This is a genomic window from Pseudonocardia acidicola (genome assembly GCF_012911935.1).
GTDB lineage: Bacteria > Actinomycetota > Actinomycetes > Mycobacteriales > Pseudonocardiaceae > Pseudonocardia > Pseudonocardia acidicola.
In genome coordinates this window covers 1-57212 of the sequence record NZ_JAAXLA010000001.1, presented here as the reverse complement: position 1 = coordinate 57212, position 57212 = coordinate 1, and the positions used below count along the sequence as shown (strand labels likewise).

General features: G+C 72.5%; 47 protein-coding genes, 3 pseudogenes and 1 riboswitch. Of the genes and pseudogenes, 20 read left to right on the top strand and 30 right to left on the bottom strand.

From position 1 onward, the window contains the following. Positions 1 to 307: 307 nt before the first annotated feature. Both HF526_RS00250 and HF526_RS00245 read left to right on the top strand, forming a co-directional pair. Positions 308 to 748 (top strand): SHOCT domain-containing protein, encoded by a 441-nt coding sequence (locus HF526_RS00250; protein WP_169379141.1) that lies wholly within the window; start codon positions 308 to 310, stop codon positions 746 to 748. Next, on the top strand, positions 745 to 1257 hold the full coding sequence (locus tag HF526_RS00245; protein WP_169379140.1) for a hypothetical protein: 513 nt from the start codon (positions 745 to 747) through the stop codon (positions 1255 to 1257). Before HF526_RS00250 ends, HF526_RS00245 begins: the two co-directional genes overlap by 4 nt. Here HF526_RS00245 and HF526_RS00240 read toward each other — a convergent pair. The 4 genes from HF526_RS00240 to HF526_RS00225 form a co-directional block, all read right to left on the bottom strand. Next, positions 1235 to 1507: a hypothetical protein gene (locus HF526_RS00240; RefSeq protein WP_169379139.1), complete on the bottom strand. Its 273-nt coding sequence runs from the start codon at positions 1505 to 1507 to the stop codon at positions 1235 to 1237. The two genes, HF526_RS00245 and HF526_RS00240, sit on opposite strands and share 23 nt — an antisense overlap. Positions 1508 to 1601: 94 nt before the next feature. Next, entirely contained in the window at positions 1602 to 2018 is a 417-nt protein-coding gene (locus HF526_RS00235; protein ID WP_169379138.1) for a hypothetical protein, read from the bottom strand. 98 nt (positions 2019 to 2116) lie between these two features. Next, the gene (locus HF526_RS00230; protein ID WP_169379137.1) at positions 2117 to 2428 is read right to left on the bottom strand and encodes a hypothetical protein; all 312 of its coding nucleotides are present in this window, start codon (positions 2426 to 2428) and stop codon (positions 2117 to 2119) included. Between the two features lie 207 nt (positions 2429 to 2635). Next, positions 2636 to 3646, bottom strand: a complete 1011-nt coding sequence (locus tag HF526_RS00225) for a hypothetical protein (RefSeq protein ID WP_338051187.1) — start codon at positions 3644 to 3646, stop codon at positions 2636 to 2638. 149 nt (positions 3647 to 3795) lie between these two features. Between HF526_RS00225 and HF526_RS00220 the strand changes: the two genes are divergently transcribed. Further along, a complete protein-coding gene (locus tag HF526_RS00220; protein ID WP_169379136.1) occupies positions 3796 to 4566 on the top strand; it encodes a VOC family protein in 771 nt (256 codons plus the stop codon). A gap of 43 nt (positions 4567 to 4609) precedes the next feature. Here HF526_RS00220 and HF526_RS00215 read toward each other — a convergent pair whose 3' ends face one another. From HF526_RS00215 to HF526_RS00205, 3 genes are read right to left on the bottom strand one after another with little or no spacing between them, the layout of a single operon-like run. Continuing rightward, complete coding sequence (locus HF526_RS00215) at positions 4610 to 7906, bottom strand: AAA family ATPase (protein WP_169379135.1); 3297 nt, start codon at positions 7904 to 7906, stop codon at positions 4610 to 4612. Next, entirely contained in the window at positions 7906 to 9066 is a 1161-nt protein-coding gene (locus tag HF526_RS00210; protein ID WP_169379134.1) for an exonuclease SbcCD subunit D, read from the bottom strand. Before HF526_RS00210 ends, HF526_RS00215 begins: the two co-directional genes overlap by 1 nt. 16 nt (positions 9067 to 9082) lie before the next feature. Beyond that, positions 9083 to 10807 (bottom strand): ATP-binding protein, encoded by a 1725-nt coding sequence (locus HF526_RS00205; RefSeq protein ID WP_338051186.1) that lies wholly within the window; start codon positions 10805 to 10807, stop codon positions 9083 to 9085. Between the two features lie 262 nt (positions 10808 to 11069). Here HF526_RS00205 and HF526_RS00200 point away from each other — a divergent pair, with 262 nt between their 5' ends. Genes HF526_RS00200 through HF526_RS00190 form a run of 3 tightly spaced genes read left to right on the top strand, consistent with a single transcriptional unit; the run spans position 11070 to position 12625 of the window. Then, positions 11070 to 11606, top strand: a complete 537-nt coding sequence (locus HF526_RS00200) for a DinB family protein (protein ID WP_169379132.1) — start codon at positions 11070 to 11072, stop codon at positions 11604 to 11606. A 24-nt stretch (positions 11607 to 11630) separates the two neighbouring features. Next, positions 11631 to 11786, top strand: a complete 156-nt coding sequence (locus HF526_RS00195) for a hypothetical protein (RefSeq protein WP_169379131.1) — start codon at positions 11631 to 11633, stop codon at positions 11784 to 11786. 32 nt (positions 11787 to 11818) lie between these two features. Next, positions 11819 to 12625 (top strand): crotonase/enoyl-CoA hydratase family protein, encoded by an 807-nt coding sequence (locus HF526_RS00190; RefSeq protein WP_169379130.1) that lies wholly within the window; start codon positions 11819 to 11821, stop codon positions 12623 to 12625. A gap of 231 nt (positions 12626 to 12856) precedes the next feature. On the opposite strand, the gene HF526_RS00185 is transcribed toward HF526_RS00190, so the two are convergent. Next, the gene (locus HF526_RS00185; RefSeq protein WP_169379129.1) at positions 12857 to 15928 is read right to left on the bottom strand and encodes a DUF3427 domain-containing protein; all 3072 of its coding nucleotides are present in this window, start codon (positions 15926 to 15928) and stop codon (positions 12857 to 12859) included. Here HF526_RS00185 and HF526_RS37250 point away from each other — a divergent pair. After that, a pseudogene (locus HF526_RS37250) lies at positions 15836 to 17161 on the top strand (DUF222 domain-containing protein); the annotation flags it as partial. The gene HF526_RS00185 and the pseudogene HF526_RS37250 sit on opposite strands and share 93 nt — an antisense overlap. A 59-nt stretch (positions 17162 to 17220) precedes the next feature. After that, entirely contained in the window at positions 17221 to 17505 is a 285-nt protein-coding gene (locus HF526_RS37245; RefSeq protein ID WP_169379277.1) for an HNH endonuclease signature motif containing protein, read from the top strand. 248 nt (positions 17506 to 17753) lie between these two features. Here HF526_RS37245 and HF526_RS00165 read toward each other — a convergent pair whose 3' ends face one another. Beyond that, positions 17754 to 18440 (bottom strand): GntR family transcriptional regulator, encoded by a 687-nt coding sequence (locus HF526_RS00165; RefSeq protein ID WP_211176564.1) that lies wholly within the window; start codon positions 18438 to 18440, stop codon positions 17754 to 17756. Positions 18441 to 18570: 130 nt separating this feature from the next. Here HF526_RS00165 and HF526_RS00160 point away from each other — a divergent pair, with 130 nt between their 5' ends. From HF526_RS00160 to HF526_RS00145, 4 genes are all read left to right on the top strand, one after another. Further along, on the top strand, positions 18571 to 19383 hold the full coding sequence (locus HF526_RS00160) for an N-acyl homoserine lactonase family protein (protein ID WP_169379127.1): 813 nt from the start codon (positions 18571 to 18573) through the stop codon (positions 19381 to 19383). 7 nt (positions 19384 to 19390) lie between these two features. Next, positions 19391 to 20140: a 2-amino-5-chloromuconate deaminase CnbZ gene (gene cnbZ, locus HF526_RS00155; protein ID WP_169379126.1), complete on the top strand. Its 750-nt coding sequence runs from the start codon at positions 19391 to 19393 to the stop codon at positions 20138 to 20140. Between the two features lie 38 nt (positions 20141 to 20178). After that, positions 20179 to 21651, top strand: coding sequence for an amidase (locus HF526_RS00150; protein WP_169379125.1), 1473 nt, complete (start codon positions 20179 to 20181; stop codon positions 21649 to 21651). A gap of 67 nt (positions 21652 to 21718) precedes the next feature. Further along, positions 21719 to 23698 (top strand): M13 family metallopeptidase, encoded by a 1980-nt coding sequence (locus HF526_RS00145; RefSeq protein ID WP_169379124.1) that lies wholly within the window; start codon positions 21719 to 21721, stop codon positions 23696 to 23698. A gap of 17 nt (positions 23699 to 23715) precedes the next feature. Here HF526_RS00145 and HF526_RS00140 read toward each other — a convergent pair whose 3' ends face one another. From HF526_RS00140 to HF526_RS00125, 4 genes are read right to left on the bottom strand one after another with little or no spacing between them, the layout of a single operon-like run. Beyond that, complete coding sequence (locus tag HF526_RS00140; protein WP_169379123.1) at positions 23716 to 24018, bottom strand: biopolymer transporter Tol; 303 nt, start codon at positions 24016 to 24018, stop codon at positions 23716 to 23718. Between the two features lie 59 nt (positions 24019 to 24077). Beyond that, positions 24078 to 24836, bottom strand: a complete 759-nt coding sequence (locus HF526_RS00135; RefSeq protein WP_169379122.1) for a hypothetical protein — start codon at positions 24834 to 24836, stop codon at positions 24078 to 24080. Between the two features lie 45 nt (positions 24837 to 24881). Then, positions 24882 to 25694: a phytanoyl-CoA dioxygenase family protein gene (locus HF526_RS00130; RefSeq protein WP_169379121.1), complete on the bottom strand. Its 813-nt coding sequence runs from the start codon at positions 25692 to 25694 to the stop codon at positions 24882 to 24884. Between the two features lie 29 nt (positions 25695 to 25723). Next, a complete protein-coding gene (locus HF526_RS00125; RefSeq protein WP_211176563.1) occupies positions 25724 to 26401 on the bottom strand; it encodes a phytanoyl-CoA dioxygenase family protein in 678 nt (225 codons plus the stop codon). A 153-nt stretch (positions 26402 to 26554) separates the two neighbouring features. Between HF526_RS00125 and HF526_RS00120 the strand changes: the two genes are divergently transcribed. The 3 genes from HF526_RS00120 to HF526_RS00110 all read left to right on the top strand — a co-directional run bounded on the left by HF526_RS00120 (position 26555) and on the right by HF526_RS00110 (position 28855). Continuing rightward, positions 26555 to 27226 carry a GntR family transcriptional regulator gene (locus HF526_RS00120; protein WP_169379119.1) on the top strand — a complete coding sequence of 224 codons (672 nt, stop codon included), beginning with the start codon at positions 26555 to 26557 and terminating at the stop codon, positions 27224 to 27226. 151 nt (positions 27227 to 27377) lie between these two features. Further along, the gene (locus HF526_RS00115) at positions 27378 to 27980 is read left to right on the top strand and encodes a hypothetical protein (protein ID WP_169379118.1); all 603 of its coding nucleotides are present in this window, start codon (positions 27378 to 27380) and stop codon (positions 27978 to 27980) included. Between the two features lie 278 nt (positions 27981 to 28258). After that, positions 28259 to 28855, top strand: a complete 597-nt coding sequence (locus HF526_RS00110) for a hypothetical protein (protein ID WP_169379117.1) — start codon at positions 28259 to 28261, stop codon at positions 28853 to 28855. 84 nt (positions 28856 to 28939) lie between these two features. Here HF526_RS00110 and HF526_RS00105 read toward each other — a convergent pair whose 3' ends face one another. The 3 genes from HF526_RS00105 to HF526_RS00095 form a co-directional block, all read right to left on the bottom strand. After that, positions 28940 to 29578: a methyltransferase gene (locus HF526_RS00105; RefSeq protein ID WP_169379116.1), complete on the bottom strand. Its 639-nt coding sequence runs from the start codon at positions 29576 to 29578 to the stop codon at positions 28940 to 28942. A 158-nt stretch (positions 29579 to 29736) separates the two neighbouring features. Continuing rightward, positions 29737 to 29884: riboswitch (M-box (ykoK) riboswitch) on the top strand. A gap of 20 nt (positions 29885 to 29904) precedes the next feature. Further along, positions 29905 to 30114, bottom strand: a complete 210-nt coding sequence (locus tag HF526_RS00100; protein WP_169379096.1) for a hypothetical protein — start codon at positions 30112 to 30114, stop codon at positions 29905 to 29907. Positions 30115 to 30131: 17 nt separating this feature from the next. Further along, positions 30132 to 32012 (bottom strand): transketolase, encoded by a 1881-nt coding sequence (locus tag HF526_RS00095; protein WP_169379115.1) that lies wholly within the window; start codon positions 32010 to 32012, stop codon positions 30132 to 30134. Here HF526_RS00095 and HF526_RS36710 point away from each other — a divergent pair. Continuing rightward, positions 31916 to 32569: pseudogene (locus HF526_RS36710) on the top strand (SseB family protein); the annotation flags it as partial. The gene HF526_RS00095 and the pseudogene HF526_RS36710 overlap by 97 nt on opposite strands. On the opposite strand, the gene HF526_RS00085 reads toward HF526_RS36710, so the two are convergent. Both HF526_RS00085 and HF526_RS00080 read right to left on the bottom strand, forming a co-directional pair. Continuing rightward, a complete protein-coding gene (locus HF526_RS00085) occupies positions 32452 to 34836 on the bottom strand; it encodes a molybdopterin-containing oxidoreductase family protein (protein ID WP_239028126.1) in 2385 nt (794 codons plus the stop codon). The pseudogene HF526_RS36710 and the gene HF526_RS00085 sit on opposite strands and share 118 nt — an antisense overlap. Positions 34837 to 35458: 622 nt before the next feature. Then, positions 35459 to 35953 carry an ABC transporter substrate-binding protein gene (locus tag HF526_RS00080; RefSeq protein WP_169379113.1) on the bottom strand — a complete coding sequence of 165 codons (495 nt, stop codon included), beginning with the start codon at positions 35951 to 35953 and terminating at the stop codon, positions 35459 to 35461. 243 nt (positions 35954 to 36196) lie between these two features. Here HF526_RS00080 and HF526_RS36060 point away from each other — a divergent pair, with 243 nt between their 5' ends. Then, the gene (locus HF526_RS36060) at positions 36197 to 36520 is read left to right on the top strand and encodes an antibiotic biosynthesis monooxygenase (protein WP_169379112.1); all 324 of its coding nucleotides are present in this window, start codon (positions 36197 to 36199) and stop codon (positions 36518 to 36520) included. A 191-nt stretch (positions 36521 to 36711) separates the two neighbouring features. Next, the gene (locus HF526_RS00070) at positions 36712 to 38481 is read left to right on the top strand and encodes an MFS transporter (RefSeq protein WP_169379111.1); all 1770 of its coding nucleotides are present in this window, start codon (positions 36712 to 36714) and stop codon (positions 38479 to 38481) included. A gap of 177 nt (positions 38482 to 38658) precedes the next feature. On the opposite strand, the gene HF526_RS00065 is transcribed toward HF526_RS00070, so the two are convergent. Further along, complete coding sequence (locus HF526_RS00065) at positions 38659 to 40377, bottom strand: alpha-keto acid decarboxylase family protein (protein ID WP_169379110.1); 1719 nt, start codon at positions 40375 to 40377, stop codon at positions 38659 to 38661. A 445-nt stretch (positions 40378 to 40822) separates the two neighbouring features. Next, positions 40823 to 41140, bottom strand: a pseudogene (locus HF526_RS34890) (transposase family protein); the annotation flags it as partial. 337 nt (positions 41141 to 41477) lie between these two features. On the opposite strand from HF526_RS34890, the gene HF526_RS00060 reads away from it, so the two are divergent. After that, the gene (locus tag HF526_RS00060) at positions 41478 to 41675 is read left to right on the top strand and encodes a hypothetical protein (RefSeq protein WP_169379095.1); all 198 of its coding nucleotides are present in this window, start codon (positions 41478 to 41480) and stop codon (positions 41673 to 41675) included. 159 nt (positions 41676 to 41834) lie between these two features. Here the strand turns inward: HF526_RS00060 and HF526_RS00055 are convergent, their stop codons facing one another. From HF526_RS00055 to HF526_RS00045, 3 genes are all read right to left on the bottom strand, one after another. Beyond that, positions 41835 to 42266 (bottom strand): ester cyclase, encoded by a 432-nt coding sequence (locus tag HF526_RS00055; protein WP_169379109.1) that lies wholly within the window; start codon positions 42264 to 42266, stop codon positions 41835 to 41837. 122 nt (positions 42267 to 42388) lie between these two features. Then, positions 42389 to 42553, bottom strand: a complete 165-nt coding sequence (locus tag HF526_RS00050; RefSeq protein WP_169379108.1) for a hypothetical protein — start codon at positions 42551 to 42553, stop codon at positions 42389 to 42391. Positions 42554 to 42963: 410 nt separating this feature from the next. Further along, entirely contained in the window at positions 42964 to 43521 is a 558-nt protein-coding gene (locus HF526_RS00045) for a hypothetical protein (RefSeq protein ID WP_169379107.1), read from the bottom strand. A gap of 138 nt (positions 43522 to 43659) precedes the next feature. Between HF526_RS00045 and HF526_RS00040 the strand changes: the two genes are divergently transcribed. Continuing rightward, positions 43660 to 46287 carry a LuxR C-terminal-related transcriptional regulator gene (locus tag HF526_RS00040; protein ID WP_169379106.1) on the top strand — a complete coding sequence of 876 codons (2628 nt, stop codon included), beginning with the start codon at positions 43660 to 43662 and terminating at the stop codon, positions 46285 to 46287. Here the strand turns inward: HF526_RS00040 and HF526_RS00035 are convergent. The 7 genes from HF526_RS00035 to HF526_RS00005 all read right to left on the bottom strand — a co-directional run bounded on the left by HF526_RS00035 (position 46275) and on the right by HF526_RS00005 (position 57097). Beyond that, entirely contained in the window at positions 46275 to 46892 is a 618-nt protein-coding gene (locus HF526_RS00035) for a hypothetical protein (RefSeq protein WP_169379105.1), read from the bottom strand. The two genes, HF526_RS00040 and HF526_RS00035, sit on opposite strands and share 13 nt — an antisense overlap. An 8-nt stretch (positions 46893 to 46900) precedes the next feature. Next, on the bottom strand, positions 46901 to 48355 hold the full coding sequence (locus tag HF526_RS00030; protein WP_169379104.1) for a hypothetical protein: 1455 nt from the start codon (positions 48353 to 48355) through the stop codon (positions 46901 to 46903). A 145-nt stretch (positions 48356 to 48500) separates the two neighbouring features. Beyond that, complete coding sequence (locus HF526_RS00025) at positions 48501 to 49997, bottom strand: dynamin family protein (RefSeq protein WP_169379103.1); 1497 nt, start codon at positions 49995 to 49997, stop codon at positions 48501 to 48503. After that, positions 49994 to 51850, bottom strand: coding sequence for a dynamin family protein (locus HF526_RS00020; protein ID WP_169379102.1), 1857 nt, complete (start codon positions 51848 to 51850; stop codon positions 49994 to 49996). Before HF526_RS00020 ends, HF526_RS00025 begins: the two co-directional genes overlap by 4 nt. Continuing rightward, the gene (locus HF526_RS00015) at positions 51847 to 53847 is read right to left on the bottom strand and encodes an Hsp70 family protein (protein ID WP_169379101.1); all 2001 of its coding nucleotides are present in this window, start codon (positions 53845 to 53847) and stop codon (positions 51847 to 51849) included. The genes HF526_RS00020 and HF526_RS00015 overlap by 4 nt, the downstream gene beginning before the upstream one ends. A 6-nt stretch (positions 53848 to 53853) precedes the next feature. Then, a complete protein-coding gene (locus tag HF526_RS00010) occupies positions 53854 to 54354 on the bottom strand; it encodes a hypothetical protein (protein WP_169379100.1) in 501 nt (166 codons plus the stop codon). A 136-nt stretch (positions 54355 to 54490) separates the two neighbouring features. After that, positions 54491 to 57097 (bottom strand): hypothetical protein, encoded by a 2607-nt coding sequence (locus tag HF526_RS00005; RefSeq protein WP_169379099.1) that lies wholly within the window; start codon positions 57095 to 57097, stop codon positions 54491 to 54493. Between the last annotated feature and the right edge of the window lie 115 nt (positions 57098 to 57212).

Here is a 57212-nt window from a genome sequence, read left to right as displayed (position 1 = left end):
GCCGTCTCGCGGAGGCGCTGCCGGTGGACGGCGTCCGCCGTCCCGATCCGGCGTCGCCGGACGCCGCGGTCGCGGCGGCATTCGCGGTCGGCGGCGCTCGCCCGCGACGGTGAGATCGGGCCCGGCGGCACCCGTGTCGACCACGGCAGGGCGCGCCGGGCACCGACCGTGTACCGGCCGGGGGGCCGAGCCGGGGCGTAGCGCCGTCGCTCACCCGCCCCGGGTGAGGCACGAACTGCCCCAACCGGCGCATGCTGCCCGCCGGGCGGCCGATTACCTGGCTCCCCCGGCGAGCGAGGAGTACACGATGACGCTCTGGAACATCCTGGTGTCGATCTTCTGGTTCATGCTGCTGTTCGCCTGGATCTGGCTGCTGATCGTGATCCTGAGCGACATCTTCCGCGATCACCAGCTGTCCGGCTGGGCCAAGGCGCTGTGGACCCTGTTCATCATCATCATCCCGTGGCTCGGCGCCCTGGTGTACCTGATCGCCCGGGGGCCGTCGATGAACGAGCGGGCGCTGGCCCAGGCGAAGGCCAACGACCAGGCCTTCCGCCAGTACGTCCAGCAGGCCGCCGGCGCCGGGACGAGCACCGCCGACGAGCTCGGCAAGCTGGCCGACCTGCGTGACCGCGGGTCGATCTCGCAGCAGGACTACGAGCAGGCCAAGGCCAAGGTGCTCGGCCACCAGCAACCGGCCGCCGGCGCGCCACCGACCGACCAGCAAGCGGCGCAGACGAGGACGTGACGCGGGCAGGTGGGCCGCTGACCACGGGGACCTGGCGCGAACGACTGCTGCCGGCGAACCCGGCCGACCTGTACGGCCTGATCGTGGCGTCCGCCGTGATGGCGGTCGCGTCCGAGACGGGGTCGTTCGTGGAGATCGTGGCGTCGGTGCTGTTCACCGGCGTCGTGTTCTGGCTCGCCGAGGTCTATTCCCGGGTGCTGTTCGCGCACGTGCAGGCGCCGGTTGCGAAGACCTGGGCGCGAATCCGGGCGGCGTTCGCGGGCAGTTCCGGCCTCGTCGTGGCGGCGGTGGTGCCACTGCTCGGCCTGCTCGTCGCCGGGCTGCTCGGGGCCGAGCCCAGTGTGGCCGCCAACGCCGGCCTGCTGGTCGCAACGGCCCTGCTGTTCTGGCTGGGCTGGGTGGCCGCGGGCCACGCGGAGCGCCACGGGATGCGCCGGTTCGGCTCGGCGGCGGTCACCGCGGCCCTCGGCCTGGTGATGATCGCCCTCAAGTCCTTGCTGCACCATTAGCCGCGTCGGGCAGGGTGAACCACACCGCGGCGACGCCGTCGACGCCGTCGGTGATGCCGATGCCGACCGCTGTGGTCAGCAGCCGGGTGCGGCGCCGCGGTTCCAGCACGTCGACGACCTGGTGGGCGAGCAGGTCCAGGCTGCGGGCCTGCCCCTCGGTGAGCTCGCGGACGACGTGGCCGAACACGCACAGTGTGCCCGGCACGTGACCGGACCGGGCGCGCAGCCGGCTGGAGGCGTAGAACCGCACGCGCGCGATCTCGCCGTCCTGGGCCCGGCGGTGAGCAGGATGACCGGGACTGCGACGACGTCGTGCACTCCGGGGTCGTCGTCCGCGGCCGTGCTCAGGCCGAGCGGGCGTCGCGCTGCCGGGGAATGCGCATGGCGAGCGACGCCCGGGAGCGCTCGGCGACCGCGTCGGTCGTGAGGTGGAAGTGCCCGTGCCGGGACCGCCTGCACAGGTAGGCACGCAGCGCTCGCGCGCCCAGCAGCTCGAGCTCCCGGGCGGCCGCCTCCGCCGACTCCCGATCCGGGTAGATGACCTTGCCGTCGGAGCCCCGCCCCGGGCTCGGCATCCGCCCCTCGATCTCAGCGCGGCTGGGTTTGCAGACGGTCGGGCGCCCCGAGGACATCAACCGCGCGTGCCGCACCAGCACCTGCGCACGGGCGTCGTCGCGAATACCTCGCGTGGCCCGGCTGACCTCGCCGGACGGGCGAACGATTCCGGTGGGGCCGCCGCAGCCTGCCGATTCCGCGTCCATGTCGCCCTCCCGCGAGTCCGTGATGACTAAGGATCGCGATAGCCTGCGCGACCTGTTACCCGGAGGTAGCAATGACCGCCCTATCGTGTCAGCGCCGATCACCCAACGGGGCGGCACCACGCGTCGGCGCCCCCGATCGGGTCCGGCCAACCACCGATCATCTCCTCCACCGCAGCCTTCTCCTCGGGTGTGAGGTAGGACGGGTTGCTGCCGTGCGCGACGCGCAGCACCTCGAGCCGGTCGGTACGGCGATCAGCCTGAAGCCGTTCACGCGGAACCGGCGCCTGCAGCCCGGCCATCCGCAGGCCCACGTACGGGCGACGGCCGTCCCGCCCGGGATCGATCTCTCCCGTGGTGAAACCGGCCATCCAGATCCCCGGTTCCGGCTCGGCGCCCCGGCTGCCGGTCACCCAGAGAACCGCAGGCTGAGCGGGTTCGATCAGTTCGAGGCGGTAGGTCGGCAGCGCACACCAACCGTCGACGGATCGGCCGTCGGCCCAGGACCGGGGGTTGCATCTGAAGAGCCAGGCGCCGATGTCGATCGACGTCAGTCTCCGGCTTCGGTGTCCGCGCAACCGCTCATCCCCTCCGTGGCCCGGTGCCGGCGCCAGGCCTGATCAGCGATGGGCTGCCCGGCGCAGTGCCCGGTACAGCACGACCGCATCCCCCAACCGCCGGCGCAGCTGCCGCTCCAACCCGGCGATCGGATAGAGGTTCTGCGGCGCCCGCGCGTCCTTGTACCCCTCGGACGCATACCGGCACAGCGTCACCTGACTCAACCGCGCCATGTCGGCGGCCGCCGCACCGGTCAGCGTGGCGCTGCACTCCAGCCGCACCACGCCTGCCCACGGCGCGCCGGGGTCGCACGGCAGCCGCAGGTACCAGGTGTAGCGGTCCCACGAGCTGCCGAGCAGGAACACCGGGGTGCGCTGGCCGGCGCCGAGCGCGGCGACCAGCCCGTTCAGTGGCGCCGGCAGGTACTCGCTGCGGTGGCTCTTGATGTAGCCGAGCGCGCGGGGCAGGTGCTGGCGGCCGCGCAGCGGGCCGTCGACCACGAGCAGGTCATCCGAAGTGGACAGTCCGGATCGCGCCGCGACCGCGGTGGCGATCTCCACCTCGCGGAGGCGGGCCTGCAGCGCGACGCTCAGCGCCTGCGCCGGCGCGACGTCCCGGCGGGCGTCGGCGAGGCTCGCCTCGTAGGTCCCGGCCGGGGTCACGACGTCGACGGCGTGCGCTGCGGTGGTGAACAGCCCGCGGCGAACGTCGTGGGCCACCAGATCGGCACCCTCGGGGCCGCAGCAGACCACTCCGGCCGCGTAGGACGCGCACAGGGCCGGGGACGCGGCCCCGGTGCCGGGCTCCTCGACCCACACCTGGGCGTCGATGCGTCGCACGCCGTCGACGAACAGGGTCGCCGGCGGGGGCGTCACGCCCGGGCCCGGATCGAGCGGACGCCACCGATCGGCCGGTATCTCGACGTCCGCGACGACCCGGGCGGTCGACTCCCCGAGGTCCTCGGCGTCCAGGCTCGATCCGTAGGACGGGTCCCACGGGTCGACGGAGAACCGCATCCCCGGGCGTGACGGCGCCGCGGTCGCATCGCCGGACGGGGCAGGTTGGGCGGCCACGGTCCTCCTCGGCGCCGGGAACGGGGGCGAGCCGACGACGATAGCCGCGTCCGGTCCCCGGTGCCCGGGGTGGTTGATCGGTTGCTGCGAACTGTCGGTGACCCGTGCTTGGGTGTGCCCTATCCCACTCCCGATGGAGGTGCGTGCGCATGCCCACTCGCGACACCCGGTGGCCCACCGGAACCCCGTGCTGGGTCGATCTCGCGGTACCGGACATCTCGGCCGCGACACAGTTCTACGGGGCCGTCCTCGGCTGGTCGTTCGTCGACGCCGGCGAGGAGTTCGGCCACTTCCACGTCGCCCGGACGAACGGGAAGGCCGCCGCCGGCATCGGCCCGATCATGCAGGAGGACCAGCCCTCGTTCTGGACGGTCTACCTGGCCAGCGACGACGCCGACGCCACCGCGAAGCTGGTGGCCGGCAACGGCGGGACCATCCTCGCCGGTCCGATGGACATCCCGGGCAACGGCCGCATGCTCGTCGCCCTCGACGCCACCGGCGCCGCGTTCGGCGTCTGGCAGGCCGGCGGACAGATCGGCATCGAGATCTACAACGAGCCCGGTTCGCTCGTGTGGGAGGACGCACGGCTCGCCGATCCGGCTGCGGGCAAGAGCTTCTACTCCGCGGTGTTCGGCTACACCTACCAACCCGTCGAGGGCGCTCCCGACGACTACGGCACCTTCAGCGTCAACGGCGAGGTGGCCGGAGGGGTGGGCGGGATGATGGGCGCCCCCGAGGGCACCCCGGGTCACTGGCTGCCCTATTTCGGGGCCGCCGACGTCGACGCCGCGGTGGCCGCCGCCGAGCGCGGCGGCGCCACGGTGCTGATGTCGCCGATGAACACGCCGTTCGGGCGGATGGGCGTTCTCACCGACCTGTTCGGTGCCGTCTTCGCGGTGCACGGGGAGAACACCGAGTGAGCACCTCCCGGGGCCGGCCGCTGCGCCGGCCCCGGGTCCGTGCTCACAGTCCTTCGCGGACCACCGATGCCGTCCGCCGGTCCCGGCTCACGGCGTAGCGGACCGGAACGCGCTCGGCCAGCGCCGGCACGTGCGTGATCACGCCGACCATCCGGTCGCCCTGGTTCGCGAGGTTCTCCAGGGTGCTGGCGACGACCTCGAGGTTGGCCTCGTCGAGGGTGCCGAACCCTTCGTCGAGGAAGATCGAGTCGAGCCGGGCCGCGCCTTCGGCGGCGAGTGTGGACATCTGCGCCGACAGCGCAAGCGCGAGCGCGAGGCTGGCCTGGAAGGTCTCCCCGCCGGAGAGCGTCTTGACCGGCCGGTGCGCGTCGGCGTCGGCGTGGTCGACGACGAGGAACTCGCCGTCGGCATGGGTCAGCTCGAACTGCCCGCCGGACAGCTCGGCCAGGCTCGCCGACGCGTCCGCGACCAGGACGTCCAGCGCGGAGGCGACCAGCCAGCGCGGGAACCCGTCGGAGCGCAGCAGGTTGCCGAGCATCTTCGCGACCTGCTGCGCCGTCTCGGCCTCCGCCCGGTCGGCCCGCAGCGTCGCGGCCTCGTCGCGGCGCTCGGCGATGCGCTCGCGCGCGGCGCGGGCCCGGGCCAACGCCTCGGCGACCGCGGCCGGCGCGGTCTCGCCCAGCGGGGCGCGTGCGGGCACGTCGTGGCCGGCCAGATCGTCGGCCAGGGCACGTCCGAGGCCGTCATGTCCGTCCCGGGCGGCGGCGACCGCGGACTCGGCGGCCGGGAGCCGGCCGGCGCGCTCGGCACCGGCTGCGGTGGCCCAGTCGGCCAGCGTCGTCCAGGCCGCGAGCAGGTCGTCGCCGGTGGCGGCCGGGGCGCCGAGCACGACGAGGGGGTCCCGGGCGGCGCGCAACGTGTCCCAGGCCGCGGTGACGTCACGGTTCACCTCGGCCAGGGCCGTGTCCGCCGCGGACCGCGCGCTGCGCGCAGCGCGGAGCTCGGCGTCGGCGGCGCGGACCGCGGCGTCGAGGGTGTCGAGCCGCGCCAGCTCCCGGGCCGCCTCCGCATCCGAGGGCGCCGTCTCCAGCGCCGCACGCAGCCGGCCGATCCGGTCGTCGAGCGCGTCGAGGTCGCTGCGGGCGGCCTGCTCGGCGCGGGCGGCGGCGGTCTCCTCGCCGCGGCGCGCGGCCGCCGTCTGCTCCGCGCCCTCGAAGGCGCGCACCGCGGCCCCTGCCGCCTGCTCGGCGGCCGTGGCGGCGTCCCGGGCTCCGGGCAGCGCGGCGTCCCGGATCGCGATCTCCTGTTCGGCCCACCCCGCGAGCGCGGTCCAGCCGGCGAGTACGTCGTCGCCGGTGACGGCCGGGGCGCCGAGCGGGACGAGCGGGTCCCGGGCGGTACGCAGCGCCGTGACGGCCGCCGCCAGCTCACCCCGGACGGCGTCGACCGCGCGGGCCGCGTCCTCACGGTCCCGGCGTGCGCGCCGCATGGTCGCGTCGGCCTGCTCCGCGGCCTGCGCGATGCGGTCCAGCGTGGCGAGGGCGTCGGCGGTGGCCGCGGCGGTCGGTGGCGCACCGGAGAGGGCCGCCCGGAGCCGGGCGATCTCCCCGGTCGCCCGTTCGAGGTCGACCGCGGCGCGCTGCTCGGCCGCCGCGGCGGCCGTCTGTTCGGCGCGGGCCGTCTCGAGCGCCTGCTCGGCGGCACCGACGGCATCCTCGGTGGCAGTCAGGTCGGCGGCGCCCGTCATGGGGGGCGGCGTGACGACCACCTGCTCGCAGACCGGGCACGGCTCCCCCGCCACCAGGGAGGGCCGCAGCGCGGCCGCCCGGTCGGCGCGGGCGGCCGCGTCGCGACGCTCCCGGGCGTGGGTCACCCGGTGCCGGGCCTGCGCCACCTGCTCGGCCGCCGCCTCGCGGGCGCGGACGGCGCCGGCGTGCCGCTGTGTCACGCCGGGCTCGGCCGCGAGCGCGGCGGCCAGCGCGGCGTGGTCGGCACGGGCCTGTTCGAGCGGCCCGCGCGCCGGGGCGGCGGCGAGTTCCTCGCGGGCGGCGGTGTCGGCGGCCTCGGCGGCGTCGAGGGCCTTCTGCGCGGCGGCGAGGTCGTCGTCGGCGGCGCGGCGCCGGCTGTCGAGCCGGTCGAGCCCGTCGGGGACGCGCAGCCCGGTGAGCCGGCCCCGTTCGTCGGCGAGCCGCTGCGCGGCCTCGCGTGCCGACTGCAGAGCGGTGGCCGCGGTGTCGCGGTCGGTGCGCGCCGCCTCGACCGCGGCCGCCGCCGACGCCGCGGCTGCGGTCGCCGACTCGTAGGCCGCGAGCGCCGCGGCGTGCGTCTCCCGGGCGCCGGGCTGCGCGGCGAGCGCCGTGGCGAGGTCGGCGTGGTCGCGGCGGGCCTGCTCGAGCGGACCGCGTTCCGGGGCCGCGGCGCGCGCCTCCCTGGCCGCGGTGTCCGCGGTCTCGGCAGCCGCGAAGCGCTGCTGTGCAGCCTCGGCCCGCGCCACCGCGGCCCGGCGGCGGGAGTCCACGTCGGACAGTCCATTCGGGACGGAGAGGGCGGCGAGCCGGGACCGCTCGTCACGCAGCCGGGTGACGACCTCCTCGGCGTCGGACACGGCCGCGGCCGCTGCCGTCAACTCCGGCAGCCGCGCCGCCACCCGTCCCGACAGCGCCTCCAGCGCCGCCACCCGCTCCCCCGCCGCCGAGACCGCCTCGTCGGTGGCGTCGGCGTAGGCGGCGAGCTGGCCGGCCATGACCTCGGCGCGCTCGCCGGCCGCGGCGGCCTCCCGGTTGGCCTCCTTGGCGATCGTCTCGTAGACGTCGAGACCGAGCAGCCGGGTGAGCATCTTCTGCCGGTCCGAGGGCTTGGCGTGCAGGAACTCCGCGAAGTCGCCCTGGGGCAGCACCACGCACTGGCAGAACTGGTCGAACGGCAGTCCGAGCAGCCGCTCGACCTCCCTGGTCACGTCGGAGTCGGCGGCGAGGACCTCGGTGTCGCCGTCGACCTCGGCCGGGTCGGCCAGCCGCTCCAGCCGGGCGTTCCTGACCGTGACCCCGCCCCGCGCCGACCGCCGCAGCTCGCGCGCGACGACGTATCGGGCGCCGCCTGCGTCGAACACGAGCCGCACGGTGCCGCGGTTGACGCTCGGGGCCATCGCGAGCGCCACCGTCCGGCGGTCGTCCCAGCGCGGCACCGAGCCGTACAACGCGAACGTCATCGCGTCGATCACGGTCGACTTGCCCGAACCGGTCGGTCCGACCAGCGCGAAGTACTCCGTGCCGGTGAAGTCGACCGTGGTCGGCTCACGGAAGGCCGCGAACCCGTGCATCTCCAGGCGTACCGGGCGCATCAGGCACCCCCGGTGACGCGGTCGTGCAGGCGGGCGAACAGCGCGTCGAGCCGCGGGTCGGCGACGGTGCGGCGGGCGCAGTACTCGCGGAACAGCTCCGACGGGCTGCGCTCGGCACCGGGACCGGTCGACGGGCGGGATCCGGTGACCGGTGTGGCGAAGTCCGGGTCGATCCGGACCTCCAGCGCGTTGGGCAGCAGGTCGGTCACCTCTTCGCGCAGCCCCGCGCGGGCGGGTTCACGCACCCAGACGCGCAGGAAATCCTCGCCCACCGTGTCGGTCAGCGCGGCCAGCTCGGAGACGGTGCCGCGCAGTGTCCGCAGCCGCCGTCCCGCTGTGATCGGGATGTCGGTGATGCGCGCCGGCGTCGTCGGGGTGGCCTCGACCAGGCAGACCACGTTCGTGTTCTCCTGCTCGCCGAAGTCGACGGCGAGCGGGGCGCCGCAGTAGTGCACCGGGCCGGGCGCGGCCATCTTCTGCCGCCGGTGCAGGTGGCCGAGGGCGACGTAGTGCGCGTCGGCCGGGAAGATCGTCGCGGGCACGGCGTACTCGAAGATCGACTGCGCGGTGCGCTCGCCGCCACCGAAGGTCCCGTTGAGCACGGTCAGGTGCGCCATCACGAGGTTCACCGCGTCGGTGCGGAACCCGCCGGTGAGGCTCACCAGGACATCACGGAGCAGCTGGTCGTAGGCGCCGGTGTTCTCCGCCGGGGTGTTCGCGACGAGCTCGGCGGCGCGCACCGCGTAGCGCTGGGACAGGAACGGCAGCACCGCGACCGTGGCCGGCTCACCGCTGCGGGAGGTGAACTCGACGACGCCGCCCTGCTCGGCCGTCCGGACCGCGCCGACCAGCGTCACGCCGGCCGCGCCCGCGAACGGGCGGTAGGCGTCGAGGGTGGCGGCGTGGTCGTGGTTGCCGGCGATGACGATCACCTGGGCGCCGGTGCCGGCCAGCGCCATCAGGGCCTGGACGACGAGCTGCTGAGCCGGCGCGCTCGGCGCCGCGGTGTCGTAGAGGTCGCCGGCCACGAGCACGGCGTCGACCTCCTGCTCGCGGGCGATGCGCACGATCTCGCGGAGCACCTCGCGTTGCTCGTCGAGGCGGCTGTGGCCCTTCAACGTCTTGCCGACGTGCCAGTCGGCGGTGTGCAGGAACCTCATGACTTCCTCGAACGGCTCAGAACGGCGGTGGGTCGTCGGCGACGGGCAGCCGCGCGAACGCGTCGCGCCGGGCCGCGCCGTTGCTCGTCGAAGGACTACCAGCCGACTCCGACAATCTCGTCGCCCACGCCGGGAAGGGGAACTCGACGGCGAGCGGCACCGGGATCTCGGGCTGGGAGACGAACATGGTGCCCGGCTTGGCCAGCGTCGCCCGGGCCCGCTGCGACGGCGGGAGGAACCCGTACTCCGGGCGCCCGGCCTCGGCGGGATCGAGCCGCCCGACGATCTTGATCGAGGAGTTGGAGACGATCCGCCGCTCCACCTCGCTGGCGGTCTGCTGCGCGCCGACCAGGATGATCCCGAGCGAGCGGCCCCGCTCGGCGATGTCGAGCAACACCTCCTTGATCGGGCTCGAGCCCTCCCGCGGCGCGTACTTGTTCAGCTCGTCGATCATCGTGAACAGCAGCCCGCCCGCGCCCGCCGCCTCCTTGCGCGCGGTCTCCGAGGCCAGCACGACGCCGACCACGAACCGTTGCGCCCGTTCCGGCAGGTTGTGCAGGTCGACGACGGTGACCTGCTGGTTCTCCGTGCTCACCCGCCGGCTGGGTGTGTCGGGCAGGTCGCCGCGGACGATCGTGCGCAGCGGCTTGAGGCTCGACCGCAGCCGGCGCAGGAACGCGTTGATCGTGCCGACGCCGGTGACCGGGCCGGCCCAGTCGCGCCGGGTGTCCTCGTCGGTGAGCTGATCGGAGATGAAGTCGACGAGGTGGTCGTAGGTGCGCAGCACCTGGCCCTCGATCGCGACCGCTCCCCCGTCGCCGGTCTCGACAGCCTCGCGACGCAGCCGGGCGGCGACCTGGTGGATCACCATCGTGTACTGGTTGCGCTCGTCCTCGGCGTCGGCGAACACGTAGGCCAGCAGCTCGTCGTGGCAGAACTCGTAGAGCGTCCACCAGAACGCGGCGACCCCGCTGGTCCGCCCCGAGACATACGGGCGACCCGACAGGTCGTCCGGGGTGGGCGGGGCGAAGAACCCGGCCGAGGCGAACGGCGCCGCGGCCAGGTCGAGCCGCGCGTAGTCGGCGCGCAGCTCGTCGTCGAGCCGGGTGTTGGCGTGGTCGAGGAAGAGCAGATCCTCGCCCTTCACGCTGAACACGAGCGCCTTCGCGTTGAGCGCGCGGCGGCCCAGCGCGCCACCGGTGAAGATCGAGTAGAGCAGGAACAGCGCGAAGCTGGTCTTGGTCGCGACACCGGAGATGCCGCTGATCGAGACGTGCCCGCCGCGGGTGCCGTCGAGGAAGTCGAGGTTGACGTAGATCGGATCGCCGTCGCGCCCGAGCCCCACGGCGACCTTCTTCTCCATCTGGTCGAAGTACAGCGCCTGCGCCCGCTCGTCGCCGGTGGCGCGGCGGGCGAGCTCGCCGGGCCGCGGCGGGACGTAGCACTCCGGCTCGACCCGGGTGGTGGTGACCTCGGCGATCTCTTGCACCTGCGCGGGCAGCACCCCGTCGGCGATGAGGAAGACGTCCGAGCCGAAGCTCGCGCCCTCGTGGCGCGCGCGGACCTGGGTGACCACACCGGAGGTCATCACCGGGCGCAGGCCGGGGACGGCACGGACGGTGACCACGACGTCGTCGAGTTGCAGGTAGGCGTCCTCGGCGACGGCGACGCTGAACTGCAGCGGGGTGGAGTCCTCGGTGCCGACGACGCGGCCGACGGACGTTGCGGGTTGCTCGGGCACTGTCCTCCTCGGCATGAGCGCGGGGCGAGCAGCCGACGATAGCCGTCCGGTGATCGCGACCGGCCCGGTGGAGGGCAACGTCCGATCGGGGGCTTCCGGGCGGACGATCCGAAAGGCGCTCGATCAGCCGTCCGGCGATCGAGCGGTTCAGCTGAACCGCCGTCGACACCGCGCTGCGCCTGGAGCGGGGACAGCGGCCGCAGCGTCCGCGAGCTGTGGTCCCTAGCGTTGCTCTCGACGGCGACGAGGAGAGGCGGACCCCATGACCACCACCGACGGCACCACCGCGCGGACGATCACCAGCGGCGAGCGCGCGGATCTGCTGGACACGCTGGCGAAGCACCGGTTCTTCCTGCGTTTCACCACGCGCGGCCTGGACGACGAGCAGGCTGCCCGGCGCACCACCGTGAGCCGGCTCTGCCTCGGCGGCCTGATCAAGCACGTCGCCGACGTCGAGAAGGGATGGGTCGACTTCGTCCTGCACGGTCCCCAGGCCATGGCCGGACTCGACGAGGAGAGCCTGGCCAAGCACGCCGCGACGTTCGAGATGCTGCCGGGCGAGACCCTCGCCGGCCTACTGGAGCAGTACGACGAGGTGGCACGCCGGACCGATCAGGTCGTGGCCGAACTGCCCGACCTCGACCTCTCCCACCCGCTTCCGGAGGCTCCCTGGTTCGAACCGGGAGCCCGCTGGTCGGCACGACGGGTGCTCCTGCACATCATCGCCGAGACCGCCCAGCACGCCGGCCACGCGGACATCATCCGCGAGTCCCTGGACGGTTCCACGACCATGGGGTAGCGCGCCCACGCGTACCACCCGGCGATGCCGCTCGACCCCGAGCCGGTCCGCCGGCCGGGCGCGATGGTCCGGGCCGCAGTGGAGTGCCGGGTGCGGCGCCGGATCGAGCGCTACACCGAGATCGCGATGCGGATCGTGGACCACCGCGGACAGCGCAGTCCTGAACGACCGTTCAGCTAGCATGCGTGGCCGGTCCGGGCGGAAGGGATGCGATGGCGCACGAGGAGCGGGTCCAGGTCGCGGTGAAGGACGGCGTCGCCGACGTCCGGCTGAGCCGGCCGGAGAAGCGCAACGCCCTCGACCCCGCGATGTTCGCCGCACTGGTCGCCGCGGGCGAGCAGCTGAAGACCGACACGTCGGTGCGTGCCGTCGTGCTGGCCGGCGAGGGTCCGGACTTCTGCGCCGGCCTGGACTTCGGCTCGTTCCGCGCGATGGCGGCCGGGGAACGCCTGTCTGCTTCCGTGCAGCTGCCACCGTCCGCGGGCCCAGCCCGCGCGACCGGCCAGCGCGCCGCGTTCATCTGGGCCGAGCTCCCCGTGCCGGTGATCGCCGCAGTCCAGGGCAACGCCCTCGGCGGCGGCCTGCAGATCGCCCTCGGTGCCGACATCCGCATCGTCGCCCCCGACGCGACCCTGTCGGTGCTGGAGATCAAGTGGGGGCTGATCCCCGACATGACCGGCACGCAGCTGTTGCCCGAGCTCGTCGGCCGTGACGTGGCCAAGGAGCTGACCCTCACCGGGCGGCGGGTCAGCGGCGAGGAGGCCGTCACCCTCGGCCTCGCGACCCGCGTCGACCCCGATCCGCGCGCCGCGGCACTGGCGATGGCCGCCGAGATCGCCGGCCGCAGCCCGCACGCGGTGCGGGCCGCGAAACGACTGCTCGACCTCGCAGGACGCGTCGACCTCGCGACCGGATTCGCGGCGGAGCAGGACGAGATCGGGGCGTTGATCGGGAGCCCGAACCAGGTCGAGGCGGTGACGGCGGCGTTCGAGAAGCGGACGCCGCGGTTCGCGGACTGAACCGCCCGCGGACCGGCCGGTCACCGCCATCGCGCCCGGGTCTACAACAGCTGCTGCGACCGGACCGGCCCGTTCGGGCCGCGCTGGTCCTCGTGGCGCCGCGTACGAGGGCCCGGACGGGCAGCGCGTGCTGTTCCCCCAGGATGTGCCCGGGTTCGCCCCGGTGGCCGGGACCGACGCCCGGGTCGAACGCACCGGCTCCGGACTGGCGCTGATCCGGGCCGCCGGTTGCTACGACGCCACGACACCCGCGACCCGGAACGTGTCGCCGGGCATCGCCCGCCGCACCCGCCAGGTGATGGCGATCGGCCGCTCCCCCTGGTGCTCGACGTAGTCGCACAGCCCCAGGCACAGGAACGGCGCGGCCCCCAACTCGTCGCTGGGCGCCTCTCGCACGAACAGCGCGACGTGCGAGCCGTTCTCCCGATGGTGCAGGTAGCGCTGCCCGACCGTCGACGCGACCGTCGTGTTGTTCTGCGACTCCCAGTGGAACAGCTCCGGGCTGATCGCGTAGTCCCGGTACATCGTGGTCGGCGAGAAGTCGCGCTCGGTCTTGCGCAGGTTCACCAGCAGCGCGTCGGTCCGGGTCTCCGGCGCCCACGCCACCCCCTGCGCGTGCCCGTAGGCCTTCCGCGTCATCGACGCCCAACCCAGCGCGGCCAGGACTTCCTCGCGCCGGTAGTGCGCGTGGCTCAGCAGCGGCACGTGCAGCATTCCCTCCCCCAGCGGCCGCGGCAGGTGCCGGGCCCGGTCGAGGCCGAGCGCCACGAGTTCGCGGATCTCCGCGCACACCGCAGGGTGGCGGCGCAGCTGGTCCAGCCCGTCCTGATAGGACGGGAAGCCGCCGCGGTCCGGCCAGACGAGGAAGAACAGCATCCGCGCCAGGCACTGCTCCCGCTCGGTCAGCGCGGCGTAGTCCGGCCCGTCGGGGTCGGCGAGGCGCGTGTAGACGTCGGCCCGCTCGGGGTCGTCCACGTGCGCGAACACCACCACCCGCTTCAGCAGGCCCGTCTCGTCGGGCCCGGCCGGCGGCGTCGGCAGCCCGGCGTCGCGCCGCAGGCCCGTCCAGGACCCGGAATTCTTGTAGACGTCCGGCAGTTCGCGGCCCGACTCATCGAGATAGCGGGCCAGCGGGAGATCGCCGTGCGAGCGGACGTCGGCGACGAGGTCGCGGCGCGACAGCCGCAACTGCTGGCGCACGTTGTCCAGGACGATCTGTTGTGCGACCCGGTCGAGCACCAGCTGGGAGCCCGAGGGCAGGAACGGGAACCCGTGTTCGATGTCGGCGGCGAGTGCCTTGCGGCTGCCGCCCGTCAGTGCCCGGTACCGGACGTCGAACCGGAACTCACGGCGGTGCTGCCCGATGAAGTCCAGCGCCGTCAGTACCGCCTTGCCCGGCGCCCGGCGCAGCCCGCGCCCGAGCTGTTGCAGGAAGATCGTCGAGCTCTGTGTGGGCCGCAGGAACAGCACCGTGTCGACCTGCGGCAGGTCGAGGCCCTCGTTGAACAGGTCGGCGGCGAACAGGCAGTTCACCTCCAGGTCCCGCAGCCGCCGGAGGGCTTCACTGCGCTCGGCCGCGGGGGTCTCCCCGGACACGGCCAGGCTGGGGATCCCGGCGCGGGTGAACACCTCGGCCATGTACTCGGCGTGCTTGACCGAGACACAGAACCCGAGCGCGCGCATCCGGCGGACGTCGGTCACCTTGTCCTTCGTCTCGCGGAGGACCTTGGCGGCCCGCGCGTCGTTGCCGGTGTACACGCGGTCCAGCGCGCCGACGTCGTACGACCCGCGTTTCCATTCGATGCCCCGCAGGTCCACGTCGTCGGCGACGCCGAAGTAGTGGAACGGGACCAGCAGATCCGCACTCAGCGCGTCCCACAGGCGCAGCTCGTACGCGGTCCGCCCGCCGAAGTGCGCGCGGACGTCGACGCCGTCGCCGCGCTCCGGGGTCGCGGTGAGTCCGAGCAGCTCGCGCGGCTGCAGATGGTCGAGCAGCCGCTGGTAGGTCGGGGCCTGCGCGTGGTGGAACTCGTCGACCACGACGACGTCGAAATGACCGGCCGGCAGGCGCTCCACGCCGTAGGACGCGAGCGACTGCACGCTGGCGAACACGTGCTCCCAGCGCTCGGGCCGCTCTCCCGCCACGTAGATCTCGCCGAACGCCCCGTCGGCCAGCACCTCGCGGTAGGTGCGCCGGGACTGCTCCAGGATCTCCTTGCGGTGCGCGACGAACAGCAGCCGCTCCCGCGGCAACGTGCGCCGCAGCCGGGCGTAATCCAGCGCCGCGACGACGGTCTTGCCGGTGCCGGTCGCGGCCACCACGAGGTTGCGGTGCCGGTCGTGCACCGTCCGCTCCGAGTCCAGGGCCTCGAGGATCGCCTCCTGATGCGGGTAGGGCCGCACCTCGAGCCCGGAAACGGCGACCGGGTCCGCCCGGTCCTGCCCCAGCGCGGCGCGGAGGCGGTCGCCGTCGCGGTCCGGGTCGTAGTCGACGAACGCGGGATCGGCCCAATAGGAGTCGAACGTGCCGGCGAACTTCCGCACCAGGTCCGGGGTCGCCACCGAGGAGAGCCGGACGTTCCACTCCAGGCCGTCCACCAGCGCGGAGCGGGACAGGTTGCTGCTGCCGACGAAGGCGGTGTCGAACCCGGAGTTGCGCCGGAACAGCCAGGCCTTGGCGTGCAACCGGGTGGAGCGGGTCTCGTAGCAGACCTTCACCTCGGCGCCGAAACGCTCGACCAGCGCGTCCACGGCACGCTTCTCGGTCGCCCCGACGTACGTCGTCGTGATCACCCGCAGGGGCACCCCGCGGCGGCGGAGCAGGTCCAGTGGCTCCTCCAGCACCCGGATCCCGTGCCAGCGGACGAACGCGCACAACAGGTCGACCCGGTCGGCCGAGGCCAGCTCGGCTCGCAGCTCCGCGCCCAGCGACGGCTCCTCCGGCGCGTTGGTCAGCAGCGCAGCCGACGACAACGGCGTGACGGGCCGCTCCAGCCGGCGCACGCCCGGCGCGACCTCGCGGCTCAGCACCACCAACTGCTCCGCCGCGGCCGCCACCTGCTCGTCCTGCGCCGCGACCCGCAGCAGCAGGTCGTTGACCAGCGCGACCCGGCGGGCGGAGTCCCGTTCCCCGGCCAGCGCCCGCTCCACCGCCGTGGCCACGTGGCGGGCCAGCACGTGCGGCTCGTCGGCCGGATCGACCGACGCGAAATGCGGGGTGAGATCGGCGATCCGGACGAGCGCCGCGTTCAGCCGGGAGGTGCGCAGCAACTCGTAGACACCCTCGGGGAGCGGTCGGCTCACTCAGCACGTCCTTCGCGGTCAGGTGGGACCCGTCGTGGATGCCGGGGGCAGCTCGATCGGGTGTCTCATGAGCTCATCGACGGCCCGCTCGCGATCGTCACAGCCGACTCGCGAGATCACCTGATGGATCGCACGTCGGCATGCCGCGATCAGCGCGCAGCTCGGAGAGGAAGGTCGGCAACACGTTGTCGACGAGTGCCGCGAGGAGCGGTCACCACCGTCGCCGAACGGCCACCGACCTGCGACGAAGAGCACGTACTCGAACACATGTTCGAGTACGATGAGGACATGTCGCCCACCCCGCTCGGCGCCGCGCACCGCCTGCTCACGCAGGCGGTCGCCGAGTTGCAGGCGGCCGCCGGATCCGGCGCATCGGACGACGAGCTGCTGTCGGTCCTGACGCTCTGCGAGGGCGTCAGCCGGCAGCTGGACCGGGTCACCGTCGAGACAGTGGCGGCGCTGCAGCGGCGCGGGACGTTCGCCGAGCGCGGCTACACGTCGACCGCCGGGGCCCTCGGTGATCTGCTCGGCTGGGAACGGTTCGAGGCGCGTCGCCGCGTCACCGCCGCCGATCAGGTCTGTCCGCGCACCGCGCTCGACGGCACCGCGCTCCCCGCCGAGCTCGCTGCCACCGCCGCGGTGTTCGGCGCCGGGCAGGCGAGCCTGCGCCACGTCGAGGTCATCGCGAAGGTGCTCGGAACCGCGGCCGCCGAGCGGCTCACCCCCGGCCAGTGGGCCGGCGTGGAACAGCAGCTGGCCGACAAGGCACCCGACTACACCCCGATCGAACTGCACGCCTGGGGAACGGCGCTGGTCGACCGCCTCGACGCGGACGGCCCCGAGCCCGACGACCGTCCGCCCGCCGCGGTGAACGAGCTACACCTCACCCGGAATCCGAACGGCGCCGGCGGGAAGCTCAAGGGCCGGTTCGACGACGCGGCGATGTTCGACGCGATCGCCACGGTGCTCGACGCGCGCGCCAAGCCGTTGACCGCTGACGACGACCGCAGTGCCGGGCAGCGACAGGCCGAGGCCCTCGCCGACGTGTGCGTCCACGCCCTCGACCACGGCGACGTCCCGGAGTGCGGCGGCCGCCGCCCGCACCTCAACGTGCTGATCCGCCTCGAGGATCTGGAGAACCGCTGCCGCGCCGCGATGCTCGACTTCGGTGGCACACTCTCGCCCGAATCGCTACGCATGCTCGCCTGTGACGCCGCCGTCATCCCGATCGTGCTCGACGGCAAGGGCCAGCCACTCGACGTCGGCCGCATCACCCGCACCATCCCGACGGCCTGCGCCGCGCCGTCGCCGCCCGCGACCGCGACCGCGGCTGCGCCTACCCCGGCTGCGGACGCCCAGCATCCTGGTGCGAGGTCCACCACATCCGCGAATGGGAGAACCACGGCGAGACCAAGCTCGAGAACCTCGTCATGCTCTGCAGGGTCCACCACCGGCTGCTCCACCACTCGGAATGGATCGTGTGCATCCGCGACGGCCTACCCGAGTTCATCCCACCGGCGTGGATCGACCCGAACCGAACACCCCGGCGACGAGCGCTCCCGCACCTCGCTGCCTGAACCATGCTGTCGGTCGGGCGGTCACCAGCCCGCGGGCATCGCCGGCCGATTCGACCTGGCACCCTCACCCGATCCACCAACGACCTGTGGCCGCACATGCAGGCCCCGGGCCGGCCGGCCGCGGCACCGGTGCCGCCCGCGAAGGCGCGGCACCCCTGGCCCCGGGCCGCCGGTGGCCTGGCCGTCTGTCGTGGTCTGCGGCGGGGCAGGCGCGGTGACGGCACGTACACGACCACCGGCACCGGCGGTCACGAAAGATCAGGGGTCAGCGCCTCGACGATCGTGGACTCGACGAGGTCGAGGTGATGCACGGTCTCGCGCGCCGCCAGGTCGGCGTCGCCGGAGACGAATGCCTCGAGCAGCGTGTCGTGGTCGTGGGCCGCCTTCACGTCGGCCCGGTGCGCGGCCACGCTCATCCGCACGTAGCGCTCCGAGACCACCCACAGCTGTTCCAGAATCCGGCGGCCGACCGGCTGGACCGCCGGCTGGATGAGCGCCCAGTGGAACTCCCGGTGCCGGGCCAGGAACGCGTCGAGGTCGGCGGCGGACTCGGCGGCGAGACGCCGCCGTGCCGCCTGTGCCGCGGCCGCCGCCTCGCTGCTGCGCAGTCGCACCGCCTCGGCCATGAGCGGTGGTTCGAGCAGCCGCCGCAGGGCGTAGACCTCGCGGAGCTCGCCGAGCGAGACCTGCGCGGCGGTCGTGCCCCGACGCGGGACGGTGACGATCAGACCCTCGGCTTCCAGCGCGCGCAGCGCCTCCCGCACCGGAATGTGGGAAACACCGAATCGTTCCTGGATCTGTTTGGGCAGGATCTTCTCGCCCGGGGTGATCGCACCGGTCAGGATCAGAGAGCGGATCAGGCCGACCAGGTCCCGGCCGAGTCCTGCCGACACCGGGTGCGCGCCGTCTCCCTTCCCGGCCATGGTTGACGTCATAGAAATTATAGTTTAGACAAACTCTCGGCATGGTCGACCGTGTGCCATTCGAACCATCTCGTGGCCGGAGTTCACCGGGCCGGAGGCTGGAACGAATGGATCGCCACCGTACGCAACGGAGAGGCAGTCCATGGCTGGAACGAAGCTGTCCCTGCTCGATCTCGGCCGTATCGACACCGACGACGGCTTCTTCATCCGCGGGTGCAATGCGGCGGTCCAGTCCAACCCGCGCCCGCAGTACGAGCGCCGCCGGGTCGCCGTCATCGCGGCCGTGATCGAACATCCCACGGCCGGCCCGCTCCTGTTCGAGACCGGCTGTGCGCAGAACGCCCGACAGGAATGGCCCGAACTCGCCTGGGATGCCTTTCCGGTCAACGTCTACGAGGAGCAGCACCACCTCGACAAGGCCCTCGAGGCCGCCGGCTACGGCATCGACGACATCCAAGCCGTCGTGATGGGCCATCTGCACCTCGACCACGCGGGCGGGCTGGAGCACTTCCGCGGCAAGGACATCCCGATCTTCGCCCACGAACTGGAGATCAAGGAGCACTACTACGCGGTCGCTACCAAGGAAGACATCGGCGCCTACGTGCCCGGCGACCTGCACTGGGAGCTGAACTGGCAGCCCATCCACCGCGACGAGACCGAACTGTTCGAGGGCATCACCGTGCGGCACATGCCCGGCCACACCCCGGGCCTGATGACCATGCAGGTCCAGACCCGCAACTCCGGACACTTCATCCTGACCAGCGACCTGTTCCACGTCCGCGACCTGTTCGAACAGGGTCTGCCCCAGGGTTGGCTCGGCCGTGACTCGCACGCCTGGTGGCGCAGCTTCCGCTGGACCCAGCAACTGCAACGCCGCTACGACGCCACCATGGTCTACGGCCACGACGCGAGCGTGCTGGAGGAACTGCAGGCCCAGGCCAAGTACTTCGACTGATCCGTCCATGCCGTACACCGCCTCGGCCCACAGCACCGGGACCTACCGGTACCTGCCGGCCATTGCCCCCTACTCGTCCGGCGTCGCCGCCGAACCGGGCTACGAGATCATCGGGTTGCGTTTCGATGTCCCGCCGCCGGTCGTCGACGGCTTCGTTCGTCTCGACGACGAGTGCGCCCGGCGCGGTCTGCCGCCGAGTGCGCTGGTCGGTATCGAACTGCGGTCCCCGGCGCCGTTCGCGTTCGGGGCCTTCGACGAGTTCAACGAGACCTACCGGCAACTGCTCGCCGAGCGCGGCCTGCTGCAGGACGGCGTGAACCCGATCGCACGCACGAACGTCGTCCCGGTCCGATCCGCGCCTGCCCAGCCCGTGCTGTTGTCCGCCTTCCTCGTCCAACCGGCCGCCGGCGCCGGGGGTGTCGACTTCGTGGTCGCCGGCGGCGGGGAGATCGACGGGCTCGACCCCGACGCGATCGTCGCGCGCGGTGACATCTCCGAAGCCGGCCTGACGGCGAAGGCCGGCCACGTCATCGACGAGATGCGGGCCAGGCTGGCCGGGCTGGGCAAGGACCCGCAGTCGCCCACGCTCGTGAACGTCTACACCGCACACGAGACCGCCGGGCTGAGCGAGATGTTGCTCGACCGGCTCCCGGCGGTCGCCCGTCACGGGTTCGTGCGCTGGCTGACCAGGCCACCGGTCGTCGAGGTCGAGTTCGAGATGGACCTGCGCCGTGTGAGCGGGTGGCACGCGCTCTGAGCCCTGCCCCGCATTCCGCCCTCACAGAAGGAGTCCCGATGTCCGTCGACGACGACCTGGCGTACGCATCCGCGACGGACCTGGCGGCGGCGGTCCGCACGCGCGAGATCTCGCCCGTCGAGATCGTCGGCTACTTCCTGGAGCGCATCGAGCAACGCAATCCCAGCCTCAACGCCTTCGTCTTCCTCGCCGCCGACGACGCGAGGGAGGCGGCCCGGCGCGCGGAGAAAGCGGTCCTGGACGGCGAGGAGTTGGGGCCGCTGCACGGCGTCCCCACCGCGCTGAAGGACCTCTTCGACTTCCATCCGGGCTGGCCGTCGACGTTCGGCGGCATCCCGGCGCTGCGCGAGAACATCGCCCAGCACCACTGCACCTACGCCGAACGCATGAAGGCCGCCGGGGCGATCCTGCTCGGCAAGACCAACTCACCGGTCATGGGCTTCCGCGGGACCTGCGACAACCCGCTGTTCGGAGCCACCCGCAACCCGTTCGACACCAGCCGCAACTCCGGCGGCTCCTCGGGCGGCTCCGCGGCCGCCGTGGCCGACGGCCTGCTGCCGCTGGCCGAGGGCACCGACGGCGGTGGGTCGATCCGCATCCCCGCCTCCTGGTGCGGGGTCGTCGGCTACAAGGCGTCGTTCGGGCGGGTCCCGTTCGTGGCGCGCCCCAACGCGTTCGGCGGGATCAGCCCGTTCCTGTTCGAAGGCGTGATCGGGCGCAGCGTCGCCGACGTCGCCCTCGGCGCCTCGGTGCTCACCGGGTACGACCCGCGTGACCCGTTCGCCCTCGACGAGACCGTGGACTACGCCGGGGCCTGCGAGCGGTCGCTGACCGGCACGCGCATCGCCTACAGCCCCGACTTCGGCATGTACCCCGTCGACCCGAAGGTCGCCGCGGTGACCGCACAGGCCGCGGCCGCGTTCCGCGAGGCCGGTGCCACCGTGGACGAGATCGACATGACGATGCCCTACGGGCAGCAGGAGTTGGCCGAGCTCTGGTGCCGGATGATGGCCGGGGTCGAGGTCATCGAACTGTTCAAGGCGCAAGGGCTCGACCTGCTGGCCGACGGGGATCTGCCGCCGGAGTACCGCTCGTACGTCGAGGCGAACTACCGGCGGAGCGCGCTCGAGGTGCTGCGCGACCAGCAGATGCGGTCGGAGGTCTACGACGCGGTCCAAGGCGTGTTCGGCGACTACGACCTGCTCCTGACGCCCACCCTCGCCTGCCTGCCGGTGCCGAACGCCGACGGCGGCGCCACCGCCGGTCCCACCCGGATCAACGATGTCGAGGTGAACCCGCTGATCGGGTGGTGCATGACGTACCCGATCAACTACACCGGGCACCCGGCGGTGTCCGTGCCTGCGGGCATGGCCGAGGGCGATCTGCCCGTCGGCTTGCAGATCATCGGCCGGCGCTACGACGACCCCGGTGTGATCGCGGCGGCGGCGGCGCTGGAGCGGGTGCGGCCGTGGCGGCACACCTACGCCCGCTGCGCGGACCGGAGCCTCTGACGGCGTAGGCCGACGCGCCGCGGTGGCAACCGCAGCACACGACGGCCCCGGCAAGGCAGGATGGGGTATGACCACCACCCCGACACAGCCGACGCGGAGCGGACTCGACCTCGAGTGGGTCGACTCCGACACCCGCCCTCAGGACGACCTGTTCGGACATGTCAACGGCCGGTGGCTGCGCACCCACGAGATTCCCGACGACCGGGCGCAGGACGGCGCGTTCCGGGCGCTGCGCGACCGCGCCGAGGAGGACGTGCGCGCCATCGTCGAGAAAGCTGCGGCCAGCCCGTCCGAGCCCGGCAGCGACGCCCAGAAGATCGGCGACCTCTACACCTCGTTCATGGACGTCGACCGCATCGAGGCCGCCGGCATCGAGCCGCTGCGTCCGCTGCTCGACGAGGTCGCGAGCGCAGACGACCGGGCCGCCCTCGCCGCGGTGCTGGGGCGGCGCCAGCGGGAGGGGCGCGCCTCCCTGTTCGGCACGTACGTGAGCACCGACGCCAAGGACTCCACGCGCTACCTGGTGCACCTGTCCCAGTCCGGCCTCGGGCTGCCCGACGAGTCGTACTACCGCGAGGACGCCTACGCCGAGATCCGCGCCGCGTACGTCAAGCACCTGGCCCGGCTCGCCGAGCTGGTCGGCCTGCCCGAACCGGCCCCGCTCGCCGACACGGTGATGGAGCTGGAGACGGCGCTGGCCGAGGTCTCCTGGGACCGGGTGACCAACCGCGACGCGGAGAAGACCTACACCCTGATGACCCTCCCGGCGCTGCGGGAGAACGCGCCCGACTTCGACTGGGACGCCTGGCTGGAGGCCCTCGGCGCGCCCGCGGGCTCGTTCGACGAGGTCATCGTGCGGCAGCCGACCTTCGTCGTCGCCGCCGCGAAGCTGTGGGCGCAGCGCCCGCTGGAGCAGTGGCAGGCCTGGCTCGCCATCCGCACCGCCTCCGCGTTCGCCGACTACCTGGGCGAGGCCGTCGTCGAGGAGGACTTCGACTTCTACGGCCGCACCCTGTCCGGCACGCCGCAGCTGCGCGAGCGGTGGAAGCGCGGCGTCTCCCTCGTCGAGGGCGCGCTGGGCGAGGCGGTGGGCCGGCTGTACGTGGAACGGCACTTCCCGGCCTCGTCGAAGGAGCGGATGCAGACCCTCGTCGCGAACCTGGTCGAGGCGTACCGGCAGAGCATCAGCGAGCTGGACTGGATGGGCCCGGCCACCCGCGAGCGCGCCCTGGCGAAACTGGCGAAGTTCACGCCGAAGATCGGCTATCCGGACGAGTGGAAGGACTACTCGGCCCTCGAGATCGCCCCTGACGACCTGCTCGGCAACGTCCGCCGCGCCGGTGCCTGGGCCACCGACTACGAGCTCGCGAAGATCGGCAAGCCGGTGGATCGCAAGGAATGGCTGATGACCCCGCAGACGGTCAACGCCTACTACCACCCGCGGATGAACGAGATCGTCTTCCCCGCGGCGATCCTGCAGCCGCCGTTCTTCGACCCCGAGGCCGACGACGCCGCGAACTACGGCGGAATCGGCGCGGTCATCGGCCACGAGATCGGCCACGGCTTCGACGACCAAGGCTCGAAGTACGACGGCGAGGGCAACATGACCGACTGGTGGGAGCCCGGGGACCGCGCCGAGTTCGAGCGGCGCGCCCAGGCCCTCATCGAGCAGTACAGCGCCCTGTCCCTCGCCGGGCTGCCCGACCACAAGGTCAACGGCGCGCTCACCGTCGGGGAGAACATCGGCGACCTCGGCGGGCTGACCATCGCGCTGAAGGCCTACAAGATCGCGATGCGCGGAGCCGAGCCGCCGGTGCTCGACGGGCTCACCGGGCTGCAGCGGGTGCTGTTCGGCTGGGCACAGGTCTGGCGGGCCGTGACCCGCGACGCCGAGGCGGTCCGCCGCCTCGCCGTCGACCCGCACTCCCCGCCGGACCTGCGCTGCAACGCGGTGGTCACCAACCTCGACGCCTTCCACGAGGCGTTCGGGGTGACCGGGTCCGACGCCCTGTTCACCCCACCCGAGCAGCGCGTGCGCATCTGGTGATCCGGAAGGGGTGGTCGCTACCCCTGGTCGAGCCGGCGCAGCGCCTCGGTCCACCGGGCCCGGCGCTGCGCCGGGTCCTGCTGCCACCACGGCTCGCCCCGCTCGCCCAGCCCCCGCTTGGCCTGCCCCACCGCGGCCCGCCCTTCGGCCAGCGCGTCGGCGTCCCCCGAGCGCTTGGCGGCCCGCACCGCCGAGCGGGCCACCCCGAGGTGGTGCAGCAGCGCGGCACGCACGTCCTCGGGCAGGTCCGGGTCCGCTGCCCGCCAGCGTCGCCCGTCGACGACGATCCAGCGTCCGTCCGGGGTTCGCGGCGGGGTCATGCCGCCATCGTGCTGCGGCACCTGCGCTCACGCAGGTCGGCGCCCAGCCCGGCGAACCGTCAACCGAGTTTGGATGCGAGCCGCGCGGCCTGCTTGCCCCCTGCCGCCGTCGCCACGTCGGCCGGTACCGGGTCCGTCGCCGGGCTGCGGAAGTCCATCGCCACCGAGGCCACACCCTGGCTGAACAGCAGCAGCGTCGATGCCGTCCCGTTCTGCTGGTAGCCGGTGATGACCACACCCTGATCACCGACCGGCACGGTCGACGTGGTGGAGCCCGGGCGCTGGCTCTGGGTCGACGACACGGCACCCTGCACGGCCGTGCGGGCCGCCGCGGCGTCCGGGAGGACGACGATCGTCTCGCCGACCTGCTTCGTGCCATCCGCGGTGCCGAACAGCGCCGTCGCTCCGGTGAGCGGGCCCTGGGTGACGGCCTGGACGGACTGCCGGGTGAGGCCGGGAAGCGGGATGTCCGCCGCCGTGATGACGAGCCGGCTGACGTCGACACCCGACGCGCCGGGCGCCGGCGTCGGGGACGGCGCGGGGCTGACCTGTGCCGGTAAGGCCACCGCGGCGTCGGCGGGCGATCCGCATGCCGATGCGCCGAGCACGCCGGCGATGATCATCGTTGCCCCGAGCAGGCGGCGAAGGCCGTTGTACGGCAAAGAAACCATCGGACTCCTGTCCCCGGCGATGGTGCCTGGTGAATCCTCCCCCACCGGCCGCGCGCGGTACAGCACCACATGGTCGATCGCCGGACAGCAACAGCAGATCGGCGGTTGCGGGACATTGCGGCCAGGAGTGGCCGGCTCGTCCCGCAACTGCCGATCATGAGCGTGACCGCCGACGCATCGGCGGCCCGTTCGCTAAGTGTGCTGCCCGACCGGCGCAGCGATGTCGTCGTCGCCCGGCTCGAGCGGCGCGAAGTTCGTCGACCGTACGTAGTCCGGCCGCGGGTTCTGCACGTCGCGCGGACGGTTGGCCACGCGGTTGTACACGAAGTAGGCCTGCCACCGGTCGTGGCGGGACATGTTGTGCCCCGATCCGTGCAGGATGTTCGGGTGGAAGAACACGACGTCACCGGGCTTGCCGGTGATCGCCACCGGCTCCGGGCTCTGCTCCATGATCTCGATGAGGCGCGCCTTGGGCACCACCCAGAGCCGGTATGACGTCGTCGTGTCGTCCAGTTCCGGCTCCAGCGAGCCCAGCCGGTGGCTCCCGGGGATGAAGTACAGGCAGCCGTTGGCCTCGGTCGCCTCGTCGAGCATCACCAGCCCGGTCGTCAGGTCCGGGCTGGGCGTCCCGTCGTGGCGCCACGTCCCGAAGTCCTGGTGCCACTGCCAGATCGAGCCGTCGATGGCGGTCTTCAGGTTGCACTTGCAGTGGTAGATGTACAGCTGCTCGTCGCCCAGGATGTCCCGCGCGGGCCCCAGCATGCGCGGCGCCCGGACCGCCGCGCGGAAGACCGGTGAGGCGGTCGGGCCGTCCGCCTCGTGCGCACGGTAGATCGCCTTGGCCACCCCGCCGCTGCGTTCGCGGATGATGTGATCGGTCTCGATCGACCCGATGCGTGCCAGCTCGCTCTTGAGCAGATCGACCTCGCCGGCGGAGAACAGCCCGGGGAGGACGACGAAACCATCGCGTTCGTACTGCTCGAGTTGGGCCGCTGAAAGGCGCATGACGATTCCTCCGGAATTCGCGTCGTCGGTCACTGCTGGGTCGGTACGGTCCGGGCGCGGTCTTCCTTCTGTTGCAGGGCGAACAGCCCGCTGTAGCCGCCCGACCAGTCCGGCGGGATCAGGCACGGCCGCGGGTCGTGTCGGGCCCAGGTGGCGGGCGTGCCACGGACGATCTCCCCGGCGTGACTGCTGTCCAGCGGGTCGGGGGTGTAGGGCATCGCATCGGCCGCGCTGTAGACGTTGAGCAGCAGCGGCCTGCCGATGTCGGAGTGGTTGGCGGCCGAGTGGTGCAGCAGCCGGCAGTTGTGGATCGTGATCGATCCGGCCGGACCGGGCAGGTAGACCGTCCGGTCGGCCGGGATGGTGGCCGCGTCGGCGTCGGAGAGTGAGCCGACCCAGCGGCGCTCGTCGTCGTAGAGGTCGTACAACTCGCCGTCGTGGCTGCCCGGCAGCACCCCGAGCGGGCCCTGGTCCATCCCGCAGTCGTACAGATAGGTGCCGATGGTCAGCGGGCTGTAGTTGGTGTGCGGCCAGGCCTGGATGTCCTGATGCCACTTGACCTCGGCCCCGCCGCGCGCCCATGTGAAATTGAGCGTGGAATGGTGGAACGTCACGTCCGGCCCGACCAGGTCGGCCGCGATGTCGGCCACCTGCGACTGCGCGGCGAACTCCCCGTAGGTGGGGTGCTGGTCGACGGGCCTGGTCACCGCTCGACCAGCAGGTAGCCGTCGGCATCGTAGAACGCGCGCTGTTCCCCGGTCAGGACCGTCGGACGGGCGCGGGTGTCCTCGGCGAGCGTCATTGCTCCTCCACCAGTGGCCGACAACTGATATATCAGTCTGCGTTGTACCGTAGGTCACATGTCGCAACCGGGCAACCACGTCGAAGCGGAGTTCGCCGAACCGCCGGCGACGTCGATGGCCTCGGCGGCCTACCTCGGGCTGCGCGACCTGCTGGTGACGGTGCAGATCCCGCCGGGCGCACCGATCAGCGAGGAGCAGGTGATGCGACGCCTCGGCGTGGGTCGCACGCCGGTTCGGGAGTCCATCAAGCGGCTGGAGATCGAGCGCCTGGTGGCGGTCTATCCCCGGCGTGGCGTCTTCGCGACCGCGGTGCACATCACCGACGTCGGGCACCTGGCCGAGGTGCGCGTCCAACTCGAAGGCGAAGCGGCCGCCCTCGCGGCCCAGCGCGCCACCATCGCCCAGCGCGAGGGGCTCCGGGCGCTGCGTCGCGCGGCCGAGAACCTCCCGACCTCACCCGCCGACCTGATCGCGTTCGACACCCGGGTACACCGCGCCATCTACCGCTCGACCGGCAATCCCTACCTGGAGAACACGCTCTCCCAGTACCACAACCTCATGCTCCGGATCTGGCACCTGTTCCTGGACCGGATGCCGGAGATCGCCGGCCACGTCGACGAGTTCGCGCCGGTGCTTGACGCGATCGTCCAGGGTGATGCCGACCTGGCCCGCCGGATCGCGACCAGGCACGTCGACGGCTTCGTCGCAGCCGTGCTCTCCGTGGTCTGAGCCGCGAGGCCGCACCCCCCGGGGCGCGGATCGCGGGAACCTCCCTGGGGCGCTGTCCGTTGGGCCCGACGGACACGCTGATCCGTTTTGCGTGCTTCATGCGGATTGTGCGTGTCCGACGTGCAGTCACGACCAGGAAGGACCTCCACCGATGGGCCTGTTCGACAAGCTCAGGGAGCGCTTGGCTCCCACCTCCGCCCAGCCGCAGGGATACCCGGCCGCGGGACCCGCGGGCCAGGCCCCGGGCGGGGCGGCTTCGGGACAGCGCAATCCCGACGAGGCCGCCGTCGAGCGGTACCGCTACATGCTGCGCACCGCGCCTCCGGAGACGGTCGAGCAGGCGCACGCCGAGGCGTTCGCGAAACTCACTCCCCAGCAGCGTCAGCAGGTCCTCTCCGAGCTCGGCAGCACCGTGCCCGCCTCGGAGCGGGCGACGTCGGACGACCCGCGGTCACTGGCACGGATGGCGACCCGCGCCGAGATGCGGCAGCCCGGCACGATGGAACGCACCCTCGGCAGTGGCCGCGGTGGCCCCGGCATGGGCAGCATGATCGCCGGCACGCTGCTGGCGAGCGTGGCCGGGGCGTTCATCGGTACCGCGATCGCCGACGCCTTTCTCGGTGACGATCTCGACACCGGTGGCGACATGGCCGGCGGCGAGGAGTTCGCCCAGGAGCCGGTCGACGAGCCCGCGGACGCCGGAGACGCCGGAGACGCCGGATTCGAGGACGTCGGCGGCGACTTCGAGTTCTGATCCGGCCGGCGGGCTCCTCCCGCACACCGTCAGGTCGGCCCGGCCCTCTCCACGACCGGCCTGCCCCCGTGAGCACGGCACCCGGTACTCCGCCCGCGACACCGATCCGGGCGGGTGCCGGCCCTGCCGGCCGGGCGCGCAGCACGACGGCCCCGCTCGATCACCGTTCGAATCAGACAGCCGGCCAGTGAAGCCCCGTCGTTCCGGGATTGTCACCTGTCGCTACCGTGGCAGCGGTCCCGATACGATTAATGCACTGGCAAAGGATGGTTCACCGAATGGCCGGAATCGGCTCCCGCCGCGCCCTGAATTGGCTGGTCAGCGCGTTGATGCTGCTCGGCTCCATCGAGGCGATGGCTGGATGTGGCCCGAAATCGGCCGGCATGGCGGCTGGGTCCGGTACGCCGGTTTCCGCGGCACCGAGCACGGCGTCGGCGGGTGCGGGCTGCCAGCAGGTCAACAGCGTGAGCTTCGACAAGACGAAATTCGTATTGCACGCTGGTTTGGCGTTCGGCGCGTTCCACCATTTCATTTACACGCCGTACAAGAACGGGTCGTTCGCCGCCGGTGCGCACGGCCGGACAGCGGCGCTGGTCAAGGCGGGTCTCGCCGGGGCGTTCACGGTGCACGAGCTGAACATCGCCAAGCAGGACGCCGAGTCGGACCCGCACCTGTGCAAGCTCGTCGCACCGTTCGACGAGGCCTCCGCCGGCCTCAGCGGGCTGGCCGCCAAGATCAAGGACGGCACGGCGGGCCCGCAGGACCTCGACAAGGTCAATGGACAGGTCACCACCCTCCAGCAGGGGTCGGCGGCGAACGGTGTCCCGGTTCCGGACCAGGTGCCCAGCGACGCCCAATTGGCCGGCGGTGCCTGAACCGTGCGCCCTGTGACTGCGCTGAACTGCATTCGATGCGGGTGGCCACCGGGACTCGTTGCGGGCGCGGTCTCACGGTCCAGCTCATTGCGACCGGGTCGACCCCGCAGAACTCCCGGCCGCCACATCGCGGGAGCGTGAGCGGCGAACTCCGGGAACCAGCTGCGGGACGCGGTCTCGGTACGCCTGGTAGCTGCCGGGGAAGTGACCGGTCAGCAGGCGCTCCTCGGCGTGGATCTTCACCGCGAACGCCACGAACCCCAGGGCCGGCAGAACGAGCCACACTCCGAGTCCGTTCATGAGCGCGGTACCGATGAGCATGCCCAAGAGCCCGGTGTAGATCGGATGACGGGTGATGGCGTACGGACCGTCGGTCCGGAGTCGATGGTCCGCTTTGATGGTCGCCGTCGCGGTCCACATCGTGCCCAGCCGCCAGCGGGCCCACAGCGTGAACCCGGTGCTCAGCAGCAGGACCACGCTCCCGACGACGGTGAGCCAGACCGGCCCGTACGTGACCGGGCGCCACGCGGCTCTCGGCACGAGGCTGCCCACCAGCCAGGCCAGCGCGATGATCACCAGCCACGGGGTGCCACTGGCCCGGCTGACCACCCGTGGGGCGCGCCGATGATTGACCACCGCTCCGACCATCCAGGCGATCGCGAACACCCCCCAGCACACGTCGGTCGCGATCGAGCCGAACACATGCCATGACGTCGCGTCCACAGCGACTCCCTCCCGCGGGGCCGGCGACGATCTCGCCGGCCCGCTCCGTCATGATGCCGCTCGCCTGTGCGCCGGACATCGACCCGAGGATGGAGCCTGGTCGTACACCGGCTGTGCGAACACGTGAGGGCACCCGTTGCCGGGAGTCCACCGGTCGTGCAGCACCTTGTTCGGTGAGGCGTCTGCACGGACACAGGCCACTGACCTGAACGTCGAGAGACGCCCCGGGTCAGGACAGGTCTCCCCGGCCTGAGGGATGACCAGGCCCCATCCGGCGCCGAACACCAGCAACGCCGCGGACGAGGCCGTCACCGACCTGCTCTGGTTCATCCGGGAGGTCGGGGCGCGCCGTTCGACCGCGACAGCCCGTTCACACCGCCGAGGTCGGAGACGATCGTCGGCATGGCCGCCGCGACGATCGTCTGGTCGAGCGAGCTGACGAACGTGCCGAGCATCGGCCCGGCGAGAACCGGCCACAGCCTGCTGCCGTGCATCGACTCGGCGGGCGGCCCGGCCGCCGCAGCAGGCGTCGTCACCTCCCGGCCCCGTGCCCTCAGCCGAGCAGCGCTCGTGCCGCCTGCAGGATCCCGGCGGCGCCGATGCCGGCGGCGTCGAGCAGCTCCTCGGAGGTGCCGGAGCCCGGCAACTCGCGGACGGCGAGCTGGGTGACGACGTGATCGCGTTGCCCCGCTGCTGCCAGGGCTTCGAGCACGGCCGACCCGATGCCGCCCTCGGGATGGTGATCCTCGGCGACCACCAGCCTGCCGCCGGTGTCGCGCACCGCCGCCACCAGGGTGCCCGTGTCGACCGGCTTCACCGAATACAGATCGATGACCCGCGCGTGCACGCCGTCGGCGGCCAGCTCGGCGGCTGCCGCCAGACACGTGTGCACGGTGATCCCGGCGCCGACGAGGGTGATCCGGTCGTCGGGTGAGCTCGCCAGGACCTTCGCCCCGCCGATCGGGAACCCCTCCCCCGGCGCGTACAGGACCGGATAGGCGCCCCTCGTGGTGCGCAGGTAGCTCACGCCCGGCCTGTCCGCCATGGCCCGCACCAGAGCTGCCGCGCTCGTCGCGTCGCTCGGGTAGAGCACGGTCGAACCGTGCACCGCACGCATCATGGCCAGGTCTTCCAGCCCCATCTGCGACGGACCGTCAGCGCCGATCTCCACTCCGGCGTGCGATCCCACCAGCCGGATGTCGGCCTGGGACACCGCGGCCATCCGGATGAAGTCGTAGGCGCGGGTGAAGAACGCGGCGAACGTCGAGGCGAACGGCACGTACCCACGCACACTGACGCCGACGGCCGCGGCGACGAGCTGCTGTTCGGCGATGAACATCTCGAAGTACCGCTCCGGGAACGCCGCGGCGAACTGATCGGCGTGGGTCGAGTTGCTGACCTCACCGTCCATCGCCACGACGTCACGTCGGGCACCGAGTGCGGCGAGCGCGTCACCGTAGGCCTTGCGGGTCGCCACCTTCGCGCCCAGCTCGTACCGCGGCAGCCTCACCTGACCGTCGCCGGCGTCCGGCCGCACCGGGTGACCGGACGGCTTCGGCAACGGCCCGCGGACCCGCAGCTTCCGCTCCCCGCCGAGTTCGATGATCGCGCGGGCGGCCATCGCCGGGGGAAACGGTCTCCCGTGCCAGTTCTCGCGGTCCTCGACCTCGGAGAACCCGTCACCCTTGCGGGTACGGGCGAGCACCACCGTCGGCCGGTCGCCACTGTTCGCGCCGGCGTCACCGAGCACCCGGTCGATCGCGGTGATGTCGTGCCCGTCGACCTGCAGCACCCGGGCGCCGAAGGCCCGCGCGCGGCGGGCGTAGGCGTCCAGGTCCCAGAACAGCTCCGTCGGCCCACGCTGACCCAGGCGGTTCACGTCGACGATCGCGATCAGGTTGGACAATCGGTAGTAGGCGGCCTTGTCGATGGCCTCCCAGATGGACCCCTCGGCCATCTCGCTGTCGCCGCACAGCACCCATACCCGATAGGGCAGCCGGTCGAGGTACTTGCCGGCCAGGGCGATCCCGACCGCGTCGGGCAACCCCTGCCCGAGCGAGCCGGTCGCGACGTCGACCCACGGGAGCGCCGGTGTCGGATGGCCCTCCAGCCGGGAACCGAAACGGCGGTAGCCGGTGAGCAGCTCGTCCTCGGTGATCACCCCGGCCGCTGTGAAGATCGCGTACAGCAACGGAGACGCATGCCCCTTGGAGAAGACCAGGTGGTCGTTGCCGGGTTCGCCCGGGTTGTCCCAGTCGTAACGCAGATGCCGGGCGACCAGTACTGCGAGCAGGTCCGCGGCGGACATGCTGGACGTCGGATGGCCGGAACCTGCGGATGTGCTGGCTCGGATCGAATCGACTCGCAGCTGACGGCCCAGTTCCCCGGCCAGCGGCAGATCCACCTCGGTCGTGCTGTCGATCGTGTACGTCATGGCACTCCTCGCCGACGACTTGTCGCAGATCCGCGTGCGGAAGACCGGGCTGCCGGGTCTCCGGGTGCGCCGGACCGGTCGACCGACTGAGTCGCGCCATCGATGCCGGCGTCGGGAACGGCCTGCGCTACGGCCCAGGATGTCGCGGTTCGGGGTCTGCTGCTAGGGGTCAGCGCTCCCGCGCGACGAGGGCAGGCGGATTTGGTGCTACCAGGACGAAGACGCCGGGGGTCGCGTCGAGCATCGTCGCGCTGATGACGTCGAACCCAGACGATGCCGCTGCGGACCCGACCGCCGCGGGTCCCGATCCGGCCACCGCAGCCGTCCTGCACGACCTCGCGACGAGCATCGCGCTGCTGCCGCAAGCGCCGCCGCCCGAGGGTGCGGAGCAACTCGAAGGTGCGATCGCGCTGCCCGTCATCGAGCAGGACGGCCAGCGCTACATTCCCGTCTTCACCTCGGAGGACGCGCTGCGCTCGGCGGGGGCGGACCCCGGCACCGCCCTTCGCATCCCGATCGCACAGCTCGCCGCGAACTGGCCGTCGGACGACATGTGGCTCGCGGTGAACCCCGCCAGCGAGGAGGGTCTCGGGCTCCCGCCGGACGTGGTGCGGGCGCTGCCGGTGTTCGCGGCCGGCCCCGACGGAGCGGGCCGCGTCCCACCGGGCTGATCCCCGGAGATCCCGCCTCGGACGGCTTCCACCTCGACGCGGGTGTCGGAGAATGTCGGCGCGTTGCCGAGGTCGGCGAAGACGAACGGGTTGACGGCGTTGACCGTCGACTGCTCCTTGGCGTTCTTGGGCCAGGCGCCCATGGGTGACATGACCACGCCAGGGGCGATCTCGTCGGTCACCCGTGCCAGCGCCACGAACTGCCCGCGGTCGTTGAACACCCGCACGTACTGGCCATCGGTGACGCCGCGCTCGGCCGCGTCCTGTGGGTGGATGGTCACCGTGGGCTCGCCCTGCACACGCCGCTGCGCGGGTTGGTCCCCGGCGCTGGAGTTGAGGTAGGCGTGCGACTTGGGCGAGATGAGGTTGAGCTGGTAGCCGGTGTCGGCCGTCTCCCGGGGCGGGACGTAGTGCGGCAGCGGGTCGACCACTCCGCCGGGCTGGAACTCGTCGGAGCCCTGCCGGAACAGCGGCACGACGAAATTGCCCGCCTCGGCGGCGATCGACGAGCGGAACTCCGTCTTCCCCGACGGTGTCGGGAAGCCGCCCTCGGCGTGCGGGGCGTACTCGTCGGCTGACGGGAGGTTCAGCCGGGCCCACCCGGTCTCGCGCAGCGACTCGACCGTGATGCCCTCCAGCGCCGCCGCCGACCAGTCGAAGGCTTCGGCGATCATCTCCTCGTCGCTGCGCGTGAAGCACGGCTCGGTGAAGCCCATGCGGGCGGCGAGTCGGCGGAACAGCTCGGTGTTGGACACCGCCTCACCCAGGGGCGCGACCGCCGGGGTGTTCAGCGAGACATAGAAGTGACCCCAGCTGAACATGATGTCGTGCTGCTCGAGCTGGGTGGTGGCCGGCAGCACGATGTCGGCGTACCGCGCGGTGTCGGTGAGGAAGTGGTCGCTGACCACGGTGAACAGGTCCTCCCGGGCGAGCCCGGCGGCCAGCTTGCCCTGCTCGGGACACACGACCATGGGGTTGGAGTTGTAGACCATCAGCGCGGTGATCGGCGGGTCCAGCGCCAGCTCGCCGGTGAGCGCCCGGCCCAGCAGGAACTGGTTGACCACCCGGGTGCCCGGCGTGGCCAGCTCGGGGTGCATCAGGGCGCCCCAGTTGACCGGGAACGCCCACAGCGGCAGTTGCAGCAGGCCGCCGCCGACCTTCCGCCATGCACCCACCAGCGCGGGCAGACACGCGATCGAGCGCACCGTCTGCCCGCCGCCCGCGTGACGCTCGATCGCCACCCCGATCCGGATCATCGAGGGCTCGGTGGTGGCGTACTCGCGGGCCAGGGTGCGAATGTCCGACGCCGGGATGCCGGTCCGGGTCGCCGCCCACTCCGGGGTGTACTGCTGGACGCGCTCGACGAGCTCGGGGTAGCCGACGGTGTGGTCGCGGACGTAGGCCTCGTCGGTCAGGCCCTCGTTGATGATCACGTGCATCATGGCCAGTGCCAGTGCGCCGTCGGTGCCCGGCCGGATCGGTATGTGCCAATCGGCGTACTTGGCCGTACGGTGCTTGACCGGGTCGATCACCACGACCTTCGCGCCACGGCGTTGCGCCTCGGCCACGAACGGCCACAGGTGCAGGTTGGTCGACATCATGTTGCAGGCCCAGATGACGATGTAGCGGGAGTGCACGAGGCTTTCCGGGTCGACGCCCGCGGTGGCGCCGATGGTCATCGTGTAGGCGGTGCAGGCGCCGGAGTCACAGTAGGTGCGCTCGGCGATCGTCGCGCCGAGCTTGTTGAAGAACGGGTCGCCGACGTTGAGCCCGTTCAGGATGCCCTCGGTGCCCAGATAGCTGACCGGCATGATCGCCTCGGGGCCGTGCTCGGCGATCGTCGCCCGGAACCGCGAGGTGACCTCGTCCAGCGCCGCGTCCCAGGAGATGCGCTCGAACCGGCCACTGCCCCTGGGGCCGGTGCGCCGCATCGGGTACAGCACCCGGTCCGGGCTGTACACCTTGTCCACGTAGTTGTTGACCTTCACGCACAGGCCGCCGCGGGTGAACGGGTGCCCGGGATCGCCGCGCACCTCGACGGCCCGGCCGTCGGTGACCGTCACCAGCATCGCGCAGGTGTCGGGACAGTCATGCGGGCACGCCGCGCGCACGGTGCCGGTCGTCGTCACGGGGATGTCATCGGTCGCGGTCATCAGACGTCTCCCGGGCCGGCGTGGTGGGTGTCGCCGCCCGGCCGCGGGACGGCATCTGCAGATTGTCCGTCGGTGCACCCGGGGCGCCAAAGGCCCAATCGGTGCACAATCGCCGGGGCGTCGTTCAGCTGTGCCGCGCGCAGTAGCGTCATCGGCGGCCGCGCCCTGAAGGCACGAGGGTCTCCTCCGAGGCGCCACCGGCGCAGACGTCGGCGGTATCGGAGAAGTTGATCCGCGCCCCGCGGACGCGATGGAACATCTGCGCCGACGTCTACTCGTCGGCCTCCTGCGGTCTTCGCCTCTTCACCCCTGCTTGGCGCGAGAAGCATGCGAGCCCGGGAGAGTGCGCCCTTCTTGCGTACCCGGTTCGTCATGCCCGCTTCTTCGGACCCGAGAATCTCCTTCGTATCCACCTTCCGCTCGAACCGCGGAAAATTGCCGACCATGCGGCGCCGCGTGTTGAACTCGCTGCTACCGACGCCGACACGTTTCCGTAGCAGCGCATCCGCATCTCCCGTTGGCCGTCAACCCTTCGGCGAATTCCGCCCGTGTCCCGGGCGGCTGACGCGGTGACGTCGCGGGACGAAACCCCTGCCGTGGCGCTCTCAGGGCTGCGGCCGCGTCACTCGCGGGGCGGGCGATCGAGAGCGGGTGCGGGGCCGCGGCGCTCGACGACCACGCCGAGCAGGGCACGCAGGTCCGCCACGGCCGCCGTCCGGTAGGCGACGTCCACCGCCACGACGGGCGCGACGCCCCGCAGAGCGCCGAGCAGTCGCACATCGACCAGGTCGTGGACCCGGTCGACGGCGCCGGTCACGATCAGGTCCGGTCGCAGGCCGGCGACGGCGCCCGGGTCAGGGTCGCGCGGCGCGCCGAGCGGCTCGACGCCGGCCAGGTCCCCGGCGCACCCGGCCAGCGGCGCACCCAGGTCGAGCAGCAAGGCACCGACCACGGGGTCGGTGGCGACGAGGCGGCGGATCCGGGCGGGCAGCGCCACCGAGGTTCCGGTGGCGTCGACGAACGGACGCCGTCCGCCGCCGACGTGGCTGATGAGGCCGGTCAGGGCGGCGGTGCGCGCCGAGTTGCGGTGCGCGTCCCCCGCGGCGGTCGACGACATGCCCGCAGCATAGGTGGGCCACGGCCGACGACCGGTAATCGAGCTGGGCCGGGGAACGATGAGGTCCGCCCCGTCGGCCGGCGAGCAGTGACAGCACCCCGCCCGTTCGGGCGCGCTGACCGGACGCGCCGGGAATGTCGACGATTGAGACGGCCCCCGATCTCCGGTGTGGAAGACTGCGCGCCAGGCCCGGGGCCGTCGTGGCCGACCGGGGAGACCGTCGCGACTCCGCGGGAGGCGTTCGTGATTCTCATCGTCCTCAAGGCTCAGATCCGTCCCGAGAAGCGCGATGAGTGGCTGGCCGGGATCAAGCAGTACACCGCAGACGTGCGGCAGGAGCCCGGCAACGTCTCGTTCGACTACTACGAGAACGGTGAGCAGCCGAACGAGTTCGTCATCGTCGAGACGTTCGCGGACTCCGACGCGGGATCGGCACACGTGGCCACCGAGCACGCCACGAAGTTCTTCGCCTGGATGCCGGCCATGATCACGGAACGACCGAAGATCAACTACCAGGACATCGACGGTGCGGCGTGGTCGGAGATGGCGGAGGTCACGCCGGAGTGACGGCCCTGCTCGCCCCGGTTCCCGATCGCACGGGCCGGCGTGGGCACTGCCCGGGGCGGTTGTGACGGCGGACCTGATGGAGGCAGCGCCGCGCAGTTCGACGGCCTCCTCCTCGACGACGGCGATGTCGTGAAGCCGGCCACGTTGCCGTCTGCACGCGGATCGTTGCCGCGTGGGGAAGACTCGTCGTCATGCGCAGCACCGAGGAGCAGCCCGACCCGCGCCGGTGGCGCGCGTTGGCGATCTGCCTGATCGCCGGGTTCATGAGCCTGCTCGACGTCAGCATCGTCAACGTGGCGCTGCCGTCGATGCAGTCCGGGCTCGGGGCATCGTCCGCGGAGCTGTCGTGGGTCGTCTCCGGGTACGCGCTGACCTTCGGCCTCGTCCTCGTCCCGTCCGGGCGCCTCGGCGACGACCGTGGGCGGCGGCGGATGTTCGTCGCGGGGCTCGCGCTGTTCACCGCGACCAGCGCTGCGGCGGGTCTCGCGATGTCCCCGACCTGGCTGGTGATCACACGCCTCGTTCAGGGCGCCGCCGCCGGGCTGCTCAACCCGCAGGTCATCGGGTTCATCCAGCAACTGTTCCGCGGCCGGGAACGTGGGCGCGCCTTCGGCCTGTTCGGCGCGGCGATCGGAGTTTCCACCGCGATCGGGCCGCTGCTGGGTGGATTGCTGCTGCAGTGGGGCGGACCGGCCGACGGTTGGCGCTGGGTGTTCTACGTCAACGTCCCGATCGGGGTGCTCGCGTTGGCGCTGAGCCCAGTACTGCTGCCGAGAGACGAGAGCACGGGGCCGCGCCGCCCGCTGGACCTGGTGGGAGCACTGCTGCTCGGCCTCGGCGTCGTGGCGCTGATGTTCCCCCTGGTGCTGGCCGAGCAGGACCCCGGTTCGGCGCCGTGGTGGCTGCTGGTGGTGGCGGCGGCGCTGTTGGTCGGCTTCGTCGCCTGGGAACGGCGCTATCGGCGCAGCGTGGGCCATCCCCTCGTCGACTTCGGCCTCTTGCGCACCCGCAGCTACGCGTCGGGCACCACGCTCGGCCTGTTCTACTTCGCCGGATTCACCGCGATCTTCTTCGTGCTCACCCTCTTCTTCCAGCAAGGCCTGCACTACACCCCGCTCCAGGCCGGCCTTGCGCTGACCCCGTTCGCGCTGGGCTCGTCGTGCTCCTCGGCGATCGGGGGACGCATCGTCGGCCGGTTCGGCAAGCCGCTCGTGGTGATCGGCACGCTCGTGGTGGCCGTCGGGCTCGCCGGGGCGGACCTCGTCCTGCGGCTGGACCTGGGCTCGAGCGTCGGTTGGGCGCTCGCCGGTCCGCTGCTGCTCGCCGGAATCGGCAGCGGGCTGGTCATCGCCCCCAACCAGACCCTCGCACTGGAGCAGATCCCACCCCGCGAGGGCGGCACCGCTGCGGGCGTGCTGCAGACCGGCCAGCGGATCGGATCAGCAGTCGGCATCGCGGCGGTCGGGGCGGTGTTCTTCGGGCAGCTCACGACATCGGCCGGAGACTGGTCGAGCGCGATCAGCCGCGGCCTGCTCGGCGCGGTCGGGTTGGTCGTCCTCGCGCTGCTCGTCGGGCTGGCCGACCTGCTCATCCCGCACCCGCGCACCGCACCGGCCGCCGCCCCGACTTCGGACGCGCCGGCGGCGCCGGCTGCCCCGACCGAGGTGATCCGGAAGCGGCCGGAGGCCACGGTGCACGGCCGGGTCCTGCACGGGCCGGACGGGACCGGCGTCGGCGACGTCGTGCTGACACTGATCGACAGCTCCGGGCGGCAAGCCGCACACGGCCATGCCGACGACCGTGGGGCCTTCGCCCTCCAGGCGCCCGCTGCCGGGACTTACCAGCTCATCGCCACCTCCAAGATCCACATGCCTCATGCCGTGTGGGTACAGGTCCCCACCGGCACCCTCGCGATGGATCTGGCCCTGCCGTCCTCGGCCCACGCTGGGCCGCCACGATGAGCGCTCAGCACTCCGGCATCCGACGCTCATGACGGGGAGACCGTGCATCCGCTCGCAGGGCTGCCGCCGTCGCCGGCGGGGCCCCGGACGATCTGCGGCTCTCATAGGTCCTGAACAGAATGAGCTGGTTGGGTCCGGAATGAGCGGGTGTCTTGCGCTGTTGTCCGTGCTTGCGGATCAACCGTCGTAGGTGGCTGGCCGGAGCTGCACGTTGCCGCGGTGTTGCGGGCCGCGAGGCCCGTAGTCGATGTCGGCCCCGCTGTTGCTGCTGCTGATGACCGCGGCGGGAGCGTCGTAGGGGTCCATGATTGATTCGACGAAAATCATCGTGTCGTTCGGCGCGCTGAGGGCGTTTTGCAGGTCCCTGCTGGTCTTGACGACGAACGATCGCGCCGAGGTGTCGGGACGGAACACCTTCGGCAGATCGGCATAGGCCCAGTTGGCGATGTCGTTGTAGTGTTCGGTCTTGCCGAGGTAGCCGCGTTCGATGGTGTACCCGCCGTTGTTGATCAGGAAGATCACCGGCTTGTGGTCGTGTCGCAGAATGGTCGACAGCTCCTGCGCCGTGAGCTGGAACGAGCCATCGCCCACGAACAGCAGGTGACGACGGTCCGGCGCTGCGGTCAGTGTGCCGAGCAGGGCGCCGACCGAGTAGCCGATCGACCCCCAGTTGACTGACCCGACGAAGGTGCACTTCGGCGGGAGGTTCAGGCCGAAGACGGCGTATGACGTGCCATTGTCGACCAACAGGACGTCCCCGGGCCGGATGTAGCCCTGGATGGCCTGCCAGTAGGCAGCCTGAGTCAGCTTGGCCGAGCCGTCGGCGTGGGTGCTCGCCGCCGCTGCCGCAACATGGCGCGGAGTGCGGTTGCTGACGTGCGGGACCGCGTCGATGACGCCGCGGAGGACTTCCTTGAGCGTCACCGCCTGATAGTTGTCATCGCCGACGTCCACTGAGTGGCCGCGGGCGCGGATCGTGTCGACGGGCAGCGACGCCGTGACGTCGCCCGTGGTCACCTCGATCGGCCGGTAGCCGATGGAGAGCAGGCAGTCGCTGGACTCGATCGCCTCGTGTACGTGCGGCTTGCTTGCCTTGCCGTTGTAGATGCCAAGGTAATGAGGGAACGTCTCGTCGATCACTGCCTTGGCTGTGTTGATCATTGCCACTGGAACCTGCATCTTGTCGGCCAGCCCCATCACCTCGGATGCGACGCCGAACCGGTCCGCGTCCAGATCCACCAGGATCGCCGGCGACGTGGCGGCGGACAGTCGCCCCGCGATCGCGGCGATGCACGAACGCAGCCGTTCCGGGTCGCTGGGCGGTTCGGCGAGCATGAGCGGGGCTGCCGGAACCTCGATGTCGAGGTAGGCGATGTCGGACGGCAGCTCCATGTACACCGGGAGCTTCTCCCGCCAGGCGGTGAGAATCAGCCTGTCGATCTCGGTGACCGCGTTGTGTGGGGTGAGCCTGGCCTGCGCGGCGGTCACCTGTGCGTAGGCGCCGAGGAAGCGGTCCCAGGTCCCGTCGGCCATGGTGTGGTGCATCCCCAGGCCACGGTCGATGGACCTGAGCGGTATCGATCCGCAGATGCAGATGACCGGGACGTGCTCGCTGTAGGAGCCGGCGACACCGTTGATCGCGCTCAGGGCGCCGACGCCGTTCGTCACCAGGAGCGCGCCCAGGCCGTTCAGCCGCGCATAGCCGTCCGCGGCATAGGACGCATTCAGCTCGCTGCATGTGCCGATCCATTTCAGCGTGCCCGTGTCCTGGAGCTGCTGCAACAGCTCGAGGTTGAAGTCGCCGGGGACGCCGAACAGGTGCCTGACGCCGGCCTCCTCGAGACGGCGAAGCAGGAAGTCGCCGATCTTCATTCGTCGGCTGGGGCTGCTGGACATCGGTCTTGTTTCCTTCGACTCGTTGGTGTCCTGACGGGGCAGTGGAGCGACCGGAAGCCTGCGCCGCAGCTCTTCTGTGAAGAGCTGCGGCTCCTTCCACGCGGGCGAAGTGCCTCATCGGTCGGCCTCGTTGAAGTAGATGTTGAAGTGGATGAGGTTGGGGTAGACCCTCTCGGCCCAGCTGCGCGGCGCCTGGAAGATCTCGCCGGGGAACACCGTGAAGGCGACCGGGAACGAGACCCCGGCGGCAGCCAGCCGGTCACCGGGGCCGCGGTGCCCGTCACCAACTACAGCGTGATGCTGTCGAGGATCCCGCCCCGGGTGAGGCCGTCGCCGCCAGACCGACGGGCGAATCCGTCAGGGAGTAGCCGATCGTCTGTGGCGACTGGCCCTGCTCTGCGATGTAGCCCTTCTTGAACTGTGCCCCTAGCAGTCTCCGAGACTTCTTCAGGCGGCGCCAGCAGATGATGCCGCGGGCCAGACTCACGAAGCCTCGTGGATGTCGTCGCGGTTCCCCAACGGATGCGCAGTCGGCGAAACCAGTGCAGCAGCGCGATGCTCTGCTCGACGACCCAGCGGTGGACGCCGAGCCCGGATCCGTGTCGGTGCCGCGGCGGCCGCATACCGGCGGGACGGCCTGGACCGGCGGCATGAACCGGGTGACGTCGTTGCGGTTGCCGCCGGTCAGCGACACCGCGAGGGGGATGCCATGCGTTTCGGTGATCAGATGGTGCTCGGAGCCTGGTCGGGCACGGTCGACCGGGCCGCACAGCACGCTCGCGCAGCACATCGGGGTGCTTCTTCGGTCCTGCCACAGAGACTCCACGGCCCGACGGCCATGATCACCGGTCTCCGGGCTACCCGGGGAAGCTCAATCCGCCGCTCGGCGCTGCCGCGTCGGCGCTCCCAGAGGCCGCTCGCCGCTTCGTCCCGCCGCGGAGTTTGATCACAGGTACTCTGGTCGAGTCAGGTTGGGCGGGCATCGTTACCCAGTGGACGGCATGTGCCGTGCAGGTTGCCGCCTGGCGTTTGCCTCGCACGGTCCCGGGCCAGGTTCCACCACGCCTGACGACCGCCGCGGCCGGCCGGAGGAGAATCCCATGAGCTCGGCTCGACACGGAATCGACAACGACGGCAGGTCCAGCTGGTCCGACGCTCAAGCCGCCTATCAGAGCAGCTGCACGACCCAGAGCAGGCAGGCAGCACGCGTCGTCGCCGGCCGCGCCATCGATCTCGACGACTGCACCGAACTGCTGGCCATGCTCGGGCTCGACGCACGGACGGCCCGCTCAGCTTGATGCCCGCGGGTGCCCCGGTCGCGCCCGTGCATCTCGGCGAGACGGCTGGCCGCGCCCGGAGACAGTAGCCGGCCGCGGGTCGGTGTCGAAGACTGTCGGCCGGTGTGGTCAACTACGGCAGAAGCGGCCGGTGCGACCGCGTGTGCACCGCCCGCTCTCTCATGGAGAAGCCGGGAGGAAACCCAGCTGGCCCAATATCGTCATGTTGTCCCAAGTCAGCCAGATCTCCGCAAGCTTGCTGTTCTCGACCCGGAGGTAGCCGCCAAAGTCAAACCGGGCCCTCCGACCCGATGGCGGTAATGGGCCGAACTGGCCAGTCTGCGTGCCCTCGTACGTCACCCAAAAGCCCGCCAGGTTGCCCTCGACGATGATCTGGTGGAAAGTCTGAACATTGTCCGGGAACGCGACGGTATTCTGCCGTAAGAACTCCTTGAACTCCTCGCGACTGCGGACCTTGAAATCCGGGGTGGCCTCGCAATGCCGGACGAAGTCTTCCGCGACGACGTCGTCGAGGAGATCAAGCTCCCGCGAGTTCATTATGTCTTCCAGCCGCCGAACCAGCGTCCTGATCTCCTCCGGCGTCGCATCCATCGGCTTCCAGGCCTCCTCCATCTCTGGGCTGCGGTGGCTACCTCGGGACGGTACGGACCACCGTTACCGCTTAGCTCCTGCCGACCGTGTTCTGTGATCGACGACCGGATCGAGGCCGATAGTCAGGCTCGTGGTGCTGCGGTCTTGGTGACGGCCTCCGAGCGGTCTTCCTCGGCGTCGCGGTGATGGTGGATCAGCTCGACGACGGCCAGGCGTGGCAACCTTGCTCGACTCATGCCGATTGTGACCGCTGCCGAGCTTTCCAGATCGGCATCACCTTCGATCACGAGGAACGTGTCGGAGCCGGTGACCCGGTAAGGGCGACTCGGCGCCCTCCCGAGCGGAGGGGCCGGGAACGCCCTCGTGGGAGGATGGGCACCCTCGCCCCGGCGGATCCGCCGCCGACGATCACGCCATCCGGACTGTCGTCCCCACCGCAGTCCCCTCCGATCGTCTGATCTGACCGCGATCCGTCCATCCCGTGACCGCTGGCGATGACGTGATCCGCGTGCCGGCCAGGAGCGGGCGGCCCCCACTCGCGCGGACCACCGACGGCGTGTGCCCCATCCTTGGTGGGCGACGGGACCACGGTCCTCACCCGCCGGGCATGATTGTTGATGCCTCTCGACGGTCGACCCGTCCGATCGGGATCTGGCCGCTCGGGCCCGGCGTTATCACCGGCGACGTCAGGTGGTGTCTACAGCCGGTCCCGGACCAGCCCGATCATGCGGGCCGCCGTCGGCCGGTCGGCGTCGGTCATCACGTCGGTGACCACCTGCAGGTCGCAGGCCCGGCCGTCGACGGCGAACTCCGCGACGTTGTTGGGCGCGAACCGGATGCCCGCCGGCCCGGGCTCGGTCGGGCCGTAGTCCCCCGGCTCGGGCAACCGGTCGCCGGGCGCGGTACCCGCCCGCCCGATCCTGACGGTGATCGACGAGTAGGTCTCGTCGTTGCGCCAGTAGCACGATCCGGCCCCGATCCCCGGGTCCAGCCGGCCGCCGTTGTGCGCGCCGATCACCGCGGTCACCTCCTCGGAGGTGAGCAGCCGGCACACGTCGATCGGCGGCTCGGCCGGGACCCCCGGGACCTGCGGGATCTCCGGGATCTCCGGGACCCCGGCGCCCGGGTTCACGCCGGCTGCCTGCGGAGCCGCGGTCCCGCCGCACCCGGCCAGTGCGAGGAGCAGGACTACGAGTACGAGCACGCCACGGGGGAGCGTCGCCCGGCTGGGGATCGGGCAGCGCGGATCGGTCATGGGGAGGCCTCCGGTCGGGGGGACGGATGGTGGGCCCACGATGTCCCATGCCGTGTCGCGCCGTCTTGCGTAGCGGGGTACCTGTTCGTTCCGGACTCGGCCTTCCGGTGGATCCCCCTGGCGAAGCAGACTCCTCTGGTGATCAGCACGGATGGCACTGCATGGCCGCTGACCGGACGCGAGGCGGAGCTGCGGTCGATGGCCGGGGCACTCAGCCGGGCCGGCGGGGTCGTGCTCGCCGGGCCGGCCGGTGTCGGCAAGACCCGGCTGGCCCGCGCAGCGCTGGCCGACCGTACCCCGGACCGGGTGCGCTGGGTGGCCGCGACGGAATCGTCCCGGGAGGTTCCGCTGGCCGCGTTCGTGCCGGTGCTGGGCGAGGAGTTGAGCGGGGCCACCGGTGCACTACCACTGGCCGCCGCACACGCCGCGCTGCGCATGCGCTCCCACGCCGTGCTCGGCGTGGACGACGCACACCTGCTCGACGACGTCTCGGCGACGCTGCTGCACCAGCTGGCGGTGGCGGGCGAGACTCCGATGGTGGTCACGGTCCGCACCGGGGCCCCGGCACCGGCCGCGGTGACCGCGCTGTGGAAGGACGGCCTGCTGGCCCGGCTCGACCTGTCGCCGTTGACCGGTGAGCAGACCGGGGCGCTGGTCGGCGCGGTGCTCGGCGGTCGGCTCGACGGCGACAGCATCCGCCGGCTTCACGCGGTGACTGCCGGGAACGTGCTGTGGCTGCGGCACCTGGTCGACGGCGAGCTCGCCGCCGGCCGGTTCGTCGAGACCGCGGGGGTGTGGCACTGGGCCGATGCGCCGCGGATCACTCCCGCGCTCGCCGAGCTGATCGACACCCGGATCGGTGCGCAGCCGCCCGGGGTGGGCGAGGTGCTCGAACTGCTGGCGATCGGCGAGCCGCTCGGCGTGCCGCTGCTCGAGAAGGTGGTCGGGCCGGTCGAGGTCGAGGACGCGGTCGCGCGCGGGTTGGTCACCGTCGACACCACCGGACCCCGGTGGGAGGCCCGGCTGGCGCACCCGCTCTACGGAGAGGTGCTGCGAGCGCGCAGCGGACCGATGCGGGCCCGGCGGCTGCGCGGCATCCTCGTCGAGGCGATGGCCGCCCCCGGCGGGTGGCAGGCCGGTGACGTGCTGCGCCGCGCGGTGCTCGCCCTGGAGAGCGACCTGGCCCCCGAACCGGGTCTGTTGTTCGCGGCAGCCGCCCGTGCCCTGGAGCTCACCGACCTGCCGCTGGCCGAGCGGCTGCTCCGCGGGTCCTGCGCCGCGGCACCGGCGTTCGACCCGCAGCTGACGCTGGCCTTCACCCTGGGCTGGCAGTTCCGCGCGGCGGAGGCCGAGCAGGAGTACGCCGCTGCGGCGGCTCTGGCCACGACCGAGGAGCAGCGGGTACGGGTCGCCCACGCCCGGGCGTCCAACCTGTACTACATCCTGAACCGGCTCGACGATGCCGAAGCGGTGCTCGCCGACGTGGAGCGGGTCTCGCCGGCCGCCGCGCTGGACATGCAGGGCATGCGCGCCCACCTGGCCGTCGGGGGCGACCGGCTGGCCGACGCCGAGCGAGCGGCACGACGGGTGCTCGACGCGGGGCGGACCTTGCCGCAGGCCGAGGCATACGCGGCCTGGGCGCTGCTCGGGGTGCTGACCCTCACCGGCCGGCACGACGAGGCCCCGGCGCTGGCAGGCCGGGCCGTCGCCGCCGCGTTGCGGGCACCGGAGACGGCCGCGCTGCAGGTCAACATCGCCTACTGGGAGCTGTTCGGGTTGGGTCTGGCCGGGCGGCCGGGCCTGGTGCGCGAGCGCATCGCCGAGCTCGGTGCGTCGCTGACCGGGAGGTTCCTGTCGTTGTTCCTGCCGGTCCTCGAGGGCTGGCTCGCCCTGGTCGAGGGCCGCCCCGGGCCGGCGGCGCGGCTGCTCGCCGAGTTCCGCCCGCACTTCCCGGGCTCCGGCGGGGGCTGGACGACGATTCTGGAGACCACGCTGGCCCACGCGCTGGGCATGTGCGGCGACGTCGACGGCGCCCGCGAGGCGGTGCGTCGGGCTCAGCAGGGCCGGCACCCGGGTATCCGGTTCGAGGAGCCGCGGCTGACCCTGGCGCAAGCCTGGGCGACCGCGGCCGAAGGTGCGGTCAGCCTGGCGGTCGAGCGGGCCCGGCGGGCTGCCGCGCAGGCCGCCGGGTCGGGACAGTGGGCCGTGGAGGTGCTGGCCAGGCAGACCGCGGTCGGCTTCGGGGACCGTGCGCAGGCTGCCCGGCTGGCGGAGCTGGCCCGCCGTGTGGACGGTCCGCGTGCGCCGGCCGCCGCCGAACACGCCCGGGCGCTGGCCGACGGTGACGTCGAGGCGCTGCTGCTCGCGTCGGAACGGTTCGAGAGCGCCGGCGTGGTGCTGTCCGCCGCCGAGGCCGCCGCGCAGGCCGCCGAGCTGTGCCGGCAGCGTCATGACCTGGGCGGACAGGCCGCTGCGGCCCGGCGGGCGGCGCTGCTGGCCGCGTCCTGCGAGGGAGCGCGCACCCCGGCGCTGGTCGCGGCCGCCCGGCCCTTCCCGATCACCGAACGGGAGCGGGAGGTCGCGACCCTGGCGGCCGCCCCGCTGTCGAACCGGGAGATCGCGCTGCGGCTCGGCATCTCGGTGCGCACCGTGGAGGGTCACGTCTACCGGGCGTGCACGAAGCTCGGGGTGGGCGACCGGGCCGCGCTGGCCGCGCTGGTGGCCGGCGTGCCGGACGAGCGGCTACGGGATGCTCAGGAGCAGTAGCGGCCGGCCAGTTGCCGGGCCTTCTCCAGGGCGAACGCGGCATGAGCCTCGATCACCCCGGGCGGGGTCGCCGGCGCGCCGACCGTGACCAGGTGGTCGACGCCGCCTGCGGTGCAGCCGACCTCGGCGAACGTGACGTTCACCGCGGAGTAGGCGCCGGTTCCGAGCCCCGCTTCGTCGGCAACGACCACGTTGGGTTGGGTCGCGGTCTCCCGCGCGAACGCGAGGGAACCCTCGGTGTGCGCGAGCAGGTCGAGCCGGACGCTGTACTCGGAGTCCGGGTCGGTGCCGGTCTGGCCGTACAGGCACCGCTGTGGCCCGATCGCGTTGTCCACCCACTCGAGGGTGGTGCGTCGGTCGACGGTCTCCTCGGCGACCGGCAGGGTCAGCAGGCTGCAGGCGTCCAGGTTGGATGGTGCGGCTCCCGCGCCGTCGTCGGCCGGTTGTCCCGGGACGTCGAGCAGGCCGGTCGGCTCCGACGCGGCCGAGCGTGCTGCGCCCGGCTCGGGGGCCGCCGGCCCCGGCGTCGGCGACTGGCAGCCGGCGACGGCGCCGAGCAGCGCGAGCGCGCACAGCCGGTGCGCGAGACGGTGGGCATGCGCCACGGTTCTCCTCAGGTCGATCCTGCGAGGCAGATCGGGGACTGCGGCAGGGTCTGTTTGCGGCTGGCGATCGAACTCTCCCGTTCGGTCGTGAGCTCCACCTTCGGCTTGACCCAGCCCGGCAGCTTCGGGAGCAGTTCTCTCAGGGTCGGGTCGCTGATCCCGAGGGCGAGCCCCGCGGCACCCTTGATGTCGAGCGCCGCGTTCACGCACCGGGCGTAGGGGACGCCCAGGGCCGACCCGTTCGTCACGCCGACGGAGAACGAAAGCTTGAGGTAGGGGCCCGCGGCGAAGCCCGGGACGCCGATGCCGACCAGCACCCGTTGCTCGGCGGCGAACACCAACCCGACCGGGGCCAGGGAGATCCCGGTGATGGAGTCGATGATGCTCCTCTGCACGCCGAACTCGGGGACCGTCAGGGAACCCCCGGAGATCCCGAGCGCGCCCTTCACCGTCCACACCCCACCCGCCGTGAGCGTGTCGTTGCGCCCACCGAAGGCGGTGATGACGATCAGCTTCGACTTGACGTTGAGCACGGTCGGGACCTCGCCCGGGATGTAGAGCGTGTTGTCCACCGGTAGCTCGATGCGGACCTTGCCGTTGTCGGACGCGCCGCCCGCCGCGCCGGCGGCGATGTCGACCGCGATCGACTCCAGGCCCTCCAGTGCGGCGTCGAACGAGCCGACCCGGCCGTTCGCGATCGTTGTGTCGGTGCGCAGCCGCAGGTTCCGGACGCCGATCGCGAGGTCGATGAACACCTTGAGCCGGTCGGTCGCGGGGGTGCCGACCTTCAGCTCGAGCTTGCCTGCGCTGTAGGCGGTCTTGACGATCCAGCTGCCGACGCCGACCTCCGCCCCGTTCTTCACCGGCGGCGGGAGCGGCCGGGACGCGGCCGCGGCCGCGACGGCCGGACCACCAGGACGGAAGGCGGACGGCCGCACGATCGGCCCGGTGCCGGGGAAGCCGGGTTCGGGGTCGGCCTCAGGATCGGCGAGAGCCCCGGGCCGGTCCGGAATCACCTGGAACTGCATCTGCGACGGGTCGATCGCGGTGTCGATGCGCAGCCGGCCGTCCCGGATCACCTCGGTGAGCTCGACCGGCGCCAGGAGCACGTGGACGTCCCCGTCGCCGGTGGGCGTCAGCTCGACGACGCGGCCCACCGCGCGGCTGGTCGCGAACATGACACTTCCCGGCCGGAGGTCGTCGACACCAGGGGCGTCACCGTCGAGCACCCAGGTCAGGCCGTCCGCGCCGGCCGAGTGAACCGGGTTCACGCCACCGCCGACCACCACCACGTCGGGCTGGTAGGTGAAGCCCACCGGCCGCTCCTTGGCGGCGTGACCGTAGAGCCGGGTCGTCGCGTCGTCGGACGGGGTGTCCCCCACGGCGCCCGGTGCGCTGCAGCCGGTGGCGAGGAGCAGCACCACGATGCCCATCCGAGTCAGCCACCAGCGCCCGTTCGCCACAGCGAGATCGTCCCGGCGGCGCCGCCGGCGGTCACGCGTAGCGCACTACGCATCTTCCCGCAGCGATGCCGGCCGGCGGCCAGCCGCCCCGGTCCGGCGACGCCACCAGGTGACGTGGCGGCCCGCATCGTCCCCGACCGAGCGCTCACCCCGCGCCGGCGGCGTGGGCCTGCTCAGCCTGCCGGGTCACCGCCTCGCAGGACCGGACGAGGATCCGCGCCGCTCGCACGGTGTCGGGACCGGCGAACGGGCTCTCGCTGCGGCGTTGCCAGCGTTCGAGCTCGGCCCGCGCGGCGGCGGCCACGACCTGCGGCGCGGACCAGGGGTCCAGGCCCAGCCGCGCCGTGTGGTCGGGACCGTGCGCGCCGAGCACCCGCTCGGCGGCGTCGATCTCGCCGTCGGACAGGTCGAGCTCCGCCCGGCGGAGCACGCTGAGCAGGCCCGCCTCGGCGAGCTCGTGCGCACCGGCGGTCAGCGCCTCCAGCCGGGCCGCCAGCGCCTGCACCGCCGGGTCCTCCGGGTGCTCGCGGAGCAGGTCATCCAGCGCCCGCAACGCGGCCCTGGCCTTGAGCAGGTCCCGGCGGGGCGCGAGGCGGTTCAGCAGCACCTGGCGCAGGTCGTCCAGCCCGCTGGCCCGGACCAGTGCCCGGCCGAGCTCTGTCGCGCCCCGAGCCCGCCCCTCCCGGAGCAGGTGCAGCGCCAGGCGGACCCCGAACACGCCGATCCGGTCGAGCAGGTGCCGCCGCACCTGCGGGCCCACCCCGCCCGGGTCGGCCGGGGTCGGCCCGGCGAACGTGGTCGCGTCCAGCAGCAGGTCGTCGACGACCGTCCGGTCCGCGCCGGCGAGTGCCGCCAACGCGGCCGCGTCGTCCTCGGTGAACGTCGCACCGCCCTGGGCGAGCAGCGCCGAGACGGGCAGCACGGTCGAGCACAGCCCGCGCAGCCGGGGATCGCGCCGGTAGCGCTCGGCGACCCGGATCCCCGACTCCATGGCGTCGAGGCGCCCCGCCCCGACCTCGTCGGCCCGGGACAGCACGCCCACGCAGTGCACCGGCGACGGGGCGGTGCTGCGGTCCGCCGAGAAGGCCTCCAGGAAGTTGAGGTCGGCGCTGTGCACGTGCCGGAGCAGATAGACGACCGCGTCGGCGACCCCGGCCCGGCCGCCGGCGCCGAGAGCGCGGGCGGTGCGGCGCGAGACGCCCTCGTGGACCGAGTCGATCCCGGGCGTGTCGATCAGGGCGAAGGGCCGCAGCGCCGCCGAGGGCCAGTCGACCAGGATGCGCTCGACGTCCTCGGCCGACCGTCCGGCGAGGTCCACCTGCAGCGCGCCGTTCTCCCGCCGGTAGGCCGCGGGCAGCGGCTCGCCGCCGTGGGGCTGGACCAGCACCCGCGGTGCCGGGCCCTCGCGGTACCAGGTGACCACCCGGGTGCACTCCCCGGCGTCGGTCGGTGCGAGCTCGGCGCCGACCAGCGCGTTGAGCAGGGTCGATTTACCGGCCTTGACCCGTCCGGCGATCGCGATGCGCATCGGTTCGTCGAGCCGGGCGCGGACGGCGGCGATCTCCTGGCCGCGGGTGGTGCCCGCGAACGCCAGTGCCGCCGCGTCGAGCAGGTGGCGGAGTTCGGTCATCAGCGGGCTCACGGCGTCACCCCGGTGGTCGTGCGGGCCTCGGCGGCCGTCCCGCGCGGCGGGGCGGCGGCGAGGGCGGTCCGCGTGCTGCCGACGTCGGTCCGCAGCGCAGTCAGCCTGCGCAGCGTCGCGTCGATCTCGGCGGTGCGCGCGTCGCGGCCGGTCTGGGCCGTCGTTCCCGCCTTCTGGGCGGCCTTGACCGCGGCGTCGAGCGAGGCCTGCAGCTCCTCGGCGCGGGCGGTGAAACCGTCCCTGAGCTCGCGGTGCAGGCCGCGGACGGCGTCGCGGGTCAGCTTCGTCTCGGCCAGCGTCAGCTCGTCGACGAGCTTGCGGGCAGTCGTCCGTGCAGTGGTGCGGCGCTGGGCCAGTTGGCGCTTGGACTCGTCGCGGAGGGCCTTGGCCCCCATCCCGATCCCGGCGACGATCGTGACCGGGTTGACCGCGGCGAACCCGATGAGCGAGCCGAGCAGCCCGAACATCATCACGCTGCTCGTGGCGCCCTTGAGGGCGGTCAATGCCTTGCCGCCGATGCCCGCCCGGGAGAGCTCGAGGTCACCCGACGCGAGGGCCGGGTCGCCGGCGGCTCGCGCGCCGACGTCGCCGATGCCCACCTCCAGCACCGCGCCGCGGGCGGCGAAGTGCTCGGCGACGGACCGGGCCACGGCGGCCGCCCTCTCCTGGAGCAGCGTGCGGTGGGCGGCCAGCTCCTCGACGACGCGCCGGCCGAGCTGCTCGCGGATCTCGTCCCAGGTCTCGGCCGGGTCGCCCGCGTCGACGGCGTCCTCGATCTCCTTGAGCACGGCGCGCAGCCGGGTCCGCACGTCGTACTCGGCGTCGGAGGTCAGGGCGCTGATCCCGTCGCCCAGGACCTGCTGCCAGCGGGCGGTGCCGCGGCGCAGCTGGTCGGCGCGGTGGCGGGCCTCGGCCAGCTCGGTGGCCACCCGGGCGGCTGCCTCCGGGGACCGCAGCGCGGCACGCTCGGCCCGGCAGTGCTCCACGAGCTGGGTGAGGACGTCCTCGGCCTCGTCCAGGGCCTGCGCGGCCGGGTCGGTCGAGGCGACCCGCCCGCGCAGCTCACGGGTCAGCGCTGCGTAACCGGACCGGGCGTTGAGCTCGCGGTCGTCACGCTGCAGCGCGAGCCGGCGCAGCGTCGCCGAGGTCGGGATGATCGGCATCCCGGCCAGTCCCGCCTCGTCGAGGTGCCGGCGGTTGATCTCCGCGATCCGCTGCCAGTGTCGGGTGAGGTCGGTCTTGGTCAGGGCCAGCAGCACGTGGGCGCCGGTGTCCGCGGCGCGGCGCAGGAACTGCAGCTCCCCCGCTGTCAGCTCCTGGGTCGCGTCGGTGACGGCGACGACGACGCTCGACCGCTCGGCCATCGCCAGCGCCAGCGCCGCGGCGGGTGAGCCGATCCCGCCGCTGCCCGGGGTGTCCACGATCGCGATGCCCTGCTGCAGCAGTGCGCGGGGGATGGCGATCTGCACCCAGCGAACCCCGTCGGCGGCACCGCCGGCTGCGACCCGCTGGGCCTCCGCGAGCCGGACCGGGCGCAGCGCGGGCCGCCCCTGCTCGGTCTCGTCACCGTCCACCGCGAGCGCGGCGGCGACCTTGTCCCCGTGCAGGAGGATGCAGGGCACGGAGGTCGCGATGTCGTCGTCGACGGGGCAGACCTCGGCTCCGACCAGCGCGTTGACCAGCGAGCTCTTGCCCTGCTTGTAGTCGCCCATCACGAGCACCTGCCGCTCGGGTGTGCGCAGGCGGACCTCCGCGCGCGCCAGCCGCTCGGCCAGGTCGGTGCGCCCCGCGGAGCGCGCCGCCTCGCCCACGACGGCCACGAGGCCCGCGACGCTCTCGACGGTGGCGCTCATCGGGGTACCGCCACGCAGACGGCGGAAGCCGGGTCGAGGACGAGGTCGTGCGCGTCCGCGACGAGGGCGCACAGCTTGGCATCGGGCCTCCGGAAGGGGATGTCCGGGAACACGAAGGCCGGCGGCTGCGCACCGTAGTAGAGGCCTCCGTAGCGGCCGTACCGTGGGTACGTGTCGACGCCGATCGACTCCGGGTGCTGGTCGTCGTAGAAGAAGTCGGCCCGCAGCGGCAGCGGGGTGCCCGCGGGCGCCTCGCCGTCGATCCGGAATTGGATGATCACGCCGTTGGCGGAGTCACGCTCGATCTTCGTGAAGACCACCCGCGGGGCCCCGGCGGCCCCGCCGCTGCCGGTCGCACCGCCGCCGGCTGCGGCGGGCGAACCGGCCGGGTCCCCGGAGGACCGGTCGCCCAGCAGCATGAACACGGTCACGCCCCCGGCGACGAGCAGCAGCGCGGCGGCGACGGCCCCGAGGACGAGACCGCGGCGCGGGCGGCGGGCGGCGGGCCGCGGTGCGGCCGCGGCGGCGCCGCTCGGGCCGCTGCCGACGAGCCCGGCACCGATCGGGCCGGCGGACATCGGGCCGGCGGAGATCGGGCCGGCGGAGATCGGACCGGCGGAGATCGGACCGGTGCCGTCGGCAGGCACACCCGGGCCGGAGCCGATCGGGCTGGTTCCGTTCCCGCCAGGACCATCCGGGCCGGGACCATCCGGACCGGGACCGTTCGGGCCAGGGCCGTTCGGGCCGGGACCGATCTGGCCGGGACCGACCAGCCGGAGGCCCTTCGGGCCGGGACCGGACGCGGCATCGGCGGGCACGGCACTGCCGGTCGCCGTCGTGGCCTGGGCGGGCGCCGCGGCCACGACGGCAGGGCCGGCCGGCGCGGGCAGGCCCGGCGGACCGGGACGAGGCGGCGGGGCGGGCGAGGAGGCCGCGTCCACCCCTGCCGCCGCGAGCGCGGCACCGAGCGCGATCGAATGCTTGGGATGCGCGTCCACCGCGACCGGGCGGCGCAGCTCCTCGGTCACCAGGCGCGCCACCAGGGGCATCCGGGAGCCGCCCCCGACCAGCAGGACCGCGGCGAGGTCCTCCGCCTCGACCGTCGCCGAGCGCATCGTCCGACGCAGGGCCGTCACGGTGTCCCCGAGCACCGGCCCGACCATCGACTCGAGCTCCGCTCGGGTGAGGCGCACCTCGGTGACCAGTCCTGGCAGCAGAACCGGGATCGACACCTCGAGATCGCTCGACAGCGCCTCTTTGGCGCGCACGCACTCCTCCTGCAACCGGGCCATGGCCTTGACCGCCGCCGGGTCGGCCGGGTCGAGACCGGTCAGCGCGTCGCCGAGCACCCGGCGCACGTGGGCTCGCACGGCCGCGTCGATGTCGACGCCCCCGAACCGTTCGAGGCCGTCGGGCCGGCCGACCGTCTGGAAGCCGTCGGCGGTCTTGCGCAGGACGGTCGCGTCGAACGTGCCGCCGCCCAGGTCGTACACCGCGACCGTGGCCCCGGCGGGCACACGGTTGCGGCTGCCGTAGTGCAGCGCCGCGGCGGCCGGCTCGGGGAGCAGTCGGACGTCGTCGAGACCGCAGAGCCGGGCGGCCTCGAGGTAGAGGTCGGTCTTGTACGGCCCCCAGCTCGCCGGGTGCGTCAGCGCGACCCGGGCCGGGGGGCCGCCCTGCCGCTCACTCACCTGGTCGAGCACCGCCCCCAGCAGCCGTGCGGTGAGCGCGGACGGGGGCCAGGGCATGCCGCCGAGGATGAGCGGCTCCGGGTCGCCCATGCGGCGTTTGAACTCGCGGGCCAGGCGGGTCGGGTCCGCGGCCCCCCGGCGCAGGGCCTGGTCACCGACCAGGACACCACCGTCGCCGTCGGCGAACACCGCCGAGGGCAGGGTCGGGGCGTCCATGCCGAATGTGACGACGGCGGCCTGCCCGTCCTCGTAGACCGCGGCGGCGGTGCGCGTCGTCCCGAGGTCGACGCCGAGTGCGTAGGTCATCAGCGGCTATCCGATCTCGTCGAAGTCGAGGTCGAGGTCGGCCTCGGCGGGCGACTCGTCCCGGTCCGGCTCCGCCTCGTCGTCGAGCGGCTCGGGCAGCGGGTCGACCCACGGCTCGGCCTCCGCCTCGGGGTCGGGCACCGGGCCGGCGGGTGGGTCCGCGACGAGTTCGGTCGCGCCCGGCGCGTCGGCGACGAGCGGCGCGACGGTCGGTGCCGCGTCGAGGGGTGGCTCGTCGGGTGGAAAGTCGTCGAGGTCCGGCTCGGCGGGCGGGAGGTCGTCCGCGGCCGCCTCTGCGAGTGAAACGTCCTGGGCGTCGAGCCCGCCCCCGCCGGCCAGCGGGTCGGTCCCGTAGAAGATGCCGTCCTCGGCACCGTCGTCCTCGGGGCCGGCCGCGAGGACCCCGGCCGTGCCGGACAGCGCAGCGGGGCCGAGGTGGGCTTCCGGGTCGGGCCCCAGCTCGACGCCGATGTCATCGGAGATCCTGCTGCCGTCCAGGGCGCCCATGCCGCCGACGCTACGGAGATCGACTTCGGGACGAATCGGGGAACCCCCTAGCATTGCGACCCCTCTTGACTCGGTCGTGGCTGCGGCAGCGCCGGTGAGGAGGGGGCCTCCTCACCGGCGCGTCCGGGGTGTGCGGTCAGCCGACCGCGTCCATGTCGGACTCGCACTCGTGCTCGGGCTGCTCGGCCGCTTCCTCCTCCGCGTGCACGGGCTCCTCGGCGTCCAGCGGCTCGGGCATCGGGTCGGCCTCGGCGACCGGCTCCTCGTACTCCGGCTCCTCGTACTCCGGCTCCTCGTGCTCCGGCTCCTCGTGCTCCGGCGATTCGGCCGCCGGGGCCTCCGCGACCGGCCCCTCGACCACGGAATCCCGGGTGATCGGCTCCTCGGCCACCGGAGCCTCGACGGCCTCCTCCTGCACCAGCGGCGCCTCGTCGGCCCGCACCGGCTCCTCCATCGGCGGCGCCCCGTGCTCCTCCAGCCCCGCCGGCGGCTCGACCGGGGGCACGCTGCCGTAACCGAAGTCGTCGTAAGCCGAGTAGTCCTCCGGCGAGGACGGCAGCGGCTCCAGCCCATCCGGTGGCTCAACCGGCGGGACCGTGCCGTAACCGAAGTCGTCGTAGGCCGAGTAGTCCTCCGGCGAGGGCGGCAGCGGCTCCAGCCTCGCCGGCGGCTCGACCGGGAAAGGCACACCGCCGAGGTCGAGGCTCCGCAACCCGGGCAGGCCCGACCCCAGGTCGATGCCGTCCGGCGGCTCCGGCGGAAGCGGCTGCGGATTCAACTCCACCGGCCCGGGGTCCACCGGACCGACCGGGAAGGGCACACCGCCGAGGCCGAGGCCGTCCGGCACCTGCAGGCCCGGCCCGGGGTCGGATCCGCCCACGATGATGATGCCGGCCTCGCCACCGTCCGGCGGCTCGGGCGGAAGCGGCTGCGGGTTGAGGGAGATCGGGCCGATGTCCCGGGTGGCCCCGATCAGCGAGGGGTCGAGCCTCCCGCCGACGCCGGTGGTGATCTCATGGGCCCAGTCGGGAACGGAGCCGATCGGAGCGGCGTCCGCGGGGATACCGCCGGGCTCGGCGGCGGTCATGGCGGAGCTGATGGCAGAAGTGACGGCTTCCTCGGCGTCGGACGCCAGGTCGTCCGGAAGGACGTTCCCGAGATCCACATCGCCGGGAAGGATGTCGCGGAGCTCATCGGGAACGAGGTCGCCGAGGCCCAGATCGCCCGGGTCGAGCTCGCCGCGCTGGGCGCCGTCGACCAGGTCGTCGAGCGTCTCGCGGCCGATGCCGGTGTTGTCCCCGACCCAATCGGTGACCACGGGCTGGACCGCATCGACGACGTCGTCCGCGTCGAGACCGCTCAGGTCCCCGCCCTGGACGCCGTCGATCGCGCCGTCGATGCTCGTGGGATCGATGCCCGTCGCTCCGCCCAACGTGCCGGAGACGACGGGCTGCACGGCGTCGACGATGTCGTCGATGTCGTCGACGTCGAGGTCCGACAGGTCGATGTCCGTCGGGTCGAGGTCCGACAGGTCGCCGCCGCCGCCGATGAACCCGATCCCCGCATCGGCGGCACTGCCGAGGGCGTCGCCGAGGGCGTCGGCGGCCTCCTTGCCGAGGATGGGTTCCAGCGCGTCCGCGATCTCGTCGCCCAGGCTCTCGCCCGGCGACTCGCCGGTGGCCGCCTCGTAGCCGGTCTGCCCCGCCGTGACACCGATCCCGACGGCACTGACCCCGCCGGTCGCGGCGGCCTTCACGGCCTCGATGACGACGTCGGGCGCGACCTCGCCGATCCGCTCGGCGGCCTCCTGCCCGACGATCGGCTCGTAGGTCGCCTCGATCGTCTCGCCGAACGCCTCACGCGCGGACTCCTCGAACTCGTTCTCCTGCTCCGGGGTGGCGTCGAAGGCCGGGGCATGCGGGATCGAGTTCACTGCGGGGTTCGTGGGGTCGAGCGCGGGGCCGCCGTAGGCGCTCAACCCGCCGTCGGAGTACGCCTCGGACACGTCGTCGCCGTAGGCGTCCGTCGCGGCGTCGGCGAAGCGGCCGATGGCGGCGCCACCGTCCTGCCCGACGAGGGGATCCGCCGCCGAGCTCGCGAGGTCACCGGCGATGGCCCCGGGGTCGAGACCCCGGTCGGCCGCCGCTGCGTAGACGTCCCTGCCCATCCCCACGCCGGCCCCGACCGAGGCGATGTCTCCGATCGTGTCGGCGATGTCGCCGTCCACGCCGATGTCGCGTGCCACGTCCTCGGCGACGTCCCCGGCGGCACCGGCTGCCTGGCCGATTCCGTAGGTGGCGGCGGCCGAGGCACCGCCCGTGGCGAAGATGACTGCCCCTTCGCCGACGGCCTCGCCGACGTCCCGCGCCAGGTCCTCGCCGAGGATCGGCTCCGCGATGCGCTCGAACCCGGTGCCGATCTGGTCCTTGACGATCGCGACGCCCTCACCGGCCCGGTCGATCACGCTGGTCCCGACGTCGTAGCTCCACTCGGCCGCGTCCGAGATCACCCCCACGCCGGTCTCCGCGAGGCCGCCGAGCAGCGCCGCGCCGTCCGTGACGATGCCGACGGCGCCGTCGGCCACGTCCGTCGCGGCCCCACCGACCGCCCCGGCTGCGTCGCCGATCGCCTCGCCGACGTCCTCCGCCGCGTCGCCCACGGCGTCGACCACGTCACCCGCCGCGTCGCCCACGGCGTCGACCGCGCCGCCGACCCCGTCAACGATGTCGTCCAGCCACCCCATCGTCCTCACCGCTCCTCACCCTGTCGTCCTGCGTGGTGATCGACGCTACGAACGGGCGGCCACCGAGGAATCGGGGAAGCCCCTACGCAGGACGACAGGGTGAGGAGCGGTGAGG

Excerpts from the sequence above, each read along its gene's own strand:
- HF526_RS00200 (WP_169379132.1), top strand. The coding sequence starts at position 11,070 with ATGACCACCACCGACGGCACCACCGCGCGGACGATCACCAGCGGCGAG.
- HF526_RS00020 (WP_169379102.1), bottom strand. The coding sequence starts at position 51,850 with ATGAGCGCCACCGTCGAGAGCGTCGCGGGCCTCGTGGCCGTCGTGGGC.
- HF526_RS00235 (WP_169379138.1), bottom strand. The coding sequence starts at position 2,018 with ATGGACGCGGAATCGGCAGGCTGCGGCGGCCCCACCGGAATCGTTCGC.
- HF526_RS00210 (WP_169379134.1), bottom strand. The coding sequence starts at position 9,066 with ATGAGGTTCCTGCACACCGCCGACTGGCACGTCGGCAAGACGTTGAAG.
- HF526_RS00060 (WP_169379095.1), top strand. The coding sequence starts at position 41,478 with ATGAGCTCGGCTCGACACGGAATCGACAACGACGGCAGGTCCAGCTGG.
- HF526_RS00045 (WP_169379107.1), bottom strand. The coding sequence starts at position 43,521 with ATGACCGATCCGCGCTGCCCGATCCCCAGCCGGGCGACGCTCCCCCGT.
- HF526_RS00110 (WP_169379117.1), top strand. The coding sequence starts at position 28,259 with ATGGCCGGAATCGGCTCCCGCCGCGCCCTGAATTGGCTGGTCAGCGCG.
- HF526_RS00095 (WP_169379115.1), bottom strand. The coding sequence starts at position 32,012 with ATGACGTACACGATCGACAGCACGACCGAGGTGGATCTGCCGCTGGCC.
- HF526_RS00220 (WP_169379136.1), top strand. The coding sequence starts at position 3,796 with ATGCCCACTCGCGACACCCGGTGGCCCACCGGAACCCCGTGCTGGGTC.
- HF526_RS00215 (WP_169379135.1), bottom strand. The coding sequence starts at position 7,906 with ATGCGCCCGGTACGCCTGGAGATGCACGGGTTCGCGGCCTTCCGTGAG.
- HF526_RS00005 (WP_169379099.1), bottom strand. The coding sequence starts at position 57,097 with ATGGGGTGGCTGGACGACATCGTTGACGGGGTCGGCGGCGCGGTCGAC.
- HF526_RS00145 (WP_169379124.1), top strand. The coding sequence starts at position 21,719 with ATGACCACCACCCCGACACAGCCGACGCGGAGCGGACTCGACCTCGAG.
- HF526_RS00115 (WP_169379118.1), top strand. The coding sequence starts at position 27,378 with ATGGGCCTGTTCGACAAGCTCAGGGAGCGCTTGGCTCCCACCTCCGCC.
- HF526_RS00010 (WP_169379100.1), bottom strand. The coding sequence starts at position 54,354 with ATGGGCGCCCTGGACGGCAGCAGGATCTCCGATGACATCGGCGTCGAG.
- HF526_RS00140 (WP_169379123.1), bottom strand. The coding sequence starts at position 24,018 with ATGACCCCGCCGCGAACCCCGGACGGACGCTGGATCGTCGTCGACGGG.
- HF526_RS00065 (WP_169379110.1), bottom strand. The coding sequence starts at position 40,377 with ATGTCCAGCAGCCCCAGCCGACGAATGAAGATCGGCGACTTCCTGCTT.
- HF526_RS00190 (WP_169379130.1), top strand. The coding sequence starts at position 11,819 with ATGGCGCACGAGGAGCGGGTCCAGGTCGCGGTGAAGGACGGCGTCGCC.
- HF526_RS00195 (WP_169379131.1), top strand. The coding sequence starts at position 11,631 with ATGCCGCTCGACCCCGAGCCGGTCCGCCGGCCGGGCGCGATGGTCCGG.
- HF526_RS00150 (WP_169379125.1), top strand. The coding sequence starts at position 20,179 with ATGTCCGTCGACGACGACCTGGCGTACGCATCCGCGACGGACCTGGCG.
- HF526_RS00160 (WP_169379127.1), top strand. The coding sequence starts at position 18,571 with ATGGCTGGAACGAAGCTGTCCCTGCTCGATCTCGGCCGTATCGACACC.
- HF526_RS00165 (WP_211176564.1), bottom strand. The coding sequence starts at position 18,440 with ATGACGTCAACCATGGCCGGGAAGGGAGACGGCGCGCACCCGGTGTCG.
- HF526_RS00055 (WP_169379109.1), bottom strand. The coding sequence starts at position 42,266 with ATGGATGCGACGCCGGAGGAGATCAGGACGCTGGTTCGGCGGCTGGAA.
- HF526_RS00070 (WP_169379111.1), top strand. The coding sequence starts at position 36,712 with ATGCGCAGCACCGAGGAGCAGCCCGACCCGCGCCGGTGGCGCGCGTTG.
- HF526_RS00015 (WP_169379101.1), bottom strand. The coding sequence starts at position 53,847 with ATGACCTACGCACTCGGCGTCGACCTCGGGACGACGCGCACCGCCGCC.
- HF526_RS00080 (WP_169379113.1), bottom strand. The coding sequence starts at position 35,953 with ATGTCGTCGACCGCCGCGGGGGACGCGCACCGCAACTCGGCGCGCACC.
- HF526_RS00130 (WP_169379121.1), bottom strand. The coding sequence starts at position 25,694 with ATGCGCCTTTCAGCGGCCCAACTCGAGCAGTACGAACGCGATGGTTTC.
- HF526_RS00120 (WP_169379119.1), top strand. The coding sequence starts at position 26,555 with ATGTCGCAACCGGGCAACCACGTCGAAGCGGAGTTCGCCGAACCGCCG.
- HF526_RS00250 (WP_169379141.1), top strand. The coding sequence starts at position 308 with ATGACGCTCTGGAACATCCTGGTGTCGATCTTCTGGTTCATGCTGCTG.
- HF526_RS00085 (WP_239028126.1), bottom strand. The coding sequence starts at position 34,836 with ATGACCGCGACCGATGACATCCCCGTGACGACGACCGGCACCGTGCGC.
- cnbZ (WP_169379126.1), top strand. The coding sequence starts at position 19,391 with ATGCCGTACACCGCCTCGGCCCACAGCACCGGGACCTACCGGTACCTG.